45 protein-coding genes, 1 tRNA gene and 1 pseudogene are annotated in these 45289 nt (G+C 66.4%); 20 read left to right on the top strand and 27 right to left on the bottom strand.

From position 1 onward, the window contains the following. The 5 genes from IT540_RS03110 to IT540_RS03090 form a co-directional block, all read right to left on the bottom strand. Positions 1-247: 1-deoxy-D-xylulose-5-phosphate synthase N-terminal domain-containing protein (locus tag IT540_RS03110; protein WP_291173127.1), on the bottom strand; the 247-nt coding region annotated here is incomplete at its 3' end. A 394-nt stretch (positions 248-641) separates the two neighbouring features. Next, positions 642-899, bottom strand: coding sequence for an exodeoxyribonuclease VII small subunit (locus IT540_RS03105; RefSeq protein ID WP_291173124.1), 258 nt, complete (start codon positions 897-899; stop codon positions 642-644). A 90-nt stretch (positions 900-989) separates the two neighbouring features. Next, a complete protein-coding gene (locus tag IT540_RS03100; RefSeq protein ID WP_291173122.1) occupies positions 990-1940 on the bottom strand; it encodes a histone deacetylase family protein in 951 nt (316 codons plus the stop codon). A gap of 79 nt (positions 1941-2019) precedes the next feature. Continuing rightward, entirely contained in the window at positions 2020-3528 is a 1509-nt protein-coding gene (locus tag IT540_RS03095; RefSeq protein WP_291173117.1) for a hypothetical protein, read from the bottom strand. A gap of 13 nt (positions 3529-3541) precedes the next feature. Continuing rightward, entirely contained in the window at positions 3542-5323 is a 1782-nt protein-coding gene (locus IT540_RS03090; RefSeq protein ID WP_291173112.1) for an acyl-CoA dehydrogenase, read from the bottom strand. 191 nt (positions 5324-5514) lie between these two features. On the opposite strand from IT540_RS03090, the gene IT540_RS03085 reads away from it, so the two are divergent. Next, positions 5515-6474 (top strand): L-threonylcarbamoyladenylate synthase, encoded by a 960-nt coding sequence (locus IT540_RS03085; RefSeq protein ID WP_291173109.1) that lies wholly within the window; start codon positions 5515-5517, stop codon positions 6472-6474. 13 nt (positions 6475-6487) lie between these two features. Here IT540_RS03085 and IT540_RS03080 read toward each other — a convergent pair whose 3' ends face one another. After that, positions 6488-6832, bottom strand: coding sequence for a hypothetical protein (locus tag IT540_RS03080; RefSeq protein WP_291173107.1), 345 nt, complete (start codon positions 6830-6832; stop codon positions 6488-6490). A gap of 135 nt (positions 6833-6967) precedes the next feature. On the opposite strand from IT540_RS03080, the gene IT540_RS03075 reads away from it, so the two are divergent. Further along, positions 6968-8383, top strand: coding sequence for an FAD-binding oxidoreductase (locus IT540_RS03075; RefSeq protein WP_291173104.1), 1416 nt, complete (start codon positions 6968-6970; stop codon positions 8381-8383). Positions 8384-8415: 32 nt separating this feature from the next. On the opposite strand, the gene IT540_RS03070 is transcribed toward IT540_RS03075, so the two are convergent. From IT540_RS03070 to IT540_RS03060, 3 genes are all read right to left on the bottom strand, one after another. Continuing rightward, entirely contained in the window at positions 8416-8760 is a 345-nt protein-coding gene (locus tag IT540_RS03070; protein ID WP_291173100.1) for a hypothetical protein, read from the bottom strand. A gap of 160 nt (positions 8761-8920) precedes the next feature. Beyond that, positions 8921-9520, bottom strand: a complete 600-nt coding sequence (locus IT540_RS03065) for a response regulator (protein WP_291173097.1) — start codon at positions 9518-9520, stop codon at positions 8921-8923. Beyond that, positions 9495-11096, bottom strand: coding sequence for an ATP-binding protein (locus IT540_RS03060; RefSeq protein ID WP_291173093.1), 1602 nt, complete (start codon positions 11094-11096; stop codon positions 9495-9497). Before IT540_RS03060 ends, IT540_RS03065 begins: the two co-directional genes overlap by 26 nt. A 221-nt stretch (positions 11097-11317) precedes the next feature. On the opposite strand from IT540_RS03060, the gene IT540_RS03055 reads away from it, so the two are divergent. After that, positions 11318-11530, top strand: a complete 213-nt coding sequence (locus IT540_RS03055; RefSeq protein WP_291173091.1) for a hypothetical protein — start codon at positions 11318-11320, stop codon at positions 11528-11530. Between the two features lie 362 nt (positions 11531-11892). Here IT540_RS03055 and IT540_RS03050 read toward each other — a convergent pair whose 3' ends face one another. Together IT540_RS03050 and opgC are read right to left on the bottom strand one after the other, a co-directional pair. After that, positions 11893-12804 carry an SGNH/GDSL hydrolase family protein gene (locus IT540_RS03050; protein ID WP_291173089.1) on the bottom strand — a complete coding sequence of 304 codons (912 nt, stop codon included), beginning with the start codon at positions 12802-12804 and terminating at the stop codon, positions 11893-11895. Then, a complete protein-coding gene (gene opgC / locus IT540_RS03045) occupies positions 12771-13811 on the bottom strand; it encodes an OpgC domain-containing protein (protein WP_291173137.1) in 1041 nt (346 codons plus the stop codon). Before opgC ends, IT540_RS03050 begins: the two co-directional genes overlap by 34 nt. A gap of 267 nt (positions 13812-14078) precedes the next feature. Between opgC and IT540_RS03040 the strand changes: the two genes are divergently transcribed. After that, on the top strand, positions 14079-14882 hold the full coding sequence (locus IT540_RS03040) for a tellurite resistance TerB family protein (protein ID WP_291173086.1): 804 nt from the start codon (positions 14079-14081) through the stop codon (positions 14880-14882). A 73-nt stretch (positions 14883-14955) separates the two neighbouring features. Here the strand turns inward: IT540_RS03040 and IT540_RS03035 are convergent, their stop codons facing one another. Beyond that, positions 14956-15855, bottom strand: a complete 900-nt coding sequence (locus tag IT540_RS03035; protein ID WP_291173083.1) for a hypothetical protein — start codon at positions 15853-15855, stop codon at positions 14956-14958. Between the two features lie 143 nt (positions 15856-15998). On the opposite strand from IT540_RS03035, the gene IT540_RS03030 reads away from it, so the two are divergent. After that, on the top strand, positions 15999-16421 hold the full coding sequence (locus tag IT540_RS03030; RefSeq protein WP_291173080.1) for a low affinity iron permease family protein: 423 nt from the start codon (positions 15999-16001) through the stop codon (positions 16419-16421). Positions 16422-16434: 13 nt separating this feature from the next. Here IT540_RS03030 and IT540_RS03025 read toward each other — a convergent pair whose 3' ends face one another. Beyond that, complete coding sequence (locus IT540_RS03025) at positions 16435-16584, bottom strand: hypothetical protein (RefSeq protein ID WP_291173078.1); 150 nt, start codon at positions 16582-16584, stop codon at positions 16435-16437. A gap of 149 nt (positions 16585-16733) precedes the next feature. Here IT540_RS03025 and IT540_RS03020 point away from each other — a divergent pair, with 149 nt between their 5' ends. The 4 genes from IT540_RS03020 (at position 16734) to mutL (ending at position 20125) form a co-directional block, all read left to right on the top strand. Next, the gene (locus tag IT540_RS03020; protein WP_291173075.1) at positions 16734-17099 is read left to right on the top strand and encodes a hypothetical protein; all 366 of its coding nucleotides are present in this window, start codon (positions 16734-16736) and stop codon (positions 17097-17099) included. Between the two features lie 122 nt (positions 17100-17221). Beyond that, positions 17222-17776 carry a sugar transferase gene (locus IT540_RS03015; protein ID WP_291173072.1) on the top strand — a complete coding sequence of 185 codons (555 nt, stop codon included), beginning with the start codon at positions 17222-17224 and terminating at the stop codon, positions 17774-17776. Beyond that, positions 17773-18216, top strand: a complete 444-nt coding sequence (locus tag IT540_RS03010; RefSeq protein WP_291173069.1) for a hypothetical protein — start codon at positions 17773-17775, stop codon at positions 18214-18216. The genes IT540_RS03015 and IT540_RS03010 overlap by 4 nt, the downstream gene beginning before the upstream one ends. A 115-nt stretch (positions 18217-18331) precedes the next feature. Beyond that, positions 18332-20125: a DNA mismatch repair endonuclease MutL gene (gene mutL, locus IT540_RS03005; protein ID WP_291173066.1), complete on the top strand. Its 1794-nt coding sequence runs from the start codon at positions 18332-18334 to the stop codon at positions 20123-20125. A 111-nt stretch (positions 20126-20236) separates the two neighbouring features. On the opposite strand, the gene IT540_RS03000 is transcribed toward mutL, so the two are convergent. Both IT540_RS03000 and IT540_RS02995 read right to left on the bottom strand, forming a co-directional pair. Next, positions 20237-22984, bottom strand: a complete 2748-nt coding sequence (locus IT540_RS03000; RefSeq protein WP_291173063.1) for a TonB-dependent receptor — start codon at positions 22982-22984, stop codon at positions 20237-20239. A 412-nt stretch (positions 22985-23396) separates the two neighbouring features. Further along, positions 23397-25982 carry a TonB-dependent receptor gene (locus IT540_RS02995; RefSeq protein ID WP_291173060.1) on the bottom strand — a complete coding sequence of 862 codons (2586 nt, stop codon included), beginning with the start codon at positions 25980-25982 and terminating at the stop codon, positions 23397-23399. Positions 25983-26604: 622 nt separating this feature from the next. Between IT540_RS02995 and IT540_RS02990 the strand changes: the two genes are divergently transcribed. Genes IT540_RS02990 through IT540_RS02975 form a run of 4 tightly spaced genes read left to right on the top strand, consistent with a single transcriptional unit; the run spans position 26605 to position 28982 of the window. Next, the gene (locus tag IT540_RS02990) at positions 26605-27054 is read left to right on the top strand and encodes a hypothetical protein (RefSeq protein ID WP_291173058.1); all 450 of its coding nucleotides are present in this window, start codon (positions 26605-26607) and stop codon (positions 27052-27054) included. A 25-nt stretch (positions 27055-27079) separates the two neighbouring features. After that, positions 27080-27790, top strand: a complete 711-nt coding sequence (locus tag IT540_RS02985) for a MotA/TolQ/ExbB proton channel family protein (protein ID WP_291173055.1) — start codon at positions 27080-27082, stop codon at positions 27788-27790. Then, entirely contained in the window at positions 27790-28242 is a 453-nt protein-coding gene (locus tag IT540_RS02980) for a biopolymer transporter ExbD (RefSeq protein WP_291173052.1), read from the top strand. The genes IT540_RS02985 and IT540_RS02980 overlap by 1 nt, the downstream gene beginning before the upstream one ends. 26 nt (positions 28243-28268) lie before the next feature. Further along, a complete protein-coding gene (locus IT540_RS02975; protein ID WP_291173049.1) occupies positions 28269-28982 on the top strand; it encodes an energy transducer TonB in 714 nt (237 codons plus the stop codon). A 242-nt stretch (positions 28983-29224) separates the two neighbouring features. On the opposite strand, the gene IT540_RS02970 is transcribed toward IT540_RS02975, so the two are convergent. After that, entirely contained in the window at positions 29225-29746 is a 522-nt protein-coding gene (locus IT540_RS02970) for a hypothetical protein (RefSeq protein ID WP_291173046.1), read from the bottom strand. Between the two features lie 157 nt (positions 29747-29903). On the opposite strand from IT540_RS02970, the gene IT540_RS02965 reads away from it, so the two are divergent. Next, positions 29904-30110, top strand: coding sequence for a hypothetical protein (locus IT540_RS02965; RefSeq protein ID WP_291173043.1), 207 nt, complete (start codon positions 29904-29906; stop codon positions 30108-30110). A 248-nt stretch (positions 30111-30358) separates the two neighbouring features. Here the strand turns inward: IT540_RS02965 and IT540_RS02960 are convergent. Further along, positions 30359-31192 (bottom strand): annotated as a pseudogene (locus IT540_RS02960) (fumarylacetoacetate hydrolase family protein); the annotation flags it as partial. Between the two features lie 56 nt (positions 31193-31248). Between IT540_RS02960 and IT540_RS02955 the strand changes: the two are divergent. From IT540_RS02955 to IT540_RS02940, 4 genes are all read left to right on the top strand, one after another. Further along, a complete protein-coding gene (locus IT540_RS02955) occupies positions 31249-32127 on the top strand; it encodes an alpha/beta hydrolase (RefSeq protein ID WP_291173040.1) in 879 nt (292 codons plus the stop codon). Between the two features lie 101 nt (positions 32128-32228). Continuing rightward, positions 32229-33686 carry a DUF4332 domain-containing protein gene (locus IT540_RS02950; RefSeq protein WP_291173038.1) on the top strand — a complete coding sequence of 486 codons (1458 nt, stop codon included), beginning with the start codon at positions 32229-32231 and terminating at the stop codon, positions 33684-33686. A gap of 144 nt (positions 33687-33830) precedes the next feature. After that, positions 33831-34400 carry a hypothetical protein gene (locus IT540_RS02945; protein WP_291173036.1) on the top strand — a complete coding sequence of 190 codons (570 nt, stop codon included), beginning with the start codon at positions 33831-33833 and terminating at the stop codon, positions 34398-34400. Between the two features lie 12 nt (positions 34401-34412). After that, positions 34413-35192 (top strand): cobalamin-binding protein, encoded by a 780-nt coding sequence (locus tag IT540_RS02940; RefSeq protein ID WP_291173034.1) that lies wholly within the window; start codon positions 34413-34415, stop codon positions 35190-35192. Positions 35193-35240: 48 nt separating this feature from the next. Here the strand turns inward: IT540_RS02940 and IT540_RS02935 are convergent, their stop codons facing one another. The 9 genes from IT540_RS02935 to IT540_RS02895 form a co-directional block, all read right to left on the bottom strand. Beyond that, positions 35241-37181, bottom strand: coding sequence for a nucleoside-diphosphate sugar epimerase/dehydratase (locus tag IT540_RS02935; protein WP_291173032.1), 1941 nt, complete (start codon positions 37179-37181; stop codon positions 35241-35243). Between the two features lie 191 nt (positions 37182-37372). After that, positions 37373-37450 (bottom strand) — tRNA-Pro (locus IT540_RS02930). A gap of 37 nt (positions 37451-37487) precedes the next feature. Continuing rightward, positions 37488-38195 carry a phosphopantetheinyl transferase gene (locus tag IT540_RS02925; protein ID WP_291173030.1) on the bottom strand — a complete coding sequence of 236 codons (708 nt, stop codon included), beginning with the start codon at positions 38193-38195 and terminating at the stop codon, positions 37488-37490. A gap of 90 nt (positions 38196-38285) precedes the next feature. Next, the gene (locus tag IT540_RS02920; RefSeq protein ID WP_291173027.1) at positions 38286-38825 is read right to left on the bottom strand and encodes a MerR family transcriptional regulator; all 540 of its coding nucleotides are present in this window, start codon (positions 38823-38825) and stop codon (positions 38286-38288) included. 452 nt (positions 38826-39277) lie between these two features. Continuing rightward, positions 39278-39598, bottom strand: a complete 321-nt coding sequence (locus tag IT540_RS02915) for an integration host factor subunit alpha (RefSeq protein WP_291173025.1) — start codon at positions 39596-39598, stop codon at positions 39278-39280. Between the two features lie 189 nt (positions 39599-39787). Continuing rightward, positions 39788-40765, bottom strand: a complete 978-nt coding sequence (locus IT540_RS02910) for a beta-ketoacyl-ACP synthase III (RefSeq protein WP_291173022.1) — start codon at positions 40763-40765, stop codon at positions 39788-39790. A gap of 22 nt (positions 40766-40787) precedes the next feature. Beyond that, positions 40788-41861 (bottom strand): phosphate acyltransferase PlsX, encoded by a 1074-nt coding sequence (gene plsX / locus IT540_RS02905; RefSeq protein ID WP_291173132.1) that lies wholly within the window; start codon positions 41859-41861, stop codon positions 40788-40790. Positions 41862-42057: 196 nt separating this feature from the next. Continuing rightward, a complete protein-coding gene (locus IT540_RS02900) occupies positions 42058-42588 on the bottom strand; it encodes a DUF177 domain-containing protein (RefSeq protein WP_291173018.1) in 531 nt (176 codons plus the stop codon). Next, positions 42585-43091: a ubiquinol-cytochrome C chaperone family protein gene (locus IT540_RS02895; protein ID WP_291173016.1), complete on the bottom strand. Its 507-nt coding sequence runs from the start codon at positions 43089-43091 to the stop codon at positions 42585-42587. Before IT540_RS02895 ends, IT540_RS02900 begins: the two co-directional genes overlap by 4 nt. A gap of 279 nt (positions 43092-43370) precedes the next feature. On the opposite strand from IT540_RS02895, the gene bamE reads away from it, so the two are divergent. Together bamE and IT540_RS02885 are read left to right on the top strand one after the other, a co-directional pair. Then, entirely contained in the window at positions 43371-43808 is a 438-nt protein-coding gene (gene bamE / locus IT540_RS02890; protein WP_291173013.1) for an outer membrane protein assembly factor BamE, read from the top strand. 58 nt (positions 43809-43866) lie between these two features. After that, the gene (locus IT540_RS02885) at positions 43867-44493 is read left to right on the top strand and encodes a hypothetical protein (RefSeq protein ID WP_291173011.1); all 627 of its coding nucleotides are present in this window, start codon (positions 43867-43869) and stop codon (positions 44491-44493) included. Between the two features lie 228 nt (positions 44494-44721). Here the strand turns inward: IT540_RS02885 and IT540_RS02880 are convergent. Continuing rightward, the coding region (locus IT540_RS02880; RefSeq protein ID WP_291173008.1) for a cytochrome c peroxidase at positions 44722-45289 on the bottom strand (568 nt) is incomplete at its 5' end.

Raw genomic sequence — 45289 nt, 5'->3', positions numbered from 1 at the left:
TCTTGTGCGGGTAGGACTGATGGCCGACGTCCCAGATCAGCCGGTCGCGCGGGGTGTCGAAGATCCAGTGCAGCGCCACCGTGAGCTCCACGACGCCGAGGCCGGCACCCAGATGTCCGCCCGTGACAGACACGGCGTCGATGGTCTCCAGGCGCAGCTCGTCGGCAATCTGGCGGAGATCGGACTCGGAATGCTGGCGAAGATCCTCGGGCGTCTTGATGGTGTCGAGGAGCGGTGTCTTGCTCACGGCGGGGCATCATCCTTCGGTCATCGGAGCCTAGGCTCCCGCGCGGTCCCCGGCGTTTCGGGGCCGCGTCTCTGCGCTACCTTAGCGCCGAACCTGCGGCGGATGAAGGGCCGAGGCCGGGCATTCCTCCCCGGCGGCTGCGGCAGAACGGCAAAGGGCTTCGCCGCCGACGCGCGCCAGCCCTAACCCTAGTCCTTGCCGTCATGGCCGCCGTCCGCGGGCAAGGCGTCGCCACGACGAGGCGGCGATCCAGGGGCCAGTTGCTCATCGGTCGGGAACACGCCCTGGATGGCCGTGTCAAGCCCGGCCATGACGATGGGAGCAGAGTGCTTCGAGCTGAATTGAAGACACGCTCCAGGCCCTTCCGCAATCCGCGTGGTGGGCTCGGCAGCCGCTATTCCGGGTCGAGGGGCTCGGTGCCGCGCGGCGTGCCGTCCGAGCCGACGGTGAGCTTCTCGACGCGCGCCTCGGCCTGCTTCAGCAGGCGGTCGCAGTGCTCGCGCAGAGCCTCGCCGCGCTCGTAGATGGTGATGCTCTCCTCGAGCTCAACGTCGCCGCGCTCCAGCCGGCTGACGATGGTCTCGAGCTCCTTCAAGGCCTTCTCGAAGGAGAGCTCCTTGATGTCGGCGTGGTTCTTCAACGGCTTGCTCATCCCGTCCCGGCCTCGTGATTCTTTTGACTCGACTCTAGAGCCTCGCGCGCGCCGGCGCACGCACTCGTTTCGCCATGTGCGATCAGACGCTTAGCTGCCGAGGTCCATCAGCGTGCGGACATGGACAGCGACCGACTTGGCCAGCGCGTCGAGGTCGTAGCCGCCTTCCAGCATGGAGACAATGCGGCCGTGGCAGTGCTGCTCCGCCGCCTTGCCGAGCGCCTCGGTGGCCCACATGAAGTCGGCCTCGACGAGGCGCAGGCCGCCGAGCGGATCGCGCTTGTGAGCGTCGAAGCCGGCGGAGATCACGATCAGGTCCGGACCGAAGTTGTGCAGCGGACCCAGAATCCGCGACGTGAACGCTTCGCGGAAGGTCTCGCCCGCGTCGCCCTCGCGCAAGGGCGCGTTCCAGATGTTGCCGACGCCGGTCTCCGACAGCTCGCCGGAGCCGGGGAACAGCGGCATCTGGTGCGTCGAGCCGTAGAACAGATCCTTGTCGGACCAGAAGATGTCCTGCGTGCCGTTGCCGTGATGGACGTCGAAATCGACGACGGCGATGCGGTCGGCGCCGTAGCGGGCGCGGGCGTAGTGGGCCGCGATGGCGGCGTTCGAGAACAGGCAGAAGCCCATGGCGCGGTTGGCCTCGGCGTGATGGCCCGGCGGGCGCACCTGGCAGAACGCGTTGGCGACACGGCCGCCCATAACCGCGTCGACAGCGTCGAGGCCGGCGCCTACGGCGCGCAGGGCCGCTTCCATGCTGCCGGCGGACATCACCGTATCGTTGTCGAGGTGCAGGCCGCCGTTGCGCTTCTTGGCGACCTCGCCCGCACCTTTCATGCGTGCCAGATGACCGATCGGATGCACGCGCAGAATCGCCTCCTCGACGTCGTCGCGAAGCGGCGCCTCGGCGCGCTCGAGCGCGTTGTAGCTCTCGTGCGCAAGCACCTTGTCAAGGGCGCGCATGCGGTCCGGCCGCTCGGGATGGCTGTAGCCGGTGTCATGGTCGAGAAAGTCGGCGTGCGTGATCAGCAGTGTTGCCATAAGTGACTAAGCCTCGGGCGCTCCCAAAGTTTCTTCGTTATGGCCATGATAGCGAAGCGTGCCCGGCTGGCCAGCGCTATCACGCGCGGCGAGGTATGAGCCGGTTGCGGAGCCAGCCCAGGAAACGGAACGGGGCGATGATCAGCCCCCAGATCTGGAGAACGCCGAGCCAGAGCAGGGCGGGAATGCCGACCAGCGGCAGGAATACGAGCACGCAGGCGACGAAACGGGCGGTGCGGGCGGCGATGTAGCCGATGCGGCCGGCGTACTCATGGCGCTGCTCCGGCGGCCAGATGCGAGACCACCAGGGGAACGAGACCTGCCATGCCAAGAGCCCGGCCACGAGTGAGCCCAGATAGAAATATTGCACGCCGGAGGGAATGCCGGGAACGATGCGCGCATCAAGCTCGCGCTCCTGCGCCGCGTCTCGCGCGAAGACCTCGGCCGACTTCATGGCCACGTGCCCGGTGATCTCGCCGACCCAGTCGTCCCACCGGATCCAGTCGGTCAGCGGCGCCGTGGCACTGGGGGACGGAGAAGCGGAGAACACCACGCGGCCGTAGGAGCCGGGCGAGGCCTTGATGGTCAGCTCGTTGCCGGCGCCACCGAGCGCGCTCAGGAAATCGGCGAAGGTCGCCCGCGTCAGTGCGTCGTCGAGACCCGACACGGCGACCCGCTGCCAGAGCCAGTTGCGGCCGCCCGGCTGATGGGCGGCGCCCGTCGCCAGAAGCACCAGGTTGACGTCGGCGTCCTCGGCAGCCTTGACGAGCCTGGCCACATCGAGCGTCTGCTCGGGGCCGCTCGAGGGACGGAAGGTCAGCACGTTGCCGTCGATGCGGCCGGAGACCAGAGCGGTCTGGCCCTTGAGGCCCGACAGCGCCTGCGGTAGCACCGATGGGTCGACGGCATCGACAAGCGCAGCCTTGGTGGCCGGATCGTAGCGCGGCACGGACGACAGGCGCGTCGGGCCGCCGGTCTCCAGTGCCAGCACGCGGATGCTCGAGCGGCTGAGCGGGCGCGTCAGTCGGTAGACGGTCTCCTCGAACAGCCCGCGGTCGGCGAGGCTCACGACCACGCTCGGGCGGAACTCGGCAGCGAGATCGCCCGAGGTGCCCGTGCGGCGCAGGCGGTAGGCGTCCTTGCCGACGACGAGGTGCAGGTCCGCGCCCTGCGGCAGATCCTTCAAGGCCGTTCGCTGGTTGAAGACCGTGTCCTCGGAGAGATAGTAGGCGAGCTTGCCGCCCGGCGCTGCCTCGGGCGCCAGCGCGGCGCCGACACGGGCCAGCTCGTCGGGCGTGCCGGCGGTGAAGACCTGACCCTCGCGGTTGGCGAACTTCCAATGACCTTCGGGCGTGACGTGGGCGGCGAGCGCGGTGCCGCCGCCCGGAAGCTTGGGCAACGAGGCCACGTGGGCGGCCGCACTGTCCAGGGCGCTGGCGCCGGTCTTGCCGAGCTTCGAGGTCACGCCGCCGCCGCTCTCGCCCGCCTCGCGGACAAGGCGCGACAGCCAGCCGGCATCGGACGGGCCGGCGAAGGCCGCAACGATGGCGAGCGTCATCACACCGCGCGCGAGGAGCTGGAACAGCATCGGCGTTCTCCGTTCAGGCGGGCGCCGTTTCGGGCAGCGCATCCAGAACCGCATGGCCGCCCGACGTCACGACGGCTGCCAGACCCGGCGCGGCCACGGAGATGTTTTCGGTGAAGAAACGCGCCAGCGCAACGGACTCCATGGCGTGCGCCCCCCCTTCGTCCAGCGCGGCGAGCGCGCCCTTGGCGAGGTAGTGGCCGCCGGCGGTGAGGCCGAACAGCCGCAAGTAGGGCGTGGCGCCGGCGAGCGCGAGGTTGGGGCTGTGCTCCACGGCCTCGGCCATCCAGGCGGTCGCCTCGGCGAAGGCGACCACGGTCGAGGCGAGGCGCTGGCCCATGCGGCCGATCTCGAGCCGGTTGACCGCCTTCACGCGGCGCGCCACGGCGTCGAACTCGGCGATCAGGTCCTTGACGAGCTGGCCGCCGGCGAGCGGCAGCTTGCGCGTCACGAGATCGATGGCCTGGATGCCGTTGGTGCCCTCGTAGATCGGCAGGATGCGCGCGTCGCGGTAGAACTGCGCGGCGCCGGTCTCCTCGACGAAACCCATGCCGCCGTGGACCTGCACACCGAGCGACGCCACCTCGCAGCCGATGTCGGTCGAGAACGCCTTGGCGACGGGCGTCAGGAGCGCCGCACGGTCGCCGGCGGTGCGGCGCTCGGACTCCGTCGCGGCGTGGCGCGAGGCGTCGATCTCGGCGGCGGTGGCGTAGCAGATGGCGCGGGCGGCGCGCGTCAGCGCCTTCATGGTGAGCAGCGTGCGGCGGATGTCCGGGTGCTCGGCGATGGGCACCATGCCGGGCGACCGCGCCGCGATGGCACGTCCCTGGCGGCGCTCCCTGGCGTAGGCGACGGCGTGTTGGGTCGCGCGCTCGGCAACCGCGACGCCCTGGATGCCGACGGCGAGCCGCGCGGCATTCATCATGACGAACATGGTGTTCAAGCCGCGGTTCTCCTCGCCGACGAGGTAGCCGACCGCGCCCTCCTTCTCGCCGAACTTCATCACCGCCGTCGGGCTGCCGTGGATGCCGAGCTTGTGCTCGAGGCCGGCGCAGACGACGTCGTTCTCGGCGCCGAGCGTGCCGTCGTCGGCGACTAGGCGCTTCGGCACCAGGAACAGCGAGATGCCGCGCGTCCCCTCGGGCGCGTCCGGCAAGCGCGCGAGCACGAGGTGCACGATGTTCTCGGTCAGATCATGATCGCCGTAGGTGATGAAGATCTTGGTGCCAAACAGGCGATAGGTGCCGCCGGGAGCGCGCTCGGCGCGCGTCTTGATGACGGAGAGGTCGGAGCCGGCGTGCGGCTCGGTCAGGTTCATGGTGCCGGTCCATTCGCCGCTCACCATGCGCGGCAGGTAGCGCTGCTTGAGCTCCTCGGAGCCGCCGGCCTGCAGCGCGTCGATGGCGCCCTGAGTCAGAAGCGGGCAGAGGCCGAACGAGAGGTTGGCCGCGTTCCACATCTCGCACACCGCCATCGCCACCGTCTCGGGCAGGTCCTGGCCGCCGAACGCCTCCGGGCACGGAAGGGCGCTCCAACCGGCGGTGCGGAACGCGTCGTAAGCGGCCTTCCAGCCGGGCGGGGTCGTGACGCGGCCATCGATCCAGCGGGACGGCGTGCGGTCGCCGGCCTTGTTCAGGGGCGCCAGCTCCTCGGACGCGAACTTGCCGGCCTCCTCCAGGATCGCGCGCAGCGTGTCCTCGTCGAGGCCGCGCACGGCCTCCTTATCCATGCCGCCCGAAACATCGGCCGCCGTCTTGAGCGCGAAGAGGATGTCGTCTACTGGAGCCTCGTAGCTCATGGGTTTCCTTTCCGTACCCGCGTCGATTCGGGCTTTACCGCTCGATTGCGATCATCGTGCGGAAGGCTCTCAAGCGCAACGCCCCCTCACCCGCGCAGCTTGCACTGCGCGACCTTTCCCACGTCTCCCCTGTTGGGATCATACGATCGCTTCCAGGCGAAGGGGAAAAACCTCAACTGAGAAGGACTGTCATGACGGTGCGGACGGCGGACAAGACGGCGATCGAGGAGGCGGCGCGGCTCATCCGCGACGGCGCGCTCGTCGCGTTTCCGACGGAAACCGTCTACGGGCTCGGCGCGGACGCGACAAACGGGCGCGCGGTCGCAGGCGTGTTCGAGGCTAAGGGACGGCCGCGTTTCAATCCGCTGATCGTGCACGTGCCGGACGTTGCGGGCGCGGAGCAGATCGCCACCATTGCGCCGGCCGCGCGCAAGCTCGCGGGCGCGTTCTGGCCCGGACCGCTGACGCTGGTGCTTCAGCGGCGCGCCAATGCCGGCGTCTCAGATCTCGTGTCGGCGGGGCTCGATACGGTTGCGGTGCGTGTGCCCGCGCATCCGGTCGCGCAAGCGCTGCTCGCGGCCGCAGGGCGCCCGCTCGCCGCGCCTTCGGCCAACCGCAGCGGACGCGTGAGCCCGACCACGGCCCAGCACGTGCTGGACGATCTCGACGGGCGCGTGGCCATGATCCTCGACGGCGGGGCCACTCCGCACGGGCTCGAAAGCACGGTGCTCGACGCGACGGGAGACCAGATCGCTCTGCTCAGACCGGGGGCTGTGCCGCGCGAGGCCATCGAAGCCGTGCTCGGGCAGGCGCTTGCTGTTGGGTCGGTGAGCGACGACGCACACCCGACATCGCCGGGACAGCTCGCGAGTCATTACGCGCCGAATGCGGCGCTGCGGCTCGATGCGCGAGACGTGAGACCGGGAGAGGCGCTGCTGGCGTTCGGACCCGACGTGCCGGCAGCGGCGGGGCCAGTCGTCAACCTCAGCGCCGGGGGCGACCTCGTCGAGGCGGCCGCGGGGCTGTTCGCGGCGTTGCGCGCGCTGGATCGGACGGGCGCCCCGACTATCGCCGTCATGCCGATCCCGGAGCATGGGCTCGGCGACGCCATCAACGACCGGCTGCGCCGCGCCGCCGCGCCGCGCTCGTAACAACAGCGCAGAATCAGCAGCGCGTCGTGCACGACATGCGGCAGCGCTGGCGGGCGGCGGCGCATTGCGAGACGTTGAGGCCCGAGCAGGTCACCATCTGGCAGCGCGAGCCGCAGCTCGAGCGGCAGTTGGGGCCGATAGTGCCAGGGCGGACGACGCTCGGGCCGAGCCCGATGCCGCCAGGCGGAATTCTCTTGGGGATGACACCGGGCGCGGGGCGCGGCGGAATTCTCTGGGGTGCCACGCCCCGGGGTGCCGGCCGGATGCCGGGGACGATCGGCGGCTCGACCGCATAGGCGAGCGGTGCGGCCAGCGCCGTGCCCATGGCCAGAAGCCCCAGCACCGCGATCCTGCCCATGCGTGCCATTAACCGCGTTTTTTGATTCATGGCGTGAAAGCCTGATATGGACAGCCGGACGCGAGGGCGCTCGCGCCCCTTCCCGATGCCAGCGGCAGCCCGTTCATGACGTCGTCCTCCGATCGTTCCAAAAAAATGCCCGACGCCGGCCTGATCGCCCGATTCACGGCGATCGTGGGTGCAAACAATGCGATCACGGACGCCGGCGAGCAAGCGCCGCACCTCCGTGAATGGCGCGACCTCTATGTGGGGCGCACGCCCCTGATCGTGAAGCCCAGGACGACCGACGAGGTATCCAGAATTCTCGCCTTGGCTAACGCGGAGGGCGTCGGCGTGGTTGCACAAGGGGGCAACACGGGGCTCGTCGGCGGGCAGATCCCGAGCGAGAGCGGCACCGAGATCGTGCTCTCGCTCGCGCGCATGACACGTATCCGGGACCTCGATCCCGCGGGCGGCACGATGACCGTGGAAGCCGGCGTCACGCTCGCTGCGGCACAGGAGGCGGCGCGCAGCGTCGGCCGGCTGTTCCCGCTCAGCCTCGCCTCGGAAGGCAGCGCGACCATCGGCGGATGCCTCGCCACCAATGCCGGCGGCGTCGCGGTGCTCGCCTACGGCACGGCGCGGGCGCTTACGTCGGGCCTCGAGGTGGTGCTCGCGGACGGGTCCGTGTGGGACGGACTGCGCGCGCTCAAGAAGGACAACACGGGCTACGACCTGCGCGACCTGTTCGTGGGATCGGAGGGCACGCTCGGCATCATCACCGCGGCGACGATCAGGCTGTTCCCCCAGCCCGCCGAGCGTGCGACAGCCTTGGCCGCGCTGCCGACGCTCGACAGCCTGCTGCCGTTCTTCCAGCTCGCCGAGGCACAAGCCGGGCAGGCGCTGACGGCGTTCGAGTTCATGAGCGGTCGGCTCGTCGATTTCGTGACGCGGCACATACCGGGCACGCGCCGTCCACTCGCGGACGAGGCGCCGTGGTACGCGCTGGTCGAGATCTCCGGTGCCGCGGACGGCCGTGCCACATCGCTGCTCGACGGGTTGCTCGCGGACGCCGTGGCGGCAGGGCTCGTTACCGACGCGGCGGTTGCGACCTCGCTCCAGCAGGCGGCTGATCTGTGGCGGCTGCGCGAGTCGGCGTCGGAGGCGCAGAAGGGCGAGGGCGGCTCGATCAAGCACGACATCTCGGTGCCGGTCGGGCGCATCCCCGAGTTTCTGATCAAAGCCAGCGACGCCGTGCAGCGTGTCTCACCCGGCGCGCGCCCGGTGCCGTTCGGCCATTTCGGCGACGGCAACGTGCACTACAACGTTTCGCAGCCGCCGGAGATGGCGCGCGAGGCATTCCTCGCGCTGTGGGACGAGATGGCGAGGGCCGTGCACGACGTCGTCGTCTCGCTCGGAGGATCGATCTCGGCAGAGCACGGCATCGGGCGGCTCAAGCGCGAGGAGCTCGTGCGCGTCAAGAGCGCGGTCGAGATCGATCTCATGCGGCGCATCAAGGACGCGCTCGACCCCAAGGGGATCCTCAATCCCGGAAAGGTCGTAAGCCGCTAGAGCCCGTCGCTGCCCGAGGCGAGCGCAGAAGCCTAACGGCGGCAGGGGCGGGCCTCGACCTGGCAACTGTAGCCGCTGCCCGATTGCGAGCAGCTTACGCGCTTGGCCGCGGCGTTGCTGAAGCGCGCCCACGCGCTGCCGTATTCGAAGTCGGTGAAGCTCTGCCAGGAGCCGATGGCGTCACGCTGCGCCAGCGCCTTGGTATTGCCGCTGCCGTTGCCGTAGTGCCAATGGTCCGTCATGCACAGCTTGCCGCCCACGCGGGCCTGATTGTGCATGGACGCAAAGCCGGTTTCCGACTGGGCGAGCGCCGGCGCAAGCCCGGCGCCGAGCACGAGCGCGGCAAAGCCCATACGGAAAGCCGCATCCTTCGTCATGTTGAGCTCCTCCTTCTCACCTGACCGATTCATTCTGGCAGATTCAAACGGCGGCCTCGACGGTGCAGAGCACAAATGCCCACAACCGAGGCAAGCGCACCACAGGCGGACGCATGGGACCGGCGGGCCGCTCGGGAAAAATCCCGAGGGGGTGTCGCAATCACTCGATTCCGAGCGCCATGGACATGCGGACCAGATCAGCGATCGAGCGCGCCGACATCTTCGTCATCACCCAGGTGCGATGAATCTCGACCGTGCGCGGACTGATGCCGAGCTGCTGGCCGATCTCCTTGTTGGAGAGACCACGGATCAGAAGCTGCATCGTATCGCGCTGGCGATCGGAGAGCGCCGCGTACTTGCTGCGCAGGTCCTCGAGCTCGAGGCGCTCCTTGAGGGAGCTTTCCGACGCCACGAGCGCTTCCTCGACGCTGGCGATCAGGCGCTCGTTGGAGAACGGCTTCTCCACGAAATCGAAGGCGCCGAGCTTGATGGCCTGGACGGCCAGCTCCACGTCGCCATGGCCGGTCATCAGCAAGAGGGGGCGCGGATCGCCGGCGCTTCTCAGCGTGCGCAGAAGCTCGAGACCCGAGATGCCCGGCATGCGTACATCGCTCACGATGCAGCCGGCCGCGAACGGCGCGGCGAGAAACGCCTCGGCGCCGTCGTAGCAAGACACTGTGAGGCCATGCGTCTCGAGCAGCATGGCCACGGCGTCCCGCACCGATGCCTCGTCGTCAATGACGCTTACGGTCTTGCTCATCGCCCTCCCTTTCGATCGGCAGCTTCAAGACGACGCGCGCGCCGCGCGGAGATGTCGTTATGGACAGGCCGCCTCCGTGCGCCTCGGCGATGGATCGGGCGACGGCGAGGCCAAGGCCCGATCCCTCCGGCTTGGTGGTGGTGAAGGGCGTCGGCTCGGCGACGTCGAAACCGGGCGGAAAGCCTGGGCCGTCATCCTCGACCTCGATCAACACCTCGTCGCCGCCGGACAGGCGAACCCGCGCCTCGACCGTGCCGCTGCGGCCGACGCCCAGAATGGCCTCGGCGCCGTTCACGATCAAGTTGTGGATCGCCTGCTGGAGCTGTACGCCGTCGGCACGGATGACGGGAAAGTCCGGATCCACTTCGATGGCAAGGCGGATACCCTTCTTCTCCAGATCCTCCTTGAGCAGCATCTCGAGCTCGGCGAGCTTGGCCTCGAGATCGACGTTGCGCTTCGTGAGCGTGCCCTGGCGCAGAAGCTCGCGGATGCCGCGCAGCACCTCGTTGGCGCGCACGCTCTCGGCCCGAATCTTGTCGATGGCGCGCGCAACGAGATCGGTGCGCCCGTCCTCCATCGCCTTGGCGGCAATGCCCGCGTACGTGTTGAGCGCCGTCAGCGGCTGGTTGATCTCGTGAGCGATGGTGGCGGCGACCTCGCCGGCCGAGCGGATGCGCAGCGCGCGGTTGATCGACGCCTGCTGATCGCGCAGGCGCGCCGCCGCGTCCTCGCGTTCGGCGACGATGGTGCCGACGATGAGGCCGGTGATGGCGAGCGCGATCATCAGCACCTGAAGCGCACCGAGCCCCGGATCCGGCCCGAAGCGGATCTCGGCACCGATGATCAGGCCAAGCTGGATGAAGAGCAGGCTCAGTGCGGCACCAGGCGGGCCGTAGCTCAGCGCGATCCAGAGCAGCGGCAGGAAGAGCAGATAGAAAAGCTGGAAGGCCGTTGCTTCCTGATAGCCGAAGACCACGGCGAGGGCGACGAAGAGCGAGGAGAACTGAATGAGCGCCATCGGCTCGGGCCGCGGCCATGGCCGGTACGCGAAGGCCAGGAACACGAGCGGCGCAACGACGAGGATGCCGATGACGTCGCCGACGGCGGCACGCCAGGCGACCGCGACGACCTCGTTCTGAAAGATGGTGCCGGTCGAGCGCAGGATGACGATGTAGAGCGCCGCGGCCACCAGCGCCGCGGACACGGCGACGCCGATCAGGGTCAGCGCGTCGCGGACATAGCGGAAGCGCGGATCGAAGCTCGATATGCGCTTGAGGGCCAACCCCCCGGCCAGGTACGTGCTGCCCAAGGCCAGCGAAAGGATCAACTCCAGCTTGGGACCGAGCGCGCCGCCCCTGACGACCATGTCGGCGATGGCCGGCGCGATGAGAACGAACGGCGCGTAAAACCAGCCGCCCAAGAAAACCACGGCAATCGAGAGGCCAGGCGGCGGGTTCCAAGGCGTGATGCCGAGCCCGCGGTAGGGCTTCACGTAGCTCACGTAGTCGAGCGCCACATAGGCCGCGAGAAAGAGGCAGCCGTACAGGATCCGGCGGTAGAGGCGGGCGTCGGTCATGAGCCTTCGGCCTATCCTGGGTTGCTGCTCCGACGCGCTGGACGACGATGCCGACACGCGGGAAAGCCATATTCCATCGCTCCCGCGCCCGGGCGATACGTAATACTCCCTATGGCAACTTTCTACGTACTCATGCCAATTGCCGACGGGGGGCAATCGCCTCAAGGTTATCAGTGTTGCAACCTTGCCCCCTGACAAACGGAATCTCGACGGAGGATTCGATGATCGACACGCCCTCCACGACCGAGACTGAGCATCGGCTGCCGACTGCTTATTCGCAGGGCTTTGCGCACGTGCGCATCGTGACTGCCATCAACCCTGACAGTACGGGGCCGCTCGGCGGACCCGATCCTCTGGACATTCCGGTTGCACCGGAGGTTGCGCTCGAAAGCCGGCCGCGAGCCGCGCTCGAGGATTTGCTGCGGGCCGATTGAGCCACGCCATCGTTCACGGCCTAGGGAGAAGACGAGCATGCCGAGCGGTATCAAGCTCTTCGATCTGTTCCTGGTGGCTTCGGCCATCGTCATCATGGCAGTGTTCCACCTCACCTGAGCTCTCAAGCGGCATCCCTCGGCGGCCCACGAGTCTTGTCGGGCGCATAGCGAAGAGGATTCCGCAGTCGTGGATGGCGCGCGAATAGTCTCCTCGTCATCGGTTGCATGCTTGAGACAGCCGCACGGACGCGCTCTGTGGTTCAGGGCGCGTTTTTTGCTTTCTTCGAACCGCAGCTCAGTTCGCCCGGCGCTCGAGAAACCAATGGTCACGCTCGGACCCGGCAGGTCCGAAGCGGCATGACCTAGTGCATCGCGCCGTTTTCCGTATCGGCCTGGATGATGCCGGCGACGATCGCGCGCGTCGCGTACTCGGCCATGCAGCGGTAGCCGAGATCGTTGAGATGGAAGCGGTCGTTCGACAAGTAGGACGAGCCCGGATGCTGCCGCGCCAGATCGGCCATGGCGTCGAAGCGGTTGACGAGCAGGACGCGCTTCTCGCTCGCGATCTTCGAGATCTCGTTGACGATGCTCGTATAGCGCGCATCCTGCGCGAGGCGCTCCACATATTGCGGGTCGATCAGGACCACGTCGATTTTGTGCGAGGCGAGCCATGCCAGCGTGTCGCGCAGCAGGCTGCCGAAGGTCTCGGCGTCGATGCGCGCCACGGCATCGTTGGTGCCGACCTGCCAGACAACGAGATCCGGCCTGATCTCGGCGACATCGATCTTGAGGCGCTCGGCGGCGCCCTCGGCGACCTCTCCCGACTGGCCGCGCGCGTACATCTCCACTTTGAGACCCTCGATCACGCCTTCGAGGTCGTTCTCGAGGCGAATCGGATAGGTGGCGCGCGGCGAGGAGGCGCCCACGCCGACGGTCGACGACGAGCCGAGCGCGATGACGCGGACCGGGCGGTTCTGCAGGATGGCGCGACGCACCGCGCGGAGCGGCGCGCGGCCCTCGTAGGCCGGGCTCTTCACCTTGCATTCGGTCGAATCGCGCGGGGTCGCGAACCGCAGCAGCGGGCTGCGCTTCGTCGCCTGGCCAGCGGCGGGGCCGCTCGGCGCGGCCAGCGGAACGACGCGCGCGGGCGGCTCGATGGCCTTCTTGGTCTCGACGGCGGGCCGGCTCGCATCGGTGGCAACGGCGGCATGCGGAACGAGGCCGACGGCGGCGCAGGCCATCAGGACGTTGAAGACTGAAATTCGGCGACCCATGCGGTAATCCTCAACACTACCAGCCCCGTTACAACGATCGCCGTGTCGAACAAGAAGGTTGGCTCGCCAAGGTACCTGACGATCTGACCGCCCAGTGCCAGAAGCGAGGCCACGCAGAATACGGCCAACGAGTTGCGGCCCAGACTGCTGAAGTAGCGCACGGCAGGTCCCATCTGGCGTGAAAGTACCGGATAGGCCGGATAGAATGCAATCGCGACGGCCATCATGCTCAAAATGCGCACAGGAGAAAGAAATTCTTTGTCAAATAGAAAGAAGAATCTTGGAGAAGGGACGGTCATCGGATCGGGGCGGTAGTCGATCCATACGATGACAGCCCCCACGCACACGACGGCAGCGGCCCAGGGCCAGAGGCGCACGACGGCCTCGTGCCAGACGGCAGTGTATCTTCTTTGCACAGTGATGCTCAGAAAGCCGAGCACGATCAGGATCTGCCACGAGAGCGGGTTGAAGAACCATGCGCCCCCGACTGGCCAGCTCGGCAGCTTGAGCTGAAACGCGAGCGTCGCGACATAGAGCGCTACGGAGGCGACCAGAGCCAGCAGCAGCGACCATCGGGAGAGAACGACGAAGACGATGGCCAGCAGCAGCAGCACGACATAGAGCGGCAGGATGTTGAAGTAGCCGATCTGGTAGGTCAGCAGCGCAAGCCCGATCGAGGAGCGCACCGTATCGGTGAATGCCGGGCCGGCGCCGTGCCATTCGAGCAATAGCGGATCGTTGAAGGCAATGGCGCCTGCCCCCAACATGGCGATGGCGATCGATATGGTGACGATCTGGGCGCGCCAGATCTCGAAGGCGCGCAACAGGAGGCGCATGATCACGCGCCCGACCGGTTTGGGCTCGGATCCGCCGTTGCTGCCGTTGGTGAGGAAGGCAAGCGAGCAGCCGGCAAGGAACACGAACAGCTCGGCCGCGTCCGAGATCGCGTAGTTACGCAGCGTGACGAGCGAATAATCCAGCCCGGGGATGTGGTTGACGAAGATCATCACGAGCGCGACGCCACGCCAAAAATCGATCGCGTTGGGGGGTCGCATCTCGTGCTCTTGTGGTCTCTTCCGATCCCGCCTCCCGAAGACGAGATAGTGCCTTAAAGCCTACATGCGGCCGCGAGACAAGCGGATGATCCGCGCTATCCGTCCGTACCGATACGGGCGCTTCGGAATGGCGGCGGCCGGCGAAGTTTTTGCATCGCAATCTTGAGGTCTGCGGGCATCTCCCTATCTACCGCTCGTCAAGGGACTCAGGAGACTGAAATGATCGATGCCACAAAGCTTCTCGACTTGGTGATGGGGGCCGGCGCCCAGCCGCAGGGCACCGGCTCCGTGCCGGTCACACATCGCGGCCCCGACCGAGGCGCAGCGGACGCCGGCGCGCAGCCGGCTGATCTTCTCGAGCAGGCCAAGAGCTTCCTCGGCAGCCGTGGCGGCAGCTTCGCCGGCGGCGCGGCCGTGGGTACGCTGGCGACCCTGTTGCTCGGTACCAAGGGCGGACGCGAGATCGCGGGCGATGCGCTGAAGCTCGGCGCCGCGGCCGCGCTCGGCGGGCTCGCCTACAAGGCGTATACGGATTACAAACAAGGCAAGCCGGTGCTCGGCACACGTGCGGCCGAGTTCCTGTCGGCCGCGCAAGCGGGCGCGACGCTCCCGGGCGCACCGGCACCCAACGAGCACGCGCTCCTGCTCCTGCGCGCCATGATCGCGGCCGCGCTTTCAGACGGCCTCATCGACGCCGAGGAGCGCCAGCGCATCGCCGGGCGCCTTGCCGATGCCGGCGTGGGGGCCGAGGAGCGCCAGTTCCTCGAGCGCGAGATTGCCACGCCATGGTCGCCGCAGCAGTTCACAGCCGCGGCCTCGACGCCCGAGGTCAGGAGCGAGGTCTACCTCGCGTCGGCGATCGCGATCGAGGCCGATACGCCGGCAGAGCAGGCCTACCTGCGCTATCTCGCGGCAACGCTCGGTCTCGAGGAGGGACTCGTCGCGCACCTCGATCAGGCCGTGGCGTCGGCGAAGGCACCGGCGGCGACCTCGGTTCCGCAGTCGCGCACGGCGGGTGCGTGAAAGCTCTCCAGTACGTCTCGGGCGCGATCAGTCTCGATCGCGCCCGCGAAGCGTTCGGTGGTCAATACCTGTCTCAGTACCCGTCAGGCCTGACCTCGACCACGCCGGTCTCGGCCTCCAGCACGAAAATCGTGCGGTCCGGCCGCTCGCGGGCCAGGCGGACGGCCAGAGGCCGGGCCATCGCCTCGTGCGCCTGGCGCTCGGCTTCGCTCCAGCGGCTCTCGGCCGGGTTGTCCGGGTCGAGGGAGGACGTGAACGCCTCCGCCCATGCGTTCAGATCCTGTGCCAGCTCAGGCGAAAGCTCTAGCGCCTCCGGCGGGAAGTCACCGTAAAGGTCTTCGTCGAGCGCCCACAGCGGATGGGCGTAATAGTCCGCCATGACCTTGATGCGCGTCGATTGCGAGGGATCGCGGCCGGTATCGCCATCCGCGTCCGGTGACGCGAAGAGAGGCTTGGCCGCCGGTGAGCCGGCAAGGGTATGGACGATGTAGCCGACATGGGCCGCGACCAGAGCGGCGGTAAGCGCCAGCCACGGCCAACCGACGTCCTGCCAGCTCGCCAGCTTGCCGGCCGAGAGTGCCCACACGACAAACGCCGTGGCGACGAGATAGATCACAAAGGCGTTGATGGAACGGCGGCGCCCGACGGCGTCGGGAGCATCCTCGACGTCGAAGTAGCGGGGCGCGACGTAGAACAGGTACAGCGCCTGGCCGATCGCCGACAGCAGGAACAGAAAAGCCGCGACGTCGATGAGGAAGAGCAGCGCCACGCCGCCGGCGAGGACCAGCGTCGCAGCCGCCAGCAGCCAGTAGCTCTGTGCGGTCTCGGTCTTGCTCGGACGCTTGCAAGCGATGGCCGCGATGGCGCGATCCACGAAGTGCGACGTCAAAGCCACCCTGGTCGCCACGTATCCGGCGAAGGCGTAGAACGCGCCGACCGCGCACAGGGCTATCTGGATTCCGTCCACCGACATCGGCTCCCCCCTGACCACGGGGAACTCCGCGGCCTTTCCCATGCTTAAGAGCCGAGTTGGATCAAAGCGGCTCGAAATCATGGCAGCATTTTGGGCGCATGCTGAAGACATGCGCCGCCATTGGTCAAGATCAGGAGTTTCAGATGAAAGAAGCTTTTCGTCGATTTTCAGAGGCGGCCGCACACGCCGTGGGATCGTACTGGGCATTCCTGGCCGCCTGCGCCACGGTTCTCACCTGGGGCGCAACGGGCGGATATTTCCGCTACTCCGATACGTGGCAGCTCTTCATCAACACCGGCACGACGATCGTGACCTTCCTCATGGTGTTCCTCATTCAGAACACGCAGAACCGGGACTCGCGCATCGTCGCCCTCAAGCTCGACGAGTTGTTACGCTGCATGGACGGCGCACGCACCGGCCTAGTCGCGCTCGACAACATGTCCGACGACGATCTGGAGCGCGTACACGACGAGTTCATTCGCTTGCGCGAGAAGTTCGCGCCGCTCATCGACGACGACCTCGCTCATGTCGTGCGCGAGCTCGAGGCGCGGCGCATTGGCCGGTGAGACCATGCGCGGATCATGCCGGCGACTGGAGATAGAAGTACGCGTAGACGATCACAGCGGCGACGAGCGCGATCAACAGAGAGCGCGTCAAGACGCGATAGTTGGTGCGCTGCGGGGTTGCCTGCCGCGATTCCGTCGGGCTCACGACCTTGCGATCCGCCATGTTCGTTCTCCTTTACTTGCGGATCTGAAAAACGCGACGCCAGACCCGATAGTTCCGGATTTTCCGGCCCCTGGCCGCAGGGTTTAGGGAATTCTTCACCAACATTGCCGATCCTTCACGGCAAGCTTTTCTTGCGGACGGAGGAGGCCATGGCCCTGTGGAAGTCGCTCGTTTCCTCCCTTTCCGGGGAGGGAGCGCCGCGCGCCGACGGTTCCAACGGCCGGACGCTCAAGCCGGCCGATTTCCGCAATCCCCGCCGAATGAAGGAAGGCTATCTGTGGGGCGAGAGCCTGATCATGCCGCGCCCTTGCACGATCCGCGACATGTCTCCGCTCACGGCGCAGATCGTTCTCTGGCACGACGACATCAAGCCTCAGCTCCTTGCGCGGCCGCTCATGCTCTTCTCGAGCCCGGACCGCAAGGAGGCCGACTGCGTGGTGGCCGGCCGCGACGGCAACGTGCTGTCGCTGCGCTTCACAAGCGCCTTGCGTCCACCGACGCGGTCCTATCCGTAACACGACGGCCACAGGGTCGCGGCCGATCTCAACGCTTTTGATTGCGAATTTCGCGGGCGCGACGCTTGCCGGCGACCGCGCGCTTCCTTGTCGAATGCCGAGAAAAGCCTCAGAATGACGGCATGAAGCGCATTTTCGACCTCACCTTCGCATTGATAAGTCTTCCGGTCGTCGCTCCCGCTGTTCTTGCCTGCATGGCCGCCGTCAAGCTCACCTCCCCCGGCCCGGCCATCTTTCGCCAGACGCGGATCGGTCTCAGGGAGCAGCCGTTTACGTGCTACAAGCTGCGCACGATGTATGCCGAGACGCGCAACGCTCCCAGCCATGAGACGCCCGCGTCATCGGTCACGCCGGTCGGACGCTGGCTGCGGCGGCTCAAGCTCGACGAGCTTCCGCAATTGCTCAACATCATCCGCGGGGACATGAGCTTCGTCGGGCCGCGGCCCTGCCTTCCCACGCAGACCGACCTTATCGCCGCCCGCCGCCAGCGGGGCGTCTACGCGATCCGCCCCGGGATCACGGGCGTTGCCCAGGTGGCGGGGATCGACATGTCCGACCCGGAGCGGCTGGCGGTGAGCGATGCGGAATATCTGGGAACGATGTCGCTGCTGACCGACCTACAGCTCATCATCCTGACTACGTTCGGTGCCGGCCGCGGAGACCGGGTTTCCCCGTGACCACGACCACGCGCAGGATCGGGACCTCGGCACGCCGCTCGCTGATACCGGTTCTCGCTCTCATCTTTTGCCTGCTCGGGTCGCTGTTGCCGGCGGGCGACGCCAAGGGACAGACGCTCGAGGTGCTCGGCACGGCGCGCGCCAACAACCGCACGCAGACCCTCAGTTTCCCCATCGCGGCACAGCAAGCGCATCTCTTCGCCATCCACGTGCGCTCCGGCAGCCTGCCTGTGATGCTCGTCGGGGTCGAGATCGAATTCGCGGACGGCGGAATCGCGCGACTCAAGCTGCAGGACATCCTGGCGCCGGGGCAGCAGAGCCGCGGGATTGCGGTCGACAGCCGCCGCACCGCGCGCCGCGTGGTGGTCGTGATGCAGCCGGGCCTCAGGCCGGGAGAGACCATCGTCCAGCTTCTCGGACGCGTGAACAGGCGCCCCTGACGGCGGCCGCCGCGCCCTTTCGGCCTGCCCGGCAGCGGAGTACCTTGCAGCGGTATTTTCGAGTCGGCCGTGCCCGGCCGGCAGGTCATCAACGACGCAAGGTCCACGCTTCCCAATGGCCATTCGCCAGCTCAGCCCCGAGACCATCAACCGCATCGCCGCCGGCGAGGTTGTCGAGCGGCCGGCGAGCGTGGTCAAGGAGCTGGTCGAGAACGCACTCGATGCCGGCGCGACCGAGATCGAGGTCGTCACCGCGGGCGGCGGGCTGTCGCTGATCCGCGTCACCGACGACGGGTGCGGCATGGACAAGGGCGACCTCGCCCTCTCTGTCGCCCGCCATGCCACCGCGAAGCTCGACGGCGACGATCTGCTCGCCATCCACACGCTCGGCTTCCGCGGCGAAGCGTTGCCTTCCATCGGCTCCATCGCGCACCTCACCATCGCCTCGCGCCCGCGCGGGGCGCGCGATGCCTTCGAGATCACCGTGGACCGCGGCACCAAGCTGCCGCTGAAGCCGGCGGCTCTCAACCCCGGCACGCGAGTCGAGGTGCGCGACCTGTTCTCGGCGACGCCAGCGCGGCTCAAGTTCCTCAAGTCGGAGCGAGCGGAGAACCTCGCCGTCTCGGAGGCAGTGAAGCGCCTCGCGATGGCGCACCCGCACGTCGGCTTCTCGCTCACCACGGGGGAGCGCGCGGGCCTCAGCCTGCCGCGCTCGGCCGCGAGCGCCGACGGCATGCTGGAGCGTCTTGGCCGCATCATGGGGCGGGCGTTCATGACCGACGCGATGCCGGTGTCGGGCGAGCGAGACGGCATCTCTATCAGCGGGTTCGCGGGACTGCCGACGCTGCACCGGCCGGATGCGGCGTATCAGTTCCTGTTCGTCAACGGCCGCCCCGTGCGCGACAAGCTCCTGGTCGGCGCGGTGCGCGCCGCCTACGGCGACCTCGTCCCGAGAGGGCGCCATCCGCTGCTCGCGCTGTTCGTCGCGCTGCCGCCGACCGAGGTCGACGTCAACGTGCATCCCGCCAAGGTGGACGTGCGCTTTCGCGACAGCGGCGCCGTGCGGGGCCTCATCATCGGTGCGCTGCGCCACGCGCTCGAAGGCGCCGGCTTCCGCGCCAGCGCCCAGGGCGGCGCGCGCACGCTCGAAACACTGGCACGCACGGTCGTCGCCACGCCACAGGCCGAGCCTCCTCACGGCACTGGATTGCGTGCGGAAGCTGCCAGAAATGCCGGGTTCGCCGAGGAGCAAGCGGCATTCGACGGCTTGGCGGCGGTCTCGGCCGCCACCGAGGCTCACGACCTGCCCGTCGCGGATCACCAGCACCGCCCGCTCGGGGCGGCGCGCGCGCAGCTTCACGAGACCTACATCGTGGCGCAGACCGAGACCTCCGTCGTTATCGTGGACCAGCACGCGGCCCACGAGCGCCTGATCTATGAGCGCCTGAAGGGGGCGCTCGCCAACGGCGGCGTTGCCCGCCAGGCGCTCCTGATCCCGGCACTGGTCGAGGTCGGCGACGACGAGGCGGTGCTGCTCGACGAGAAGGCCGCAGAGCTTGCCGAGCTCGGACTCGTGCTGGAGCGCTTCGGCACGGCGGCCATTGCCGTGCGCGAGGTGCCGGCGCTGCTCGGCAGCACCGATGTGGACGGTCTCGTCAAGGATCTGGCGGCCGATCTCATGGCGGAGGGCTCGGCCGCTCCGCTCCGGGAGCGCCTCGAGGCCGTGGCCTCGCGCATGGCCTGCCACGGCAGCGTGCGCGCCGGCCGCCGCCTGACGGCCGCCGAGATGAACGCGCTGCTGCGGGAGATGGAGGCGACGCCGTTCTCGGGGCAGTGCAATCACGGCCGTCCGACCTACGTCGAGCTCAAGCTCTCCGACATCGAGCGACTGTTCGGCCGCAGGACGTGAGCCGGCTGGCGCGGCTCACGTCCTGCGGCCCTCAAAAATAGCGGAACGCGGCGCTTCTTTCGAAGCGCCGCGTCCTGCCGTTTCGCAATCCGGGAGAAGCCGTGAGCGAAATCAGAACGTGTATTTGAAGCCCGCCCACACCGTGCGGCCGATGCCGGGCTTCATGCCGTCCTCGCGGTCGGTGATGTAGAGCTTGTCGAGCAGGTTGTCGCCCGCGACCCAGACGCTGGCACCGGTGTCACCGATGTCCATGTTGAAGCGCGCAGACAAGAGCCAGACGTCCGGCACGCCACCGGTCTCGCCGGCCTCCTCGATCTCGCACTCGTAGATCTCGTCACCGGCAACCGTACCGTCGTGCTCGCATTCCACCTCGCCGCCGAAGCCGTAGGGTGTGTTGGCGGCGTCGGTGAAGAACGATCCGCGGTAGGTCCAGGTCACGCTCGCGTCCCAGCGCCAGCCCGTGTTCTGCTCGACACCCAGCGTGAGGGCTGCAACGTGCCACGGTACCTCCGGAATGCGGTTGCCGCTGAAGTCGTCGTCGATGCTGCCGTCGTCCTCGAACGTAAACGCCTTCTTCAGGATGCCTCGGGAGTAGGTGTAGTTGGCCTCGGCGAAGAAGTTCAATGATCCGCCCGTGAACGGCTGGGAATTGAGGCGTCCGTAGAGCTCGACGCCGCTGATCTCGGCCTCATCGGCGCGGCCGAACTCGCGGTCGCCCGTGACCGACGAGAACGACTCGCCGAACTGGAAGTCCTTCAGGCGCTGGTAGAAGCCGACCACCTCGAAGTCGATGCCGCGGATGGCCGTGCTGCGCAGACCGAGATTGAAGTTGTCGCCAATCTCATCCGGCGACGGAAAATTCTCGTTCCTGAGCACGCTTGTCGTCAGGCCGCGGTGATAGCCGCCGAACACCGTCGTCCGCTTGAGGCCGGTGTAGGCGAAGGCGATCCCGGGCAGAGCGTTGAAGCTCGAGAAGCTTTCGCGCGGCCTGGCCGGATCGAAGTCGATGCCATCGATCTCCAGGCAGTCGTCCGTGGCGAACCCGGCCGGGCAGTCGTCCGCCTCGCCGGCCTCGCCCTCTTCCTCGGCGATCACGCGGTTGCGGCGGTTGACCTCGAACCACTCGAACCGGATGCCGGGAACGACGTTGAAGTCCCGCGCCACGTAGATGTTCGATTGCAGGAACGCGGAGACCGTGTTGGCGTCGAGCGAGCGATCGAAGATCGTCGTGCCGACATCATCACCGTCCTTCAAGATCTCGCCGTCGGCGCCCAGGAAGTTTCGGTTGGTCATGTCCTGGTATTCGTAGCGAATGCCGGCCTGGAGATCCTGCTTGAACCCGAGCAACTGCTGGTTGGCCCATTCGCCCCGCACCTCGCCGCCGACATGACGGAAAGTCCGGAGCCGGCCGAACATGGTGTTCGATCCGAAGATAACCTCATCATCGTCGATCTCCGGCACATCCCCCAGCGTGTTGTCAGGGAATGCACTGGGCGAGATCAGCTGATAGCGATCACGGCGGTGGTAACCCGCATAGAACCGGCTGGTGATGGTGGTGTCGTCGTCAAGATAGGCGTTGTGCACGACCTGGCCGCGCCAGACCTCGCCCGTGTACGTATTGAAGACAGAGGCAGGGGCAAAGCACGTTTTACAATGCTTCAGCAGCTTGAACTGCTGCTCCGCCAGACCGGCGAACTGCTCGGCGATGCCTTCCGCAATCTCGACCGCGGCCTCCTCGTCCTCGTCGTCGTCTCCGGACGTCGGGCCGATGTTGACGCCTTCAATCTCGTAGTTGCCGAGGAAGTTCTGCTCGTCGTAGCTGTCCTTCTGACGGGCATGCGTCACCGAAACCACGACGTCGGAGCTCGAACCTTTCCAACCCAGCGCGCCGTAGAAATCGTTGACGCGCAGCCGCTCGGTGTCCCAGGAGCCCTGGGCGTTCAAGCCGGTGTACGAGAGCACGACACCGACGTTGTCGACCGATTGCCGGGTGTGAACGTGCCAGCGAGCCGAGATGTCCGTATCGGATTTTCGCGACACCGTGTCCCCGAATTCCAGACTGCCGTCGTCCTCGATCTCGATCGGCGTGAACGAGCCGGTCTTGTTCTTGGTGAAGCCGATGGCCGAGCTGACGACCGTCTCATCCGGTCCGAACGGCGACAGGTTGCGCGAGTTGATGACGCCGAAGTTGTTGTTGGGACCGTGCGTGATGACTGTGCCGCGCAGGACCTCGACGCTTTCCGTGCGCTCGATCGGCGCCCAATAGTGCACCGACGGATCGAGCCACAGGGCCAGGTTGACGGTGTGGCCGTCCTCCATGATGAGCATCTTGCGCGAGCGCCGCGGGGGCGAGCCGCGCACCGAGACGCCGCCGTGGTGACCCGCGCCGTCATCGTTGACGACGATCACGCCCGGCACGCGTGTCATTGCCTCGTTGAGGTTGCGGGGCTGGCGCTCCGTCAGGAGCTCCGGGGTCAGGTTAGTGCCCGCCGAGGAGAAGCCTTCCAGGTTTTGGGGGATGAGCTGTGTCGGATTAATGGGCGTTTGGGCCGACTGCTCGGCGCGTGCCTGGGCGCCGCCGCTGTTGGCCGCGCCGTAGGGCGAGTTGGCCAGCTCCGGAGCCTCGTCAATCACCTCGGGGGGAGGTTGGGGCGTGGGCGACGGAGCCGGTGCGGCCTTCTTCGCCACGGGGGCGGCGGCCTTCTTCTTGGCGGCGGGAGTCTTCTTCTGAATGACCTCGACTTCCGGCAGCCCCTCTGCCGGCTCAGCCGCTTGCTGGGCAAGCGCCGGTGCCGAAGCGACACAGGCGACGCTCGCCATCAGGACGGCTTTTCTCCAGTGAATTCTGTTACTTGCCATTCTTTCCCACTCCCTATGACAATCCCCCGTGGGACCTTTCCGGTGGTGCGTTGCCACCAGTTGGCCTCCTTGTTGCCAAAATTAGCTATCGGTGGAGAGGGAGCAGGGAACAATGGTACTAATTCCCGATTTTTCTCGGGAACGCCGAAACTCGTCGGCTGTTGCACCTACGCATCTAAGACTCGTTGGAAATACGGTGGAAGTTCCCGAATTTAGATGAATATACCTCCGTATTTCTACGATATTACTTCGATTATGCTGACGTATTTTTACTTACGTATTTTCATAGCTCCTTTCTTTCGAGTGTCGCGATCCTGCTCCTGGCGTCGCCAAAGAGAATCACGTGGCCCTTGCCATGAGACGGTTGGACGATGCTTCGGGCCGTCGCATGCGACCCGAAGAGCGTGTTGACCTAGAAGCGGACCTTCACGCCGCCGTAGGCCGCGAACGGCATCGATGGGCCGATCGAGCGGCGCTCGTCCTCGTTGAAGACCACACCTGTTGTGTCTGAGGCTTCACTCGCCTCCTCGGGGTCGAAATAGGTGCCGTAGATCCCATACTTCTGATTGAAGACGTTCTTGACGAGCCCATAGACCTGGATGTTGTCCGTGATGTCGTAGGACGTATGCAGGTCGACGCGCCAGTAGCCACCAAGCGGCTTGTTGTTGTTGGCTTCATCGCCGAAGAAGATCTGGTTGCTCGCCGCGACGAGATCCGAGCCGAACTTCCACTTCGGCGTGATCCAGTATTCGAAGCCAGCCTTGAAGCGGTGGCGCGGAACGCCGGGCAGCCTGTCTCCTTCGCTGACCGCATTGCAGGCTTCGTCATCATCGTCGGCGAGTTCGTCGGGATCGTCGCACTGCACGGCGCCAGCCGGTGTGTTCGGCGCCGGGAGCAGAAGATCGCTATCAAACGTAGCGTCGACAAACGCGTAGGTTCCATAGACGCGGAAACGGCGCGTCTCGTACGCGGCAGCCAGCTCGACACCCTGCCGGAGCGTATCGCCCGCGTTCAGGAAGTAGCCGCGGCCGGTCCTCTGCGAGGCGACGTTGAGAATGTCGTCCTCGTTGAGCGTACGGAAAAGTCCTGCGCTCCACCTGAACCGGCTGTCATACCCCTTGCTCTCGCCGCGAAGGCCCAACTCGACCGTGCGCGAGACGACTTGCTTGAGGGGCGGGTCGTCCGTCAGGAAGCTCTCGATGAAGCACGGGTTGCCTTCTTCCGCGCAGCCAAGCTCCGCCGCCGTCGGTGCACGGTTCGCCTCCGAATACCCGCCGTAGAGCGCAAGACCGGGCATGATCTTGTACGTGCCGCCGACCATCGGGTTGAAGCGCTCGTAGGTGTTGGTGGTATTGAGCTCCTCGAAGTCGCCGGTGAGATCGGTCATCTTGATGCGGGCGTAGTTATAGCGGCCACCGACCGTCAGCGTGAACGCGTCGGTGACATCCATCGTGTTCGAGAAGTAAAGCCCGACATAGTCATTCTCGGTCGTGAGCGAACGCGGCGCGAGGTCGTCGGGACCGGTCACGATGATGCCGCTGCCGTCCACCACGAACTTCGGACCAATGGTGCCCAGCTCGCTCGAGGTGTTGTAGTCCACCTCGCCGTGATCGTAGCTGACGCCGACCACAAACTGGTTCGGCCGGCCGAGCAGAGGCGTCTTTTCGACGGCCTCCACCGTTCCGCCCCAGCTTTCCGCCTTGGTGTTGATACGCTCGATGGATCCCAGAGGCCCACGCACGGCGTCTTCATCCACACCGTCAGGGAAGCCCGGACCGGTGACGATGACGTCGTCGGGATCGCCCGGATCCGGATCCTCGCCTTCCTCGGCCAAGCACAGCTTTTCGTCGGCCTCAGGCGGAACGGGCCCGCCCCAGTCCAGGTCCTCGCACTCCTCGACCTCAGACAGATTGCCGTCGATGACCTTGGATTTGAAGTTGCGGTAGTAGCCGACGCCGGAGAACTTCAGCGTGTTCGTCGCCTGCACCGACCCCGAGATGGTCGGCATGAACATCTGAAGCTCCGTATCCTGCGGCGACGTGAAGGTATTCGACCAGTCGCTGCGAAGGAGCTCAAGCGGACCAGCCGCCGTCACACCCACGGTGCTGTCCGCGGCGGTCAGGCTGAAGTGAAGCTCAGCGGCGGTTCCCCGGAATCCGAGATCGCCGTAGAACCGGCTGATCTCCGAATCCGAGAAATCCCGGAACCCATCGTCCTTGAGCCCTTCATAGGCGACATACGCGCCGACGTTGTCGCTATGCATGCCAGCCTGCGCGCCGATCTGCGCGCGGCCGAACGAGCCGCCCATGACGTCGATCTCGCCGCCCTCGTAGCTGAAGCCGTCCTTCATGATGATGCTGACAGCGCCGCCCAGCGCGTTCAAGCCGAACGCCGGGTTGTTGCTCACGATCGTCATCGAGTCGATGGCATTGGTCGGGATCAGGTCCCAGTTGACCGTGTCGCCGAAGGCTTCGTTGATGCGGACGCCGTTTTGGTAGACGGCGAGACCCTGGGAACGGCCACCCACCGGCGATGCATCGAAACCGCGGTAGGAGACCTCAGCGCGCAAAGGGTTGCCGGCGGCGTCCGACAGGATGATGCCAGGCACCTGCTGCTGCAGCACCTGCTGGATCTGCTTCGTGCCATCGCGCGTGATGTCGTCGTCGGTGACCGTCGAGACGGCGCTCGGCACCTTGATGTCTGCCGGATTGCCGAAGCCCAGTCCTCCGCCCGAGGCGCCCGTGATGGCCGGGGCTTCCGCTGGAGCCGGAGCAGATGCAGGAACGGCGGACGGAGCCGTGGCGAGCGGCGAGACAGGCACCGCCTTCTTGCGGCGAGCAGTCTTTTGGACCGGCGTCTCCTGGACAACGTCGACCGCGGGAAGCTCCTCCGCGGCGGGCTGAGGCTGGGCGTTACCGGCGTCTTGTGCGCGTGCGGCTTGCAACCCCAGAGCAACGACCCCGCAGGCCACTGCCATGCGCACCATTCCCTGCTTCATTCCCCATCCTCCCCTAGGTCTTGAGACGCGACACCCGGACCGAGTTTCACATCCGCATAATTACTGAGGATATACTACGAACAGTATTTCGTTCCGGCAACGAAGCAGCGGCGCAAATACCGGGATCGTCGAGCGAATTGGCGAAGTATGTTGCGCACCCGCATCGGGAATTATTCCCGATTCACTTCGGAATTACTCCCAGTTCCTGTGCAGCCCGGACGAGGCTGTCGGCCGCGGCCAGCTACGGCGCAATGTCGCGCGAACGGTGAACTTTGTATTTTTGCAAATTCCGCCATGCATTTGCGGCACTGTCGGCGAGCAGAGATCGAGGGCTTGCAATGAAAAAGTCCAGCCTCGAACTCCAAAGGTTCCCGCGCATTCAGTTGATTCCCGTCGCCGTTTCGCGATATTGACCTTGCTCATACGGCAGCAGATCGAAGCGGACGCACGGGCCACGCACACGGGCGCAAGTCTCGAGCTGTTGGGAAGACTGGGCGTGGGGGACGATAGGTCCCGTGTCAGGTTATAATAAAACGAGCCAGCAGGCCGCCCCGCAATGTCCGGTGAGACATAAAGGGCGCGTCAAAGCCAGCCAGAAAATCTGAAGTCTAGGAGGCAATTCTTGAACCGCCAGATCTCTGCCAGAGGCAAAGCCCTCGGCATCATCGCCGTCGTCTGCTCATCCGTTCTGCCCCTCGGTACCCTGCCGGCCTCGGCACAGCCGAAGGCATTGTCCGTGGAGCTGAACAAGCTCGAGCCCCAGGGCTCGGGCTGCCGCGCCTACGTCGTCGTGCAGAACGACGACGACACGGCCTACACGGCCTTCAAGCTGGATCTGGTGCTGTTCCAGCAGGACGGGGTCATCGGACGGCGCTTCGCCATGGATCTTGCGCCGCTCAAGGCGCAGAAGCGCACCGTGAAGCTCTTCGATCTCGACAACATCGCGTGCGACAAGATCGGAAGCTTCCTCATCAACGACGTCGTGGAATGCAAGGCGGAGGCGGGTCCCGTCGAGAATTGCCTCGCGGGCGTGACGGTCAAATCGCTCACCAGCGCGCAGCTCACGAAGTAGTACGCATTTGTAAAGGGTATCCACCGTGGAGCAGATTACCGCCGCAGCCGGTCACGACTTCTCGATATACGGCCTTGTTCTGCAAGCCGACCCCGTGGTCAAAGCGGTGATGCTCATCCTGGTGCTCGCCTCGGTCGCGTGCTGGGCCATCATCCTCGAAAAGGCGATCCGCCTTTCCAAGCTCAGCCGCGACCTGCGCCGCCTCGAGCGTACGGTCGGCGACAACGTGACCGCCGATGCCCCGCGCGGCCTCGTGCGGACGCTCCTGTCGGCGGCCCATCACGAAGCCGAGGACGGCGGCCGCAACGAGCCGCGCGGCGAGCTCAGGGCCCGCCTCGAGCGTGCCATGCGCTCGGCCCTCAAGGGCGAGCTGCAGCGGCTCGAGGTCGGGCTGCCGTTCCTGGCGACCGTCGGATCGGCGGCGCCGTTCATCGGGCTGTTCGGCACGGTGTGGGGCATCATGAACAGCTTCACGTCGATCGCGCAGCAGAAGGATACGTCGCTGGCGGTGGTGGCGCCCGGCATCGCGGAAGCGCTGTTTGCCACCGCGCTCGGCCTGGCCGCCGCGATCCCGGCGGTGATGGCCTACAACATGATCTCAGTCTCGCTCGGGCGCGGCGCCAACCGCGGCAACACCACCATCACAGAGCTCGCGAGGCGCCTTTCGCGCCCCCAGTCTGAGGGCTTTGCCCGTCCTGTCGGCGCCGAGCCGCTGCGGGCAGGAAAGGCTTCCTGATGGCGATGGCGGTCGGAAATGGCGCCCCGCAGTCGGGCGACGAGGACGACGGCGGCTATCGGCCGATGGCCGAGATCAACATCACGCCCATGGTGGACGTGATGCTCGTGCTCCTCATCATCTTCATGGTCGCCGCTCCCCTCATGGTGGCGGGTGTGCCGCTCGAGCTGCCGAACACGTCGGCCGCCCGTGTCAGCCAGTCGAAGAAGGCCATGGTGGTCTCGCTCGCAGGCGACGGCGCGCTCTACATCCGCGAGGAGCAGGTTTCTCCTGACGGACTCGTGCCGCGGCTCAGGGAGCTGCGCGCCGTCGAGGGCGATACGGTGGTCTACGTGCGCGCGGACAAAAAGAGCAACTACGGCGACGTGATGGACGTTCTGGGCCGCGTCGGCGAGAGCGGATACGGTCGCGTCTCGCTGCTCTCGCAACCCAAGCCCCAGGGCGCTCAATAGCAGAGGATGCGGAGCCGCCACGCGCGATGAACCTGCGGTTCTTCACATGGCTGATCTCCTTTGCGCTCCACGGTGCCGTCGCGGGGTTCTTCCTGATCACGCCCGGTGGCGCAGCGCTCGATCAGGGCACCGGCGACACCACATTCGTGGTCGAGCAGGGCATCGCCATCGAGGGTCTGTCCAGGATCGGCGAGGCGCAGACCAATATCGATGCCGTCGAGGCGCCGCCACCCGTGGTCCAGTCCGTCCCGCCGATGGAGGAGGTGAAGCCGCTCGAGGAGGATGTGCAGCACGTCATCGGCTCGGAGTTCGGACCGGAGCAGGAGCAGGTCACCCACGAGCCCAAACCCGAAGAGGTGCAGGAGGTCGAGCCGGAGCAGATCGCAGCCATCGAGCAGACGGAGATCGCCGTCGACGAGCAGCGGGCCTCCGGCGCAAAGCAGACGGGCGGCGACACGACGGCCATGTCCGCCTATCGCGGCAAGCTGTTCGCGCATATCTCGTCGAAGAAGATCAATCCGCGCTCGCGGCATTCGGGGACGGTCGTGATCCGTTTCACGGTCGGCGAGCAGGGCGAGCTCATCTCGCGCGAGATCGCGGCCAGCTCGGGCTCGAAGCTGCTCGATGACGCGGCCGTCGCCTCCATCGAGCGCGCGGCTCCCTTCCCCGCCATGCCGACCGAAGCCCGGCGCAACGGTCCGATGGTCGTGTCGGTCCCCTTCAAGTTCTCGGTGCGCTGAGCGGCGCGCCCGGCGCCGCGACTCGACCCTTTCCGATTAGAACAAAAAGTGCAGGCCCCCTCACCCGCGCAGCGTCATGGCGAAGCCATGCTTCGCAAGGACCGCTGCGCGACCTCTCCCCACAGGGGAGAGGTGAAGTGGGGGCGTGATCGTCTTCACCTCTCCCCGTTGGGGAGAGGTCGGATGCGATCGCAGATCGCGTCCGGGTGAGGGGGCCTGCACTGCTTCATTCAGAAAGGCTCTTAGAACACGCGCAACTTGCTGATGCGCCTGTCGACATCCCGGAACGTCGTCACCCATTGCCGTATCGTGTCCGCGAGCGCCAGGATCGCCGGCGCCGAGAGCCGCAACGTCGCCTCGGCGCCGCGCCCGTCGAGCGCGATCAGGCCGCACTGCTTGAGATCGAACACGTAGCGGCGGATGGTCTCCTCCTTGTAGCGATCCCTGAAGTGGCGCGAGAGCGCGCTCATCGACAGCAGGCCGTCGCTGAGCCAGGTTTCGCCCTTGCGTACGCCGAACGGGTTCTCGCGGGCCGCATAGGATTCGAGAAGGAACATCAGCAGGTACCAGTAGGAGATCGTCTTCTGGCGGTCGTCGCGCGTAAAGGTATCGGGCCGGCCGCCCATCGCCGCGACAGCCCTGTTGAGGCAGGCGATCCAGTAGTCGAACTGCTCGTCGGTGAGCACCCGGAACAGCCGAACCAGCATCTCCTCGTCGCTGCCGCCACCGGCGCCCGTAACAATTCGTGATCTCGCCTTCGCCATCGCGCGCTTGACTCCGGGATTGGGATTCCGTATCTCAATTGAGACTGGGATTAACAATCCCAATCTTCGTTGCCGATAAATAGCAAGCCTGCCCAGCGCACTCAACCGTCGAGTGCGAACACGCGAGGCTGCGCTCACAACCAGGGAGGATCCAAAAATGCACCAGTTGATGGCGCTGGACGAGTGGCAGCGCTTCTTGGCGGAGCGCTGCGGGCCTTGGCCGCTGATGAATGCCATGAGCTTGGCCTTCGTGCCGGCGCAAGTGTGGACTGCGACCGCGGTCACACTCTACGCGTCGTGGGTCAATCTCCTGATCGCAACGTCGTTGCCGCCGACGCCTCGCGACCCCAATGCGCCGCAGTAAACCCTTCACAATGGAGATTTGCCATGATGCCCGGCGTAGACATGAACAAGGTCCACCTCTGGATGGGACTGACGCATCCGGTCTTTGGCCCGATGAACCTCGTCACCTACTCCTATGCCATCTGGTACACTTGGTACACCGAGTGGATCAGGATCCTGATCGACACGACCTACGTCGATCGGACGAAGAATCAGCCCCCGCGCTCCTAGATGCACTGGGGCCGACGCAGGCCCTCCGCCCGTGAACGGCACCACGGTCTGCCGCTGCAGTCCCAGGCCCTCGATCTCGAGCTCCATCACGTCGCCGACGACGAGGTACTGCGGCGGCTTCATTCCGCACCCAACGCCCGGCGGCGTGCCCGTGGTCACCACGTCGCCCGGCTCGAGCACCATGAACTGCGTGATGTAGGACACGAGGTACGGGATCGAGAAGATCATGGTCGACGTCGACCCCTTCTGCCTCACCTCGCCGTTTATCTTGAGCGACATCGAGAGATTGCCCGCATCCGGGATCTCGTCCGTCGTCACCAGCCAGGGACCCAGCGGGGCGAAGGTCTCGCATGCCTTGCCCTTGACCCACTGCCCGTTGCGCTTCGACTGGAAGCGCCGCTCCGAGACATCGTTGCAGATCGTGTAGCCGGCCACGTGGTCGAGCGCGTCTTTCTCCTCGACGTAGCGCGCGCGCTTGCCGATCACGAACGCAATCTCGAGCTCCCAGTCCATGCGGTTGGCGCCCTTGGGATAGATTACGTCGTCGAACGGCCCCGAGACCGTGTTGCCGAGCTTATTGAACAGGATCGGCTCCAACGGGATCTCCTGCCCGGTCTCCTTGGCATGGTCGGCGTAGTTGAGGCCGACGGCGATGAAGCTCCAGGGCCGTGCGACCGGCGCGCCGAGCCGCACGCCTTCGGGCGCAAGCGGCAGCGAGGCGGGATCGAGGGCGCGCAGCCGCGCCAGGCTCTCCGGCGACAGCGTCTCGCCCGTGATGTCGGCCACATGCTGGGAGAGATCGCGGACCTTGCCATTCGCGTCGACGACACCGGGCTTCTCCGCGTCCTTTGGGCCGAACCGTACGAGCTTCATGAAACCTTTCCCCCAGTTCGCAAATTCGCCTATTTAGGGCGGCTAGGAGGCCGCCGATGTTCGAGGGCTTTACATCACACACCGTTCCCGGCGGCAACGGCCTAGAGATCGCAGCCGTTAAGGGCGGCGCCGGGCCGCCCCTGCTGCTGCTGCACGGTTACCCACAGACGCGCGCGTGCTGGCGCAAGATCGCGGGGGGCCTTGCCCGGCGCTTCACCGTCGTCGCCGCGGACCTGCGCGGCTACGGCGCCTCGAGCAAGCCGCCCGGCGGTGGCGACCATGCCGTCTACTCGAAGCGTGCCATGGCCGCCGACCAGGTGGCGCTGATGCGTGCGCTCGGATTTCCGCGCTTTCGCCTCGTCGGCCACGACCGCGGCGGCCGCGTCGCCCATCGCCTGGCGCTTGACCACCCCGACGCCGTCGAGCGGCTCGCCGTGCTCGACATCTGCCCGACGGCAACGATGTTCGCCGCCACCAACCAAGCGTTCGCCACGTCCTACTACCACTGGTTCTTCCTGATCCAGCCGGCGGATCTTCCCGAGCGCATGATCGCCAACAACACGCACGCCTACATCCGCCAGACCATCGCCTCCTGGTGCAAGACCGAGGGCGCCTTCGACGAGGCGATCCTGCGCCACTATGTGGAGGCCTACTTCGATCCGGCCGCCATCCACGGCGCGTGCGAGGACTACCGCGCCGCGGCCGGCATCGACCTGGTGCACGACATGGAGAGCGACGCCGCCGGCCACAAGCTCACCATGCCGGTGCTCGCGCTGTGGGGCGGACGCGGCACGGTGGGCCGGATGTTCGACGTGCTCGCCACCTGGCGCGAGAAATCCACGGCGCCGGTCACCGGCCACGCGCTCGACTGCGGCCATTTCCTGGCCGAGGAGGCTCCCGAGGAAACGCTGAAATCGCTCCTCGATTTCCTTTGACTTGCCGATACTCCACAGGGACGGGGCGCCGCCACCTTCTCCGGCGCGCCGACTCGGCCCAAGAACAATGTCCTTGGGCTATTGGCCTGGAGAGAGGACGCATGTCGCTGCTGTTCCGGATCGTCTATGCCGCGCACGCCACCGGCACACACCACAAGCTCGCGCTCGACGCGCTGCGCCATCTCGCATGCCCGGAATACGAATACTGGCAGCGCGTGTTCCTGAAGTACGCCGAGCCCTACATGCAGGGCTCGAAGGCTCCGGACAACGAGTTCAAGGATTTCAAGAACCACGTCCTCCATGTGCGCGACGGCTATTGGGGCGGCGCGCTCGGCAAGGCCGAGGAATGGTATTTGACGCTCGTCTATGCGCTTGGGCGCCAGGATTGGGCCGAAGCCGCCTGGAGCGCGGGCGTTCTATCGCATTACGTCACCGATCCCATCCAGCCGTTCCACACCGGGCAGTCGGACGCCGAGAACAGCATCCATCGCGCGGCGGAGTGGTCGATCTCGCGCTCCTACGACGCGCTGAGGGCGGAGGGCCTTGCCGCGCACGGCCACTTCACGGTCACGGCTGCCACAAGCGACACTTGGCTGCGCGAGCTGATCGTCGCCGGCGCCGAGAAGGCCAATGCGCACTACGAAACGCTGATCGCCCATTACGACCTCACGAAAGGCGTGAGCGATCCGCCCTCCGGCCTCGATCTTGTCAGCCGCAAGATCCTGGGCGAACTCGTCGTCCATGCTGCGGCGACGTTCGGCGCCGTGCTCGACCGCGCGTTCGAGGAGGCCGCCGTGGCCCCGCCGGAGGTCGATCTCGCACTCGACACCGCGCTGGCCGCGGTGCGGATTCCGGCCAAGACGCTCGCCAAGCGCCTCGCCGACGCCGAGGACCGCCGCATCGTAACGGCCATGTACGACGAGCTCGTCACCACGGGCCGCGTGGAGGCGACTCTGCCTGAGGACGACCGCGTGGTGCGCGACCTCTATGCGCAGGAGATCGAGGCTCCGCGACAGGCCGAGCGCGCTGCCCAACGGGCCGCGGCTTTGGCCAAGGGCGCCGAGACGCCGCCCGCCGCGCACTCCACGGCACGGTCTGTGCCGCCCGCGACGCTGGTCCCGGCCGACCGTCCGAAAGCCTACCTCGCCAACGCCGACGCCATCGAGCGCGCACCCTCGATCGGCCCCCGCATGGCCAAGCGCCTTGCACCACTCGGCATCAAGACGGTCGCGGACTTCCTCGCCGCTTCCGCCTATCTCACTGCGGACTCGCTGCGCTCGCGCACCGTAAAGGCGGAGACGATCTTCCTGTGGCAGGACCAGTGCCGGCTGATGATGGACATCCCCGGTCTGCGTGGCGGCCACGCCGAGCTTCTGGCCGGAGCGGGCTACCGGACCGCCGAAGGCCTCGCCGCGGCCGAGGAGACAAAGCTCTGCGCCGACGTGCTCGCGTTTGCTGCGACACCGGCCGGCCAGCGCATCCTGCGGGAGGGCGCGCCGCCCGACATCGAGAGGATCAGGGGCTGGCTCGCCGTGGCGAAAACAGCACGCGCTGCCTGACGTGACGAGCCCTTGGGAAGAGCTTTGAACGACTTTTGTCGCCCTTTTTCGGTAGCCTTTCCGGATTGACACACCCCGCGAGCGCACTATCCGTAGGAGACGGATTGGCGCGGGGGTGCCCGCAGACGTGACAGGAACCGCACGATGACCAACAGAACGGCAGCTTCGATTGAACGCAGCTCGGAAACCACGGGCACCGGCCTTTGGATCGCCCTCATCGCCGGACTGACGGTGATCGGAAGCTACGCGCTCGCCTGCGTGGCGCCGCTCGCCGCCGTCGCCGCGCTGGCTGCCCTGACGCTGTCGCGGACCGAGGGTCTGATCCTCGTGGTGGCCGCTTGGCTCGTCAATCAGGCCGTCGGCTTCCTGCTGCTCAGCTACCCGCACACGGCGGAGACCTATGCCTGGGGCGCGGCCATCGGCGCGGCAGCTGTGCTCGGCTATTTCGCCGCTGCCAGCGTCGTCCCGCGCGTGAAATCGACGCTCGTCGCTGTCGTGGCGAGCTTTATCGCGGCCTTCGCGGTCTATCAGGCCGGACTCTATGCCTTCGGCGTCGCGACGTCGTATGCGGGGGATTCCTTCTCGCTCGCGGTGGTGGGCGAGGTGCTCATGATCAACGCCGTAGCCTATGTCGGCTTCCTGGCCATCCACCGCGCCGCCGTGGCGCTGGCGCTGGTGAAGCCGGCTGTGCACGCGGCCCCCGTCTCGGCCTGAGCGGCGCGCACCTTGCGGCGCTATCCGGCCGAGCGGATCGTCTGCCTCACGGAGGAGACGGTGGAGACGCTCTACCTGCTCGGCGAGCAGGACCGCATCGTCGGCGTCTCGGGCTATGCCGTGCGGCCACCGCAAGTGCGCAAGGAGAAGCCGCGCGTCTCGTCCTTCACCTCGGCGGACGTGGCGCGCATCGCCGCGCTCAAGCCCGACCTGGTGCTCGCCTTCTCCGACATCCAGGGACCGATCATCCCGGATCTCGCCCGTGCGGGCCTCTCGGTCTACCTCTTCAATCAGCGCGACCTCGCCGGCATCTTCGCCATGATCCGCACTCTCGGCGCGCTCATCGGCTGCCCCGAGAAGGCGGACGCGCTCGCCCGCCGGCTCGAAGCGCGCCTCGACGAGGTGGCGGCCGAGACCAAAGGCATAGCCGTGCGCCCGCGCGTCTATTTCGAGGAATGGGACAACCCGATGATCTCAGGCATCGGCTGGGTGTCGGAGCTGGTCGAGATCGCGGGCGGCATCGACATCTTCGCCGAGCTCAGCACGAAGGCGGAGGCGAAGGAGCGCATCGTCACCTCCGAAGAGGTCATCGCACGCAGCCCCGAGGTAGTGCTCGCCTCCTGGTGCGGAAAGAAGGTGCGCCTCGACAGCTTCAAGGCGCGGGAGGGCTGGGGCGCCGTGCCGGCGGTGCAAGCGGGTCGCATCGTCGAGATCAAGTCGCCGTTGATCCTGCAGCCTGGCCCCGCCGCCTTGACCGACGGCCTCGACGCCATCCGCGCAGCTCTGCGTTAGGCCTCCCCGGTCGTTACCGACACAAGGCTTTTCTCTTTCGCGACCGGATCAGTGCAGTGTCTGCGAGCGGCTTTCGGTTACGACGTTGCGCTCGAAGGTGTCGTCGTCCACGCTCGACTGGTAGCCCTCGACGGTGCGTTTCAGGATGGACTGCACGGCGGACTTGTCGCGTATCTCCATCGCCTGCTTGAGCAGGCCGAGCTCATGGTAGAGATCGGTTTTCGTGTGGAAGGGCTCGTCCGACTTGAAGATGCGCGGGTGCTCGGTGGTCTCGGTGTGCACCCCGATCAAGAGCTCCTCGTAGAGCTTCTCGCCGGGCCTCAGACCGATGTAGGTGATCTCGATGTCGCCGTGCGGATTGGCCTCGTCGCGCACCTCGAGGTTGGACAGGCGCACCATCAGCCGCGCCAGATCATCGATGCGCACCGGATCGCCCATGTGCAGCACGAACACCTCGCCGCCCTTCGCCATAGCGCCGGCCTGGATGACCAGCTCCGCGGCCTCGGGAATCGACATGAAGAAGCGCGTCACGTTGGGGTGCGTGACGGTGATCGGGCCGCCGCTGCGGATCTGCTCGCGGAATAGCGGCACGACGGAGCCGGAGCTCTCGAGCACATTGCCGAAGCGCACCATGGTGAAGACCGTCGCCCTGTCACTGCCGGCCGCCTCCGCCTGCAGCACGAGCTCGGCGAGTCTCTTGCTCGCCCCCATGATGTTCGTGGGCCGCACGGCCTTGTCGGTCGACACCAGAACGAAGCGCTCCACGCCGTGCTTGCGGGCGGCCTGCGCTGCCACCACTGTGCCGAAGACGTTGTTCTCAAGGCCGGAGAACGGGTTCAGCTCCACCATCGGCACGTGCTTGTAAGCCGCCGCGTGATAGATCGCCTCGATACCGTTCTCGACGATCACCTGGTCCAAGAGGCGCGCGTCGGTGACGGAGCCGAGCACGACCTTGATCTCGGGCGGCTTGAGGTCATTGCGAAGGCGCCGGCGAAGCTCGATCTCGATGTTGTAGAGGGCGCTTTCCGAGATATCGAGAAGCACGAGGCGGCGCGGCGAGCGGCCGGAAATCTGGCGGACGAGCTCGGAGCCGATCGACCCCCCCGCGCCGGTGACGAGGATCGACTTGCCAGCCGTATGGCGCTCCATCAGCCCGATGTCGGGCACCACCGCATCGCGCCCCAGAATGTCGCCGACCTCGACGGCGCGCAGGCTGTTCATGCTCACGTGCCCCGATGCGACGTCCTCGTAGGTCGGAAGGATCTTGACCGCGACCGGGTACCGCTCCAGCTCCTGCAGCACGCGCCTGCGCTCCTGGCGGCGGTTGCCCGGCAATGCGATCAGGACCTCGCGCACCTTCTCGCGCTCGATGAGACGGCCGATGCGATGCGGCGGGTAGACCTTGAGGTCGCTCACGTACTGGCGCCAGAGATTTGGCGACGAATCCACGAAGCCGACGACGTGGCGATCGCGCGCCTTGCGGATGGCGCGCAGCAAGGCGATGCCGAGCTGGTCGGCGCCGTAGATCAGCGTTGCGGTGCGGGCTCGCGCAGCGTTGGCGTCCGGAAAGGTGATGCCGGCGCTCTCGAGCAGCAGCTTGATGCCGGCGCGCGACGCCATGATCGCGGCCGCGCCAAACACGCCGTAGGAGATGATGACGCTGCGCGGAATGCCGTACTGGCCGATCATGAACAGCGCGAGCGCCCAGATCAGCACCGACAAAGCGACGGCGGCGAGCACTTGCGTGTTGCCGCGATAGCCGATGAAGCGGGTCACCATGCGGTAGATGCCGAAGTGCCACAAGGTGGCGACGGTGATCACCGGACCGGCCGTGATCAGGGCGACGGCGATAAGATCGGGAGGAATAAACGGTGTGCCGTAGCGGAGCGACAATGCGATCCAGAGAACGATGAGGAGAAGAAGGAGGTCAGCGACGACCAGGACGGCTCGCTTGGTGTAGCGCGGCAGCGCCAGCATCCAATCGCGCAAGCGCGTCAGATTCCACCACTCGGCCCCCGAACTGCCCAATTTCGCACCCCGACCCGTTTGCCGACACGCGTCATCCTCTCGGGATGAGCCGTGGAGTGAGGCTACAGTATGACCCGCCGCCGGGGACAACAATCAACAATTGCCGGTTGCAGGCAAAGAGCGGGGTCAAAATGTCACTTCATTGAAACAAATGGTCGGAGCGGGGAGATTTGAACTCCCGACCCCCAGTCCCCCAGACTGGTGCGCTAACCAGGCTGCGCTACGCTCCGACTTCGGCCCCCCTTATGTCCGGCAACGGCCCTTCGGTCAACGGCTCGTTCCCTCATCGGCCTCGAGAAGTGCGTCAATAGCGGCTGTCGTCTCGGGCAACAGGCAAAGTGGGGGCAGCGATCGACCCGGCGCCATGGCCACGGCCGCGAACACGTCCGCGGATACCGGCACGTCGTGGACCACGAGGGGACGCGCGAGCGGGGCACGCCGCCCCGGCCGCAGGCGCTCGAGAAGGGGGCCGACGCCGCTCCCCTCAGCCTTCGCGGCTGCCTCGATGCGAACCCAGGCGTTGAGGAAGCGCGCGTCGCGATCGCGGCCGGCCAGAGGGGCATCTTGCGCGAGGGCCACGGCCTCCCTCTCGATCGGCTCGCGGCGCTCCTCCGGAATACGGACGGGGCGCAGATGCTCGATGTCGACCCCGAGCGGGTCGCCGTCGCCGAGCGCGATCAGCGCTACGCCCTCGGTATGAGCCAGACTGATGGCGACGTCGCTCCCGGCGAGCGACAGCTTGCCGGGAGCGCTCCTGACGAACGGGGTGCGACGGATGCAGGGACCAAGCCTTTTCTCAAGAAGGATGCGCAGCGCGATGTGCGCCAGCCGGCGCTCGCGGCGGGCTGCCTCGTCGCTCATCTCGTGAAGGCGGTGGCGGATGTCGTCCGAGAGGCGCGGCGTCGCGGCCTCGATGGCTTCGAGGGCCGCCGCCGTTTTGCCGAGATCAACGAGCCAGAGCTCCGTCTCTGCCATGGTTACCACCCGTGCGCCTCACGAGGGCACACGTGGTGCCGGGTGCCTCCGCCCTTCATCGCATGAGCGGAAGCATACCCCGCTTGCGGCCTACGCGCCGACGGCGCGTGCGCGACGCGGCACACGGACCGGCGCGGTCTTGCCCAGCGACTCAAGCAGAATAGCTCGGCACTGCTCCAGTTCCTTGATCGCAGCCTCGACGGTCGCCAAATGCTCGATGGTGCTGCTGCGGCTACGCGAGCCTCCACGGCGCGCCGGCGGCACGGCGACCGGGCCGCGGCCCTGCGCGTTTGCCCCGCCGATGGCCGGGACGTTCGCCGGCAAAGCGCGTGCGTCGGGCTGAAGCCCACGCGCGCTCGGAGCGCGGCCGTGCTGCTTCACCTGATCGATGCCCTGCTCGCGCAGAATCTTCTGCACGCCCTTGATGGTGTAGCCCTCGGCGTGGAGCAGATGGCGGATGCCGCGCAGGAGTTCCATGTCCTCCGGCCGATAATACCGGCGTCCGCCGCCCCGCTTCATGGGCCGGACCTGCGGGAAGCGTGCTTCCCAGAACCTCAGCACGTGCTTCTGCACATCGAGCTCCTCAGCGACCTCGCTGATGGTTCGAAAAGCTTCCGCTGCCTTGCCCATCGTTACCCCTCGATGCCTTGGCCATGAACGATCCGGACCGCGCCGGTTTGCACTTCGCTGCCGCGCGGCGCCAACCCGCCAAGTCCTTGCGGGCAGTGCCGTACTCACACTGGCATCCCGAATTGCTTGAAGATGCGCAAACGCCCACGCCACAGCTTGCTTCGACAAGCATACCGCCAACGTCGCGCGCCGTCTCGATCAATCGGATCAGAAGATCACAGCTTTTTTCAACAGCGGCGCGCGCGACTCACCGCATCGCGACATCACAGACTTGTCGACGGTTTGTTGGTTTTTTTCGCGGCACGCTCAGCGCACGAGCACATCTCGTCCCGAGTGCTCACGCGATGCGCATCACGCACGCCGCACACGCATCAAAAAAAATCGGGGCACACCCGCACGCGTGCTGACGCGCGTCATTCGCGCGCAGAACTCCGGCTCACCAGACCGCGAGGCTACTCAGCAGCCTTGGTCCGCCGCGAGCGGCCGGAGTTGATACGGTCCTTCATGATGTTGCTCGGACGGAACACCAGCACGCGGCGCGGCGTGATCGGCACTTCCTTGCCCGTCTTGGGATTGCGACCGATGCGCTCACCCTTCTGGCGAATGCCAAATGAGCCGAATGACGAGAGCTTTACCTGCTCTCCGCGCGCCAAACTGTCCGAAATCTCGTTCAGCACGAGTTCGACAAGCTCCTGAGACTCATTCCTCGGCAGGCCGACCTTCCGGACCACTGCCTCGGCCAGATCGGCACGTGTCAGTGTCTTCCCGCTCATCACGCAGCGCCTCCCCGTAGTTAGGTATTATTCCTGATGCTACCGAGACGCGAGCGCGCGGTCAATGACAGATCGCAACAAGCAACTGAAATCGCACACATAATTAGCGATCGTTTCGACGGCGCGATTCTTAACCTTCAGCGGGCGGATTTGTGCGGCGCACTCCCGCTCGCTCTCGCAATTGCGAGATCACCAGCGGGCCAGCGCCGCACCCCACGTAAACCCGCCTCCCATGGCCTCCATGAGGACCAGGCTGCCCTCTCCGAGACGATGCTCCTCGAAGGCTTGGTTAAGGGCTAGCGGGATCGACGCAGCAGACGTATTGCCGTGCTTTTCGAGCGTCTTGACGATCTTCCCCTGGTCGATGCCAAGCTTCTTAGCGATGCCGTCAAGGATGCGGACATTGGCCTGGTGAGGAACGAACAGGTCGATCTCGTCCGCCGCGTAGCCGGTGGCCACCAGAGTCTCCTCGATGACGCCCGAAATCTTTTGCACTGCATGGCGGAACACTTCGCGTCCGTTCATGCGCAGGTGCCCCACGGTTTTGGTCGAGCCCGGGCCGCCATCCACATAAAGCAGATCCTCGAACCGGCCGTCGGAGCGGATCAGCGTCGCAAGAATGCCGCGATCCTCGCGTGTGCCGTGCTGCGGCTGGGCCTCAAGCACGACGGCGCCGGCGCCGTCGCCGAACAACACGCACGTGGCGCGGTCGGTCCAGTCGAGAATGCGGGAGAAGGTCTCGGCGCCGACCACGAGCGCGCGGTTGGATTGTCCCGTCCTGATGAAATTGTCGGCAATCGACAGCGCATAGACAAATCCTGAGCATACCGCCTGCACGTCGAAGGCGGCGCCCTTGGTGACGCCGAGCGCGGACTGGATGCGCACGGCCGTGGACGGGAAGGTTCGGTCCGGGGTGGCGGTCGCGCAAACGATGAGGTCGATGTCCACGGGATCGATGCCGGCCCGCACCAGCGCCTGGTGGGCGGCGGCGGTCCCCAATGTCGAGGTCAGCTCGTCGTCGGCGGCGATGTAGCGCTGGCGGATGCCGCTTCTCTCGACGATCCATTCGTCGGACGTGTCGACGATCTTTGCCAGATCGGCGTTGGTCATGACGCGCTTCGGCAGATTGGCGCCCACACCGCGGATGACCGATCGAATGACTGCCAAGGTGTATCCTCTTCGTTCGTGATTATTGGGGCTTCGCGGAGCCCAGGGCGCTCGTGGAAACCGGCTGCTCCGTGCCGAGCCGGTGATGGAAAGCCTCGAGATCGGCGGCCAGGCGGCCGAGCAGGCCGCTTTCGGCCATTTCGTAGCCGAGATCCACGGCGCTCGCAAAGCCGAGCGCGTCCGTGCCGCCGTGGCTCTTCACCGCAATGCCGTTGAGGCCCAGGAACGTGCCGCCATTGACGCGCCTCGGGTCCATCTTCTCCTTGAGCACCCGGAAGCCGCCGCGGGCCAGGAACGCGCCGATGCGCGACAAAAGGGTGCGCATCATGGCGTCCTTCAGATACTGGCCGATCTGCCTGGCCGTTCCTTCGGCGGTCTTGAGCGCGATGTTGCCGGCAAAGCCCTCGACCACGACCACATCCACCTTGCCGTGCCCGATCTCGTCGCCCTCGATGAAGCCGCGGTATTCGAGCGGCAGCTCGACCTCTTTGAGAAGGGCATGGGCTTCCCTGACCTCCTCGGCTCCCTTGATCTCCTCGACGCCGACGTTCAGCAGACCGACGGTCGGGCGCTCGACGTGGAACAGCGCGCGCGCCATGGCGGCGCCCATGAGCGCGAAATCGGTGAGCTGGCGGGCGGTGGCGCCGATGTTGGCGCCGACGTCCAGCACGATGCATTCGGCGGTGACCGTCGGCCAGAGGGCCGCGATCGCCGGGCGCTCGATGCCTTTCATCGGGCGCAGGATGAGCTTGGCCATGGCCATCAGCGCGCCGGTATTGCCCGCAGAGACGGCCGCATGTGCCTCGCCCTTCTGCACAGCCTCGAGGGCGAGCCACATGCTCGAGCCCTTGCCGCGGCGGAGCGCCTGGCTCGGCTTCTCGTGCATGGCGACGACCTGGGTGGTGTGAACGACGCGCGCGCGCGCGGCAAGCGCCGGATGGGCGGCGAGGACCGGCGCGATACGCGCCTCGTCGCCGAAGAAGATGAACTGCAACGCCGGATAGCGCTCAAGGGAGATCGCGGCTCCCGGGACCACCACCTCGGGACCGTGATCGCCGCCCATGGCGTCGAGCGCTAATGTCCGCGGCTGAGCCATCTGGCGCTTCTTGATCCTGTCGACCGAGCCCGCCAGCTTTCCGTCCCCCGGAAGCAGGGCCAGCGGGAAAATACTCGTTTGCATGTGCGAAACAACTCATTTCCGCCGGCCGGGAGCGGATCGCGCATCCCCGGAGTAGAAACCCCCTTGCAGACGAAAGTCTCTTGCGGAATCCAGCGTGCCGCAAGCCGAAGGTTTAGGACTGCGGTTTGAGCTTCGCCAATGCGGCAAACGGACTTGCCCCGCCCGGATCGGCCGCGATCTTGGGATCAACCCAGTCGAATGTCGCCCCGGACGCGCGCGGATAGGGCGGAAGCGCTGCCGACAGAATACCGAAGACCATGGTGCCGACCTCGATGCGGCCGTCCTCGATCGGCTCGATGTCCGGGATGCTCAACACCTCGCGCTCGCCCGACGCCGGCTGCTCGTCCTCCAGCGAATCGGCCGGCCCGAGCTCGATCGCGAACGCCTCCGACAGGCGGGCCGGAACCGGATCGAGCGTGACGACACAGGCCTGCGTCACCTCCGCTTCGAGCGTGCCGGAAAACGTGTAACGCCCCGCGCCGCGCGGCTCGATACGATAGGCCACGCTCAGGCTCTCGCAGGACAGGATATCGAGCTCACGCGCGAGCTCGATGCGCTCCTCGTCAGTCGCCGTGCGCGTGCGGCTCAAGCCGCGCTCGCCGATGTCGGCCACGAAATGGGTCCAGTCGCGGAGGGCGGTCATGCTGCGCCTCTTGGAGGTTCTGCGAGCGCGGCCATATCCGCAGGCTCGGGAAGGGCGATCGCGCCAGCGAGCAGCCTCTCGGCCGCGACGGCACGCAGATCGGCGACGGCTTTCAGCGTCAGGCGGGCGAGCGCCTCGGCGCCTTCCGGATCCGCGTCCAGGCCAGGGACGGTGGCTGCCAGCTCGCGTGCCACCGCCGGCATGGGCTCGCGGGATGCGGCCGCGCGGCGGTAGGCAAGGCACCGCTCGCCGAGCGCCTGGGCGGCGCGCTTGACCTTCTTCGGCACCGAAAGGTCGCCAACCCCCATCTCGCGCAGGCAGTCGTCGATGTCAGTGATGAAGGTCTCGGTCAGGAGGCGGGCGATGCGACGCTCCTGCGCGCCGCCGCTTTGTAGCCGTTCCAGCAGCGGAAACATCAGCAGGATGATCATGGCGGTGCGCCCTTCCGGGGTGTCGAGGACACCATGGCGCGCAAAAAACACGGGATGGCGGGCATGGGCCACGATCGCGCCATAAAGGTCGATTGCTGTGCGCCGATCTTGGGCTCTGCTTCTAAACCATGAGAGCACGCGGTTTTTTCAACCTCTTGCTGAAGGGTGTCAGGCCTTCGATAGGACCGATCTTGGTCCGTGAAGACCCGCCGTTGCCTTGCGGCCTCCTTTTAGCTAAGGGCGGGACGTGAGCACAGGGGTTACATGAGTCTCCCAAGGGGTCGTTGCACTATGCGCCGTGAGGACGCACCGGGTCAAAGCGCTGAGCGCAGCAGGGCCAGAGATCTGGCCTTGCGCGCGCTGATGCCGGTGCTGCTGGCGGCCATGGTCGTCATCTCGGCCTGCAGCGAGCAAATCACCAAGCACGGCCACCTGTTCCGCGAATCCGACATCGCCCAGGTGCAGCCCGGCATGGGCCAGGAGCAGGTGAAGCTCGTCCTTGGCACGCCGACGACGACCACCACCTACGGCAACGGCTCGGCCTACTACTACATCTCGAGCACCGAGAAGCGGACCGCGTTCATGAAGGGCAACGAGGTGGACCGGCAGGTGCTCGCCGTCTACTTCACGCCGAATGCGACCGTCGACCGCGTGGCCAACTACGGGCTCAAGGACGGCAAGGTTTTCGACTTCGTCTCGCGCACGACGCCGGCGCCGGGCGGCAACGAGGACGGGCTCTTGAAGCAGCTCTTCCGCAACCTCGGCACGAAGCAGATCTTCGGGGATTGAGCAGCGCTCCGCGGCAGCTCGTTCGGGCCGCGCCGCAACGTGGGCTGAAGGACGCACGATGGACGAACCCGGCGAAGCAGCGCTCGTTGCGCAGGTCCACGGATTCGTCCGTACGGCGGTCGCGCGCGGCGACCGGACATTCGCGGACGTTCTGGAGGAGGCCGTCGAATACGTCCTCGACGAGCACGAGGACGCGGATGCGGAAACGGTTGAACGCATCTGCGAGGCGGAGATCGACAAGGCATTCGCCGCCCACCTCGCCGCGCAGGCAACGTGGCCCGAGATCACCGATTGCGATCGCCTCGACCGCGCGTTCGAGGCGCTGAACGACGGCGGCATCGTCGCCCGGCACGACTTCTCCTGCTGCCAGAACTGCGGACTCGCCGAGATCGGCGAGGAGATCCAGGGCGCCATCGACGCCGGCTTCGACGTCTCGGGCTTCGCCTTCTACCACACGCAGGATACGGACAACGCGGCGGAGGGGCACGGCCTCTACCTCACCTACGGCCACGTGGACGGCGGCGAGGACAACAGCGTCGCCGTCGGGCGCGTGATCGTCGATGCGCTGCGCAAGGCAGGCCTCGACACCGAGTGGGACGGCACGCTCAGAAAGCGCATCGGCGTGCGCCTTGACTGGCGGCGGCGCATTCCGGCCACGGCGGTTGTCCGGCTGGTCAGCAAGTAGGATCACCGTACTTCGACATCGCGCGTCCGGACAAGGTCCGGCAAGCCTTGTGGCAATTCGAGGCGTGTCTGGATCCCGGCCTGCGCCGGGATGACGAGGCTTGCTGTGAAGCCGAGCCAAGCACGCGGAGATGTACTGCACTCAGCGCACGCTCCAGCGCTGCGATCCCACAATGCGGAAGCCCCGGAACGGAAGCCGATCCGGGGCTTGCTTCTCCCGCTCTTGCTTTTATTGCTTCAAGATCTCGGCCGTCGGCCGAGGCGTGTTCTGTGTCTCCGGCGGCAGCACCGGATAGTCGATGCGCGGCACGTCGCCGGTGAGCGTGTGCAGGAACTCGACAAGGGCGTCGACCTCGTTGGGCGCGAGCTCGGTGCCGAGCTGCGAGCTGCTCATGACGGCGACCGCCTGCTTCAAGTCCCAGACCTTTCCGGAATGGAAGTAGGGTGCAGTGACCGCGACGTTGCGCAGCGGAGCGGCGCGGAACACATACTGGTCGTCGGCCGTCTTGGTGACTGCGAACCGGCCCTGGTCACCCTCGGGTAGCACCTCGGCGCCCGGCTTCTCGATGACGCCGAAGGGGAAGTATCCGTTGCCGCCGACGTTGATGCCGTTGTGACAGGCGGCGCAGCCCTTATCCATGAAGAGGTTGAGGCCGGTCTTCTGCACATCGGAGAGCGCCCCGTCGTCGCCGTTCAAAAACTTGTCGAACGGCGCCGGCGTGAGCAGCGTCGCCTCGAAGGCCTCGATCGCCTTGGCCATGTTGTCGAAGGTCACGGGATCCTTCTCGCCCGGGAAG

The sequence above is a fragment of the Hyphomicrobium sp. genome, assembly GCF_020852195.1.
GTDB lineage: Bacteria > Pseudomonadota > Alphaproteobacteria > Rhizobiales > Hyphomicrobiaceae > Hyphomicrobium_C.
Note: the sequence above shows the minus strand (reverse complement) of the source record. Positions and strands in the feature narration are given on the sequence as shown.

Excerpts from the sequence above, each read along its gene's own strand:
- IT540_RS02970 (WP_291173046.1), bottom strand. The coding sequence starts at position 29,746 with ATGGCGAAGGCGAGATCACGAATTGTTACGGGCGCCGGTGGCGGCAGC.
- IT540_RS03035 (WP_291173083.1), bottom strand. The coding sequence starts at position 15,855 with ATGTCGGTGGACGGAATCCAGATAGCCCTGTGCGCGGTCGGCGCGTTC.
- IT540_RS02925 (WP_291173030.1), bottom strand. The coding sequence starts at position 38,195 with ATGGCAGAGACGGAGCTCTGGCTCGTTGATCTCGGCAAAACGGCGGCG.
- mutL (WP_291173066.1), top strand. The coding sequence starts at position 18,332 with ATGGCCATTCGCCAGCTCAGCCCCGAGACCATCAACCGCATCGCCGCC.
- IT540_RS02945 (WP_291173036.1), top strand. The coding sequence starts at position 33,831 with ATGACCAACAGAACGGCAGCTTCGATTGAACGCAGCTCGGAAACCACG.
- IT540_RS02995 (WP_291173060.1), bottom strand. The coding sequence starts at position 25,982 with ATGAAGCAGGGAATGGTGCGCATGGCAGTGGCCTGCGGGGTCGTTGCT.
- opgC (WP_291173137.1), bottom strand. The coding sequence starts at position 13,811 with ATGATCTTCGTCAACCACATCCCCGGGCTGGATTATTCGCTCGTCACG.
- IT540_RS03085 (WP_291173109.1), top strand. The coding sequence starts at position 5,515 with ATGACGGTGCGGACGGCGGACAAGACGGCGATCGAGGAGGCGGCGCGG.
- IT540_RS03095 (WP_291173117.1), bottom strand. The coding sequence starts at position 3,528 with ATGCTGTTCCAGCTCCTCGCGCGCGGTGTGATGACGCTCGCCATCGTT.
- plsX (WP_291173132.1), bottom strand. The coding sequence starts at position 41,861 with ATGGCTCAGCCGCGGACATTAGCGCTCGACGCCATGGGCGGCGATCAC.
- IT540_RS03050 (WP_291173089.1), bottom strand. The coding sequence starts at position 12,804 with ATGGGTCGCCGAATTTCAGTCTTCAACGTCCTGATGGCCTGCGCCGCC.
- IT540_RS03065 (WP_291173097.1), bottom strand. The coding sequence starts at position 9,520 with ATGAGCAAGACCGTAAGCGTCATTGACGACGAGGCATCGGTGCGGGAC.
- IT540_RS02965 (WP_291173043.1), top strand. The coding sequence starts at position 29,904 with ATGCACCAGTTGATGGCGCTGGACGAGTGGCAGCGCTTCTTGGCGGAG.
- IT540_RS02920 (WP_291173027.1), bottom strand. The coding sequence starts at position 38,825 with ATGGGCAAGGCAGCGGAAGCTTTTCGAACCATCAGCGAGGTCGCTGAG.
- IT540_RS02950 (WP_291173038.1), top strand. The coding sequence starts at position 32,229 with ATGTCGCTGCTGTTCCGGATCGTCTATGCCGCGCACGCCACCGGCACA.
- IT540_RS03000 (WP_291173063.1), bottom strand. The coding sequence starts at position 22,984 with ATGGCAAGTAACAGAATTCACTGGAGAAAAGCCGTCCTGATGGCGAGC.
- IT540_RS03015 (WP_291173072.1), top strand. The coding sequence starts at position 17,222 with ATGAAGCGCATTTTCGACCTCACCTTCGCATTGATAAGTCTTCCGGTC.
- IT540_RS03020 (WP_291173075.1), top strand. The coding sequence starts at position 16,734 with ATGGCCCTGTGGAAGTCGCTCGTTTCCTCCCTTTCCGGGGAGGGAGCG.
- IT540_RS03040 (WP_291173086.1), top strand. The coding sequence starts at position 14,079 with ATGATCGATGCCACAAAGCTTCTCGACTTGGTGATGGGGGCCGGCGCC.
- IT540_RS03055 (WP_291173091.1), top strand. The coding sequence starts at position 11,318 with ATGATCGACACGCCCTCCACGACCGAGACTGAGCATCGGCTGCCGACT.
- IT540_RS02915 (WP_291173025.1), bottom strand. The coding sequence starts at position 39,598 with ATGAGCGGGAAGACACTGACACGTGCCGATCTGGCCGAGGCAGTGGTC.
- IT540_RS03100 (WP_291173122.1), bottom strand. The coding sequence starts at position 1,940 with ATGGCAACACTGCTGATCACGCACGCCGACTTTCTCGACCATGACACC.
- IT540_RS03070 (WP_291173100.1), bottom strand. The coding sequence starts at position 8,760 with ATGACGAAGGATGCGGCTTTCCGTATGGGCTTTGCCGCGCTCGTGCTC.
- IT540_RS02900 (WP_291173018.1), bottom strand. The coding sequence starts at position 42,588 with ATGACCGCCCTCCGCGACTGGACCCATTTCGTGGCCGACATCGGCGAG.
- IT540_RS03075 (WP_291173104.1), top strand. The coding sequence starts at position 6,968 with ATGCCCGACGCCGGCCTGATCGCCCGATTCACGGCGATCGTGGGTGCA.
- IT540_RS02955 (WP_291173040.1), top strand. The coding sequence starts at position 31,249 with ATGTTCGAGGGCTTTACATCACACACCGTTCCCGGCGGCAACGGCCTA.
- IT540_RS03090 (WP_291173112.1), bottom strand. The coding sequence starts at position 5,323 with ATGAGCTACGAGGCTCCAGTAGACGACATCCTCTTCGCGCTCAAGACG.
- IT540_RS03080 (WP_291173107.1), bottom strand. The coding sequence starts at position 6,832 with ATGGGCAGGATCGCGGTGCTGGGGCTTCTGGCCATGGGCACGGCGCTG.
- IT540_RS02980 (WP_291173052.1), top strand. The coding sequence starts at position 27,790 with ATGGCGATGGCGGTCGGAAATGGCGCCCCGCAGTCGGGCGACGAGGAC.
- IT540_RS03030 (WP_291173080.1), top strand. The coding sequence starts at position 15,999 with ATGAAAGAAGCTTTTCGTCGATTTTCAGAGGCGGCCGCACACGCCGTG.
- IT540_RS03105 (WP_291173124.1), bottom strand. The coding sequence starts at position 899 with ATGAGCAAGCCGTTGAAGAACCACGCCGACATCAAGGAGCTCTCCTTC.
- IT540_RS02975 (WP_291173049.1), top strand. The coding sequence starts at position 28,269 with ATGAACCTGCGGTTCTTCACATGGCTGATCTCCTTTGCGCTCCACGGT.
- IT540_RS03060 (WP_291173093.1), bottom strand. The coding sequence starts at position 11,096 with ATGACCGACGCCCGCCTCTACCGCCGGATCCTGTACGGCTGCCTCTTT.
- IT540_RS03025 (WP_291173078.1), bottom strand. The coding sequence starts at position 16,584 with ATGGCGGATCGCAAGGTCGTGAGCCCGACGGAATCGCGGCAGGCAACC.
- IT540_RS02885 (WP_291173011.1), top strand. The coding sequence starts at position 43,867 with ATGGACGAACCCGGCGAAGCAGCGCTCGTTGCGCAGGTCCACGGATTC.